This window comes from Microcoleus sp. S1D4 (assembly GCF_036700765.1).
Lineage (GTDB): Bacteria > Cyanobacteriota > Cyanobacteriia > Cyanobacteriales > Microcoleaceae > Microcoleus.
The window spans coordinates 18,361-74,999 of record NZ_JAUBPP010000029.1 but is presented as its reverse complement, the minus strand read 5'-3'; the positions used below and the strand labels follow the sequence as shown (position 1 = coordinate 74,999).

The window sequence follows — 56,639 nt, the reverse complement described above, 5'->3', positions numbered from 1 at the left end:
GATTTTTGGCTGGCATACACTATAACTAATGATTGCTTATTTTTTTATATTATACAATCTAGCTGCGTCTCAGCTTATTACCAGTAGCGGTACAGATAAGACTGTGCAAGCTGTACCTGTATCAGCAGGTCAGCCAGAAGCTCAGGCGGTGAATGGGACTAATCAGACAGTAGAAATTACCGATCGCGCCCAGCTACAGGAGTTAAGTCTGAAACTGTACGATCGCATCGATCGAGATTGGCAAACTAAGCCTACCTTCACGCAAAATCTAGTGTATCGCGTGACTGCGAGTCTTGATGGGGCGATCGCAAATTTCGAGCCGCTCAATCAACCAGCCAAAGATTTCACCCAAGAAACTCCCCTACCTTCTTTGCAGCAGACTTCCCAAACTCAGAGTAACAGGGGTGCAGTACCCGCAGCCCAATTTACCGTAGTGTTTGCTCCTAATGGAGTCTTGGAAGTCAACCCCTAACTGAGACAAAAAACTGTCCGGTAAGCTGCGCGGCGCGCGCCTTGCTGGGAAACTTTTTCTTGAAATTAGGACAAAAGTCAAATACCTAAAGCGGTAAGGCGCGATCGATCGCACCTTACCACTTTAGGCCTTTAAAAAAAACACTTTTTGCCAAAAATCCATTCAATCAAGAAACATGATATCCTAAATATTGTCATTCATTGCATTCTAAATAAAACACAACAAATGAAAGAACTTGACGATAAAAAAACCCAAGAACTGCTAGCCACCATCATGGAATGGGAACTAGCAGGGGTTGTGCGCTACACCCACTATGCACTGATGGTGACAGGCCCAAACCGCATCCCCATCGTGCAATTTTTTCAAGCACAAGCAACTGAATCCCTGCTCCACGCGCAACAAGCCGGAGAAATTCTTACTGGTTTAGAAGGACATCCAACCCAAAAAATTGCGAATATCGAAGAAACATACAAACATTCGGTAAAAGACTTGTTGGAAGAAAGTTTAAATCACGAAAAGAAAGCCCTCAAAAAGTATAAATCTTTACTGGAAGTAGTGACAGATTGCAGCATTTATCTGGAAGAATACGCCCGCACCATGATCGGTCAAGAAGAACTGCATCAAGTAGAACTGAAAAAGATGCTTAGAGATTTTAGTTAGGCAATTAATAACCCGCAGTCCTTAGTTAGGGATCTAATTAGTTTGTACTAAGGACTTGAGTCCTTATTAACTAAAAGTATCGCAAGAGAGGAATGAAGTCCTCACTAAAAAATTTATGGAGGACTTCAGTCCTCACTACGAACTTTATGGAACTGATTTTTAGCGAAGCTGTACCGACTTTTGTAATTACCCTGCGCGAAGGGGTGGAAGCAGCCTTAGTCGTGGGAATTGTTCTCGCTTGTTTGAAAAAAGCCGAGCAAAGTAACCTCAATTCCTGGGTTTATGCAGGTGTAGCAGCCGGCATTGCTGCTAGCGGTTTGGTTGGTGTTTTATTCAATGGGTTACTCGCGGCCCTATCAACATCTAATCAGCCTTACGCACCGGTAATCAAACAGCTATTAGAAGGTGTCTTGGGAGTTGTGGCGATCGCCATGCTAAGCTGGATGCTAATTTGGATGACTCAGCAAGCGCGGTTTCTCAAAACTGAAGTTGAAGGAGCAGTTACAGCAGCTTTAAGAGAAAATACTCAGGCGGGCTGGGGCGTATTTGGTTTAATTTTTATTGCGGTACTGCGCGAAGGTTTTGAAACAGTTTTGTTTGTTAGCGCTCAATTTCAACAGGGTTTGAGTCCGGCTTTAGGCGCTTTGGGCGGTTTGACTGGGGCGACAATCATTGGGGCGCTGTTGTTCAAGTGGGGAGTCAAAATTGATATCCGCCTGTTTTTCAAGTTTATGGGGATTTTGTTGCTGTTAATTGTCGCGGGTTTGGCGGCATCTGCACTCAAGCATTTTGACCAAGCTGCTGCTATTTTATCGCAGATGGATAGCAAGTATGCAGCAATTTGTGTGTTTTACGATCGTACTGCAGCACTGCACTCTTGTATTTTAGGCCCGATGGTGTGGAATGCCGCAGGAGTTTTGCCCGATCGGCAGTTTCCCGGAGTTATTCTCAAAGCACTCTTTGGATACAGAGATCGAATCTATCTTTTGCAAGCTATTGGTTATACAATATTTTTAGCCACCATCGGCAGTCTTTACTTCCAAAAATTAGACTCTAAGCCTACTCTTCCCACCAACAATACTCAACCCGCTCCGCCTCACTAGCTTTGCTAGCAGTTTTTCTCGGTTGTGTCGCAGCTTCAACAAAATTTTATTTATTCAGAAGATTAAAAAAACGCCCATTTTTTTCAGGTTTGGGGGTTGATTTTTTGACTTTTGTATGATACCATTTAATAATGGAAATAGTGAGTTTTTTTGGTACAAATAGTCATAGTTCCATTATTAGATTATACCGTCAATAGCCCTCAAAAGCAAGCCCTAGGCATCAAAAAAAAAAGAATTTTTTTTAACTCAACTTAACAAATTTAACAAAATTTAGAGTTTTTGGGCGATCGATCGTGGGAAACCTTAAACTCAAAAGCTCAAACTATTTTTTGATATCATAGAGGCAAAACAAGCTCGATCGCAAAACAGGTCGATCGACAAATGCGACAGCAAACCGACATCGATTTTACCTGCATCCAAAAGTGGGAAAGCAATGTTTTATTCTCAATACATCTCGCTTCAACTCACATTCAAGCCGCCCAGCAGCAATTAGAAGGTTGAGGAATTGCACCGCCAGATATCCGCCACTATCAATTTCTAGGCTCAACCGCTCAACTTTAGGGCAAATTCCTACCAAAAATATTGGCATTTCCCATTTCGACAGTTGTAAATACAGTTACATCGATCGGCCAGTCAAGCCAGAATCGCCTCTGAAATCTTAAATCTCACATCAAATCGCAGCTAACTCCCCGCAAAACCCGCCCGCATCCGACCAAAATTTAACCTGTCGGCCAGTAAAAAATCTGCCCTCAGAAAGATTTTTGGCGAACATTTTTTTGATAGTTGCTCCATAGGGCTTATAATTAGTACAAGAATATTTACAGAATTCGCAAAGCTCTTAATGAAGCTTAAAATTAAAACATTGTTCGTTAAAGTTAGCTGGAACCCCCAGAATGCTGTAGTCTCAGCCATCTGGTTAGCGGTGAGATAAATGATGATGCCTCGGATACTTGTTATTGATGATGACGCGGCGATCGCCGAACTGGTAGCCGTCAACCTAGAAATGGCTGGCTACGAAGTCACCCAGGCAGAAGACGGCATCAAAGGTCAGGCACTGGCAATACAACTGCTGCCGGATCTGATCGTCCTAGACCTGATGTTGCCTAGAGTAGACGGATTCACAGTATGTCAGCGTCTGCGGAGGGACGATCGCACATCAGACATACCCGTCTTGATGTTGACAGCCTTAAGCCAAACTCAAGACAAAGTAGAAGGCTTCAACTCCGGCGCCGACGACTACCTGACCAAACCCTTTGAACTAGAAGAAATGCTAGCGCGAGTGCGAGCCCTGCTGAGGCGCACAGACCGCATCCCCCAAGCAGCCAAACACTCGGAAATCCTGAATTACGGCCCGCTGACCCTCGTCCCCGAAAGGTTTGAAGCTGTTTGGTACGTTAATACCGTCAAACTGACTCACCTAGAGTTCGAGTTGCTGCACTGCTTGCTGCAGCGCCACGGTCAAACAGTCTCTCCCAGCGAAATCCTCAAAGAAGTCTGGGGCTACGACCCAGACGACGACATCGAAACAATTCGCGTACACATCAGACACCTGAGAACCAAGATGGAACCCGATCCCCGCCATCCTCGGTACATCAAAACCGTATACGGGGCCGGTTACTGCCTCGAATTGCCCAGCAACGAGCAAGTCGCCGAGGAAAGCAAATCCTCTGCTTGAACGGGCGCGCCAGATTCCACAAGCAGTTAAAAATTTCGATAGAAAAGCCTGAGAGCAAATGCTCTCAGGCTTTGTGGTTTGGAGTTTGAGATGAATATGCCAAGAAATAGCCATTAGCTGGTATTAATTCTCTTACTTGAGAAAAAACAATCCCGCACCGTCTTTTAGTCGCACTTCGATCGAAGCTTACCCAGAAGAAAGTACCGGATTTGTTCTGCCACCTTGTCTTTTCCGAGAGGATGAGATAGCTATTTAAACAACAATAGGCTTAGTAAGACTATTTGTCAATAAAATCTTCAAATTCGATCTAATCTTTATTTTTGCCAATCACGGGCAAACTTGCCATCGAGCCTAGAAACCAGTTACAGGCTTGATTTGAGGATATTTTACACCGTTATGTTACATATCTTAACTAAAATAAGTGAAAAACTTTATCAAAAAGCCCTTGACGAAACTTCTAAAATTGTTGATTATCTATATCAATAAGCCGCAAGCGCTTAAAACTCAACTGACATCTTTCACAAGAGGTAAATCGCCCCGTGACAAGCATGGCAAAAAAATCCTTCCCAGCCGAAGGAGAAACCTTTCCCTGGTGGGCCGGCAACGCCCGCTTAATCAACCTTTCCGGTCGTTTGCTAGGCGCCCACGTCGCCCAAGCCGGCCTCATCGTCCTCTGGGCGGGAGCTTATACCCTATTTGAGCTTTCCCGTTTCAACCCAGAATTTCCCATGTACGAACAAGGCTTAATCCTGTTGCCAAACCTAGCCCGACTCGGCTTTGGAGTTGGTGCCGGAGGCAAAATTGTCGATACTTATCCGTACTTTCAGATTGGTGTAATTCACCTAATTAGCTCAGCCTTTCTCGGCTTCGGCGGCATCTTTCATTCCCTCAAAGGGCCCGCCACCCTCGAAGAAAAAACTCCTTTCTTCGGCTACAGATGGGAAGACGCAGATAAAATGACCACCATCTTGGGCATCCACCTAGTTTTGCTTGGTGTCGGTGCCTTCTTGTTGGTGGCCAAAGCTATGTATTTCGGTGGTTTATATGATACCACGATCGGGCAAGTGCGGGTAATTTCGGAACCCACTTTCAATCCCGCCGTGATTTTCGGCTACCTGTTCGGTGCAGGTGGCACGCACTGGCTCGCCTCTGTTGACAATCTCGAAGATGTTGTCGGCGGACATATGTGGGTAGGAATCCTCTGCATTGCCGGCGGCCTCTGGCACATTCGCACTCAACCTTTTGATTGGGCAAAACGCCTGTTCATCTGGTCGGGAGAAGCTTACCTCTCCTATAGTCTCGGTGCCTTAGCATTAATGGGTTTCATCGCAGCCTACTTTGTTTCAGTCAACACCATTGCTTACCCAGAGGAATTCTACGGGCCAACTTTAAAAATTGGCTTCGAGCAGTTCCCCTATTTTCACAGCGAAGGAATGCTGACCTCCCGCGTCTGGTTGGCTAACACCCATTTCTGGCTCGCCTTCTTCGTTCTGCAAGGGCATTTCTGGCACGCTTTGCGATCGGCAGGATTTGATTTCCGCAAAGGCAAAGTCATGCAAGCAATGCGCGAAGACATCCAGCCCGAAGGAAATAAAGTTGCAGCCAGTCCAGCCAGTTAACCGCATCAGGAGGAAAGCGAAAATGCAAGCAATAGCAGATCAGAATTTAATTCCAGAGCCGGAAAACTCAGAAAACGAGTACGGCTGGTGGGCAGGTAACGCCCGCTTCACTAACCTTTCAGGACGAATTTTGGGAGCTCACGTCGCTCACGCCGGTTTGATCGTACTCTGGGCCGGGGCAATGACTCTGTTTGAACTTTCAAACTTTAACCCAGAGTTGCCGATGTACAACCAAGGTTTAATCCTGCTGCCGCATTTGGCAAGTTTGGGTTTGGGAGTAGGGCCTGGCGGTCAAATTGTTGATACCTATCCCTATTTTGCGATCGGAGTTGTGCATCTAATTAGTTCCGCAGTTCTCGGTGCCGGCGGCCTTTACCATTCCTTGCTCGGCCCGAAAGTATTGCCGCAAAACAAAACATTCTTTGGTTCCTTCGGCTACGACTGGGAAGACAAAGACAAAATGACAACCATCATCGGCATTCACCTATTGCTGTTAGGTGCAGGTGCTTGGTTGTTGGTAGCAAAAGCCCTATTTTGGGGCGGTCTTTACGATCCCCACGTTGCTGACGTGCGGATAATTAGCGAACCAACGCTGAATCCTGCCCGCATTTTTAGCTATCTTTTACCAGTGCGCGGCCCGGAAGGAATGGCAGCAGTTGACAACTTAGAAGATGTTGTCGGCGGTCACATCTATGTTGGCTTGCTCTGCATTCTTGGCGGTTTCTGGCATATCTTCACTAAGCCTTTTGCTTGGGCCCAGCGAGTGCTGTTTTGGTCGGGAGAAGCTTACCTTTCTTACAGTTTGGGCGCTCTGGCTTATATGGGCTTTTTGGCCGCCTACTTTGTGACTGTAAATGACACTGTTTATCCAGAGGTTTTCTACGGCCCTGTGGGTTTGAGCGGCTCGGATGCAGCGGTTGTTTCTTCGCGGACTTGGCTGGCGACAAGCCATTTTGTGTTAGCGATTTTGGCGCTTTCGGGTCACATCTGGCACGCGCTGCGCGTTCGCACGAAGGCGGCGGGGTTTGATTTTCGATCGGGCGAATTTGTAACTGCAACTGCCAGTAATGTTGAAAAGTCCGGTCAGATGCAAGCTCAACCTGCGGCAGCAACAGCAGTTAGTTTTTCCGATGTGACTGTAACTTTTTTGCGAAATTTGCCGATTTACCGCAAAGGATTGTCTCCCATAGTCAGGGGATTGGAAGTTAGCTTGGCTCACGGCTATTTCCTAGTAGGAGCTTTTGCAGTATTGCTACCTTTGCAAGAAAAAGGTTTAGCACCGCTGGCAGCATTGCTGGTAACTCTGGCATTGGTGTTGATTCTGTCAACGGGCCTTTCGATTTACGAGAATCGGAAGATTGAAGCAGGTAAAGTTCTTTACTGGCACAAAACGCCTGAAGATTGGAGTTTATTCCGGGGCGGTTTGGTAATGGGCGGTACCAGTGGAGCATTCCTTGCCTATTTGCTGTTAGACAATTTTGCTGGCATTGATGCAATTTTCCGGGGGGTTGTGAACTGAAATAAAAACGGTTTGTAGTGCGGAATTAATTCCGCACTGCGAAAAACTAAATAACCGGGTTTCTGTCCGCTACTTGCGGCACTAATACCTTCAAGAAATCCGGTTTTTTCTCAAGTCATAGCTAAATTTCTGTCAAATTATACCTGAGCCGTAGGACTTAAAAACTCCTGGACTCACTCCCACCAAAGAAACTGGGTTTTTACGGAATCTACGGATGACCACACGTCTTTTCGTAAAAACCCTGGTTTCTGAACCTTGATTCGTAAGTCTTATTCAAATTTTGCCGAGTTCAAAAAACTCTGCAAAAAAGGCTAAGGGCAACAATATTCGAGTTAAAAGTTGCCAAGATATTAATTTCATGAGGGAAAGAACTGTGACAATTGCTAGCGTTAACGGCTTGGGAAAGGATGAAGCAAATTTTAAGTTGTGGGTTGGTAATGCCCGCCTAAATGCACGATTTTTCTTGGGTATAACAGCGCTTGCCGGTCACATCTGGCACGCTTCTCGCGCCCGCATTAATAGAATCTGAATGCAATTTAAGCAAGATAAGCAAGAAACAAAGTTGAAGTTTCTTGCTTAAACTTCATCAGTTCTGGATTTGTAGATACCAAGAGAGAAAATTAGTCTATGACTGTTTTTATGTGCTGTTTTTGTATCGTAACTGTGATGGTTATGTTTTTGTGGAGTGTTTGGGTAGCGCTGCGCGAAGGAGTTTATCAACTCCGGCGCTTGCACCAAATTCCCTGTGCGGATTGCGAGTTTTTTACTAATGACTACCGTCTCAAGTGTACGGTGCGGCCGTGCGTTGCTTGTACTGAAGATGCGATCGGCTGTACAGACTTTGAACCAAAGACTTGTTTTGCCAATTCTTGCCAGCAACATTGCTCTAGAACTCACAAAGATTATGCAGAAAAACAGACAATTAATCCTTCTATTCCACCTTTAGCAACCGGAATTAGGATCTAGTAAACTCCCCCTGACAGAGGGGGAAATTATAACAATTATTGGGATAAATTAGTGATGAATATATACAGCAGCAACTCACTCAAAGTCGAACTAAACCAGAGAGGATGTCGCCTGACTCCCCAGCGAGAAACAATTTTGAATGTGTTTCAAAATTTGCGACAAGGCAATCATTTGAGTGCAGAAGAATTATACAATATTTTGCAAAGTCAAGGAGAACGAATAGGCTTGTCTACTGTCTATAGAACGCTGCACTTATTAGCAAGAATTAGCATTTTGCGCGAACTAGAATTAGCAGAAGGACACAAACATTACGAACTGAATTTACCGGAATTGCATCACCACCACCATCTGGTTTGCATTCAGTGTCACAAAACCTTTGAATTTAGCGACGACTCAATTGGAAAAATTGGTAAAAAGCAAGTTGAAAAAGCTGGTGTAGAACTGCTCGACTGTCAGTTAACTGTGCGTGCGGTTTGTTTGGAAGCGCTGCGGGAGGGATGGCCTTCTTTGCTACCGAGCAATTGGTTGTGTCCGAGATATCATTCGGAACTAGAGCAGGAAATGAGTTGAGTCAAATACGCTTGGGTAATTGGTAATATCACGTCCAATAGACGATCGCATCTTAAACGGTTTGTAGTGCGGACTTAAGTCCGCTTTCATAACGAACTAATGTTATTGCAGTCAATCTATCTGACACGATACAATTCGTTATTTCCGTCTAGTTATAATAACCAACTACTAACAACGTTTGCTCTTCGGGGACAGCACTAATGACTAATAACTAATGACTAATGACTAATGACTAATGACTAATGAATTCCCCTGTACTCAAGCAGCCTCAGAATCGGAACGTTCGTGTTCCATACGAAATACGTTAGCGTACAAACTAGCAACAATTTGTTTGCCTTCCTGCGTCAACTGCAAGTAACCAAGGGATTCGCTGATGTGAGGATAAATTCCGCTCCAATAAAACTTTGAGTAGCTTTGCAGCAAGTCCCCCGGATGCCGGCAGCCCAAAATTTTAGTAGCACCGATTTCTTCCAACTCGTAAAATAGGGCACCAATTTTCTGTAAATATTGCGGGTTGCTGAACTGACCTATCAAGTCAGCACCGCGAACTAAAGAATAATTTAGTGTATCTTCGTCAGTGTTGCCGTCAAGCACCGAGAAACGAGTTTGTTCTATGTTCTGCTTAATTATCTCGGCATTAATTAGCTTGTGGTTGCCGAAACGCTCGTCAATGAAAAGTTTTGCTCTGTCAACTCGGTAAGGAGCTAGGCTGGCGGCTGTTGCACCGGGAGGTAGTGCAATTCTCATGCCATCTTTTCCGGTAGCGTACAATCCTTCTGATACTTGGTCTTGTCGGCAGACTCCTTTGACATATCCGATGTCTTGGCACAGCAAAGAAATGATGTAGTGGAGCCAGTTTTCGCAGGAGACTCCGCCCTTGCGAATGTGTTTTCCCCGCAAGATTTCTTGACCTACTAAGGTAATGCAAATGGCGTGTTCTACATTGTGATAAAGAGCGTCACTGTTGGCGATGTTTTCTAATGCCATTGCTCCGACCCAGGCAATAATGTCGGCATAGTCTGATTTGTAGCCTCCGTAGGTGCGGCTGTAACCGTTTTCTAGTTGTTCAATGAAAGCCTCTATCAGCAGTTCTGTGGAATTAAACATACTCTATTATTTTACCTTAATATTGCCTTTTAAGATTGATTGGTGCACCGAGTTTGAGTTTCTTTAATTGTAGGGATGGGATTTTAATTAAAGGCTTAAATCTAATTCACGCTATGTGAATTGTTTGTAATTCTATGAAAGCAGTTATTTCAAGTCTTTCAATCAAATCAGTATAGGACTGACACCCGTCTCCGCCGCAATGCAGAGAGCAGTCTGCTGATATTTTTTAGCTTTTGTGATTTTTTTTAGACTCTCAGAATTAATTGCGTGTTGTATTTTCTGGAACACAGTTTGATTAATCTTACCCGATTTCCAAATATTGAAGTAAACTTCGGAAAATGTCTGTTCGGGAATGTAAGCTTTGGTTCTCATCTCCTGCTGTTAACTCAATGTGTATCTCTGATTATCCGGCAATTTTAGATAAGTTTATGTGATATGGATCGGGCCCAGACTGTGATGCGATCGCGCGCACTCGGTTGACGGGAGTCTGCCGAAGATGGTGAGGCGATCGAAATATCGACCGTCATAAAACCGTCATAAATTTGGCTGACGGCTGTGATCCCCATTAAATTTGAGCTTGAATTAATTAATAATATGCCACATATTAGGCACTCGCGGGCGAGATCCTCGTCCCAACTTCCTTGCTTGCTGGAAGTTCGATCGCCCGTGCTCGCAAATTCCTTGCCAAAAAAAGTCTAGTGGTGTAATATATGGAGTCTGGTATCCTCACTTACCCATAATTATTTTCATATATCCCGTCCCTCCTGAAGGGAAGGGACTTTCAGTGCGGATGCCGCAAATCACTATATTCAGCAAAAAGCTAGAAATGCCGTAACTCATGCCCACTATTCAGCAACTCATCCGTTCAGCACGGGAACAAACGCAGAAAAAAACCAAATCGCCAGCTCTCAAGAGTTGCCCCCAGCGCCGCGGAGTATGCACCAGAGTGTACACGACTACCCCGAAAAAACCCAACTCGGCGCTGCGGAAGGTGGCTCGGGTACGGCTGACTTCTGGTTTTGAAGTGACAGCCTACATCCCCGGGATTGGTCACAACTTACAAGAACACTCGGTAGTAATGATCCGGGGCGGTCGGGTAAAAGATTTGCCCGGAGTTAGATACCACATCATTCGCGGTACATTAGACACCGCTGGGGTGAAAGACCGCAAGCAAGGTCGTTCCAAGTATGGTGCCAAGCGTCCTAAAGAGAAAAAATAGCACTGACGCCCGATCGCCGGGGATGAGCCAGCAAAAATTAAGTTGGATCGCCGATCTAAAATTTGAACTCACAACCCCAAATTCAATCAATCAAAATCAAAAAACCCCAATAAAACTATGTCTCGCCGCACAGTTATTCAAAAACGTCCAGTTCCGCCAGATCCAACCTACAACAGCCGGTTGGTAAGCATGATGGTGAGACGGATCATGCAGCACGGCAAAAAATCCGTGGCCTCCAGCATCGTCTACGATGCCATGAAAACCATCCAAGAACGCACGGGAGCCGAACCGTTAGACTTGTTTGAAAAAGCAGTCAAAAACGCTACACCCTTGGTAGAAGTCAAAGCCCGCCGGGTAGGTGGCGCCACCTACCAAGTGCCGATGGAAGTGCGTTCCGATCGCGGAACCACCCTCGCCCTGCGCTGGCTGATCAGATTTGCTCGCGCCCGCACCGGCCGCTCGATGGCCGCCAAGCTGGCTAACGAACTGATGGATGCAGCCAACGAAACAGGCAGTGCTATTCGCAAGCGCGAAGAAACACACCGCATGGCCGAAGCTAACAAGGCTTTTGCTCACTATCGGTACTAAGCCAAATCGGGCATGGAAAACAGGCCGGTCGTGCGGTATGAAAGCATCGAGTGAGGGATTGGCAAGCGTAAGTTTTGGGTGTTGAGATTGCTTCTCTTGGCGCAGTGGCGATCGCCCAGGCAAACTCAAAACTCCGACAATCAAAAATTTACGCACTCTGTGAATCCTCAATCTCGCATACTTAATATTTTTGTAAACAAATGTTGCAAAAAATATTAAAATGTAACAATAAGCTCCATATACTTATACGGTAAGTGGCTGGGAGTGCAAGATCGGGTTCTGTGTAGTATAATAGTATTATAACAGCAACACAAAATCAAGGAGGTAGCTGTGGCACGTACCGTCCCGCTAGAAAAAACTCGCAACATCGGCATCGCCGCCCACATTGATGCGGGCAAAACAACAACAACTGAAAGAATTCTGTTCTATTCAGGCATGGTTCACAGAATGGGTGAAGTGCACGAGGGAACAGCAGTCACTGACTGGATGGAGCAAGAGCGGGAACGGGGAATCACGATTACTGCCGCTGCTATCACCACCAGTTGGAAAGATTACAAAATCAACATCATCGACACTCCCGGACACGTAGACTTCACGATCGAAGTTGAACGCTCGATGCGAGTGCTCGACGGAGTGATCGCAGTGTTCTGCTCGGTAGGCGGAGTGCAGCCGCAATCCGAAACAGTTTGGCGCCAAGCCGATAGGTATCATGTGCCCCGGATTGTGTTCGTCAACAAAATGGATCGCATGGGTGCAAACTTCTACAAAGTTTACGGCCAAATTTGCGATCGCATGAGAGCGAACGCCGTACCAGTCCAAATCCCGATCGGCAGCGAAGAAAACTTCCGGGGAATTGTAGATTTAGTGGAAATGAAAGCCTACATCTACAACAACAACACCGGCACCGATATCGAGGAAATAGAAATCCCCGATGAGGTAAAAGAACTCGCCGCAGAATACCGCACCAAGCTGATCGAGTCCGTAGCAGAAACCAGCGACGCCCTCACGGCAAAATACCTTGAAGGCGAAGAGTTAACAGAAGCGGAAATCCGCTCGGCCCTGCGTGCGGGCACAATCTCCGGGGCGATCGTCCCCATGCTCTGCGGTTCAGCCTTCAAAAATAAAGGCGTTCAGCTTTTGTTAGACGGAGTGATCGACTACCTGCCGTCGCCCTTGGAAGTTCCCCCGATTCAAGGACTGCTGCCCAACGGCGACACCGCAGAACGACACGCAGACGACAGCGAGCCCCTGTCAGCCCTGGCATTCAAAATCATGGCAGACCCCTACGGCCGCCTGACCTTCGTTCGCGTCTACTCGGGTATCCTCAAAAAGGGCACCTACGTCCTCAACTCCACCAAAGACAAAAAAGAGCGGGTTTCTCGCTTAATTGTCCTCAAAGCTGACGATCGGATAGAAGTTGACGAACTCCGCGCCGGAGACTTGGGAGCAGTCTTGGGTTTGAAAGACACCTTCACCGGCGACACCCTCTGCGAAGAAGGATCGCCAGTGATTCTGGAATCCCTGTTTATTCCCGAACCAGTCATCTCCGTGGCTGTCGAACCCAAAACCAAACAAGACATGGAGAAGCTCTCCAAAGCCCTCCAGTCGCTCTCGGAAGAAGACCCCACCTTCCGAGTCAACGTTGACCCAGAAACCAACCAGACAGTCATCGCCGGCATGGGCGAACTGCACCTGGAAATTCTGGTAGACAGAATGCTGCGGGAATTCAAAGTAGAAGCTAACGTGGGTCAGCCGCAAGTAGCCTACCGCGAAACCATTCGCAAAGCCGTCCGCGCCGAAGGTAAATTTATCCGCCAAAGCGGCGGTAAAGGTCAGTACGGTCACGTCGTGATCGAAGTAGAACCCACCGAAGTAGGAACCGGTTTTGAATTTGTCTCCAAAATTGTCGGCGGTACTGTACCGAAAGAGTACATCGGCCCGGCAGAACAAGGGATGAAAGAAGCCTGCGAATCAGGTATTGTAGCAGGATATCCCGTGATCGACCTTAAAGCTACTATGGTAGACGGGTCTTTCCACGACGTAGACTCCTCAGAAATGGCATTTAAGATCGCCGGTTCAATGGCGATCAAAGAAGCCGTGATGAAAGCGTCGCCAGTGCTGCTAGAGCCTATGATGAAGGTAGAGGTTGAAGTTCCCGAAGATTATATCGGGAACGTCATCGGCGACCTCAACTCGCGTCGGGGTCATATCGAAGGTCAAGAGACGGATCAGGGAATTGCCAAAGTTTCTGTCAAGGTTCCCCTAGCAGAAATGTTTGGTTACGCCACCGACATCCGCTCGAAAACCCAAGGTAGAGGCATCTTCACAATGGAATTCAGCCATTACGAAGAAGTGCCGCGAAATGTGGCGGAAGCCATTATCGCGAAAAACAAAGGGAACTAATGATTTTGGATTTTAGATTTTGGATTTTGGATTGAATCCAAAATCTAGAATCTAAAATCTCAAGTCTAAAATCGCTAAAAAAAACAAGGAACAGATCGAGAATGGCACGCGCAAAATTTGAACGGAATAAACCCCACGTAAACATCGGCACAATCGGTCACGTTGACCACGGCAAAACAACTTTGACCGCCGCGATTACGATGACTCTTTCAGCATTGGGTCAGGCTAAGGGTAAGAACTACGCCGACATCGACGCTGCGCCAGAAGAAAAAGCACGGGGTATTACGATTAATACCGCTCACGTAGAATACGAAACCACAGGTCGTCACTACGCCCACGTGGATTGCCCCGGACACGCTGACTATGTGAAAAACATGATCACCGGTGCTGCTCAAATGGACGGTGGCATCCTAGTAGTGTCAGCAGCAGACGGCCCCATGCCTCAAACTCGCGAACACATCTTGCTAGCTAAGCAAGTTGGCGTTCCCAGCTTGGTGGTCTTCTTGAACAAAGAAGACATGGTGGATGACGCTGAACTTTTGGAATTGGTAGAAATGGAAGTTCGCGAACTTTTGAGTTCCTACGATTTTCCTGGCGATGACATCCCCATCGTGACTGGTTCTGGCTTGAAAGCTCTCGAAGCGATGCTTGCTAACCCCAAGACTGTCAAGGGTGATAATGAGTGGGTTGACAAGATTTACAAGCTGATGGAAGAAGTAGATTCTTACATCCCTACTCCAGAACGCGAAATTGACAAGCCTTTCTTAATGGCAGTTGAAGACGTATTCTCGATTACTGGTCGGGGTACTGTGGCGACAGGTCGGATCGAGCGCGGCAGAGTTAAAGTCGGCGAAACAGTCGAAATTATTGGTCTTAAGGACACTCGCAGCACTACCGTGACTGGTGTGGAAATGTTCACCAAGTCCTTGGATGAAGGCATGGCCGGCGACAACGTGGGTCTACTTCTCCGGGGTATTTTGAAGGCTGATATTGAAAGAGGCATGGTAATTGCCAAGCCGAAGAGCATCTTGCCTCACACTCAGTTTGAATCTGAAGTCTACATCCTCAAGAAGGAAGAAGGTGGCCGTCACACGCCCTTTTTCTCTGGCTACCGCCCTCAATTCTACGTCCGTACAACAGACGTAACCGGTACAATCATGCAGTTCACTGCTGATGACGGTACAGAAGCTGAAATGGTGATGCCTGGTGACCGGATCAAAATGACTGTTGATCTGATTCACCCGATCGCGATCGAACAAGGAATGCGCTTCGCCATCCGCGAAGGCGGCCGCACCGTGGGTGCAGGCGTTGTTTCCAAAATCCTCAAGTAGGAATCCGCGCTCCGCTTTAAATAGCAGAAAAGCCTAATCAAATTTAGTGGCTTTTCTGCTATTTAGTGATGAGTCATCAGTCAATCGATTTTAGATTTTAGATTTTAGATGGACTTTCCGCATTCAATCTAGAAGCTTCAACAGCAGTCTAAAATTTTAGGAGTTCCCGGACTCAAGTCGGGGGATATCAGTTTTTGGAAACGGTCATTAGTCCGCAGTTAGTTGTTAGCAAAAAAAACTGACAAGTAAAAACTAATGACTGCCGACTAATGACTGCCGACTAATGACTACTGACTACTGACTACTGACTACTGACTAAAAATAAACTGAACCTAGAAAATTAAACAAAAAAATGGCAACAATTCCACAGCAAAAAATCCGCATTCGCCTCAAAGCTTTCGATCGCCGAATTCTAGACGCATCCTGCGAAAAGATTGTAGATACAGCAAATCGGACAGCCGCCACTGCGATCGGCCCGATTCCCCTACCGACAAAACGACGGATTTATTGCTTGCTGCGATCGCCCCACGTAGACAAAGATTCTCGCGAACACTTTGAAACCCGCACGCACCGCCGCATTATCGACATTCACCAGCCTTCTGCTAAAACAATTGACGCTTTGATGAAACTGGATTTGCCAGCCGGCGTAGATATCGAAGTCAAGCTGTAGATTGACAAATTTTAAATACAAAAAGAAGGAGCAATGGAAAAATACATTGTTCCTTCTTTTTGCTGAAAGTGCGATCTACAGTAGTCATTAGTCAGTAGTCATTAGTCAGTAGTCATTAGTCAGTAGTCATTAGTCATTAGTCATTAGTCATTAGTCATTAGTCATTAGTTTCTCAATAAATCTGTATAATTAATCTAAAATTTGAACTGTGTGGGAACGCTAAAAAAAATCATTTTAAAGTGGCTATCATAGCTTTTGATGTTGTTTATTCAACAAAAACATAATTTTTATCATTTTGAAAGCATGACGGCTTATTTGAGCTGGTAGGGGTGGCTGGGAGAATTGACGATCGCCCGCCGTCGATCCCGGTGCCCGCGTAAAAGCCCGATCGCCCCTGTTCCCCGCCCCGGAATGACTCAAATCAGTTAAAGTAAGAAAAATAAGCGCAAGTACCGTCACCTTTGAGCGACAATGGCATCCTCTTCCTCCTCCACAGTTCGCGAACTCCCCTTATTTCCGTTGCCGGAAGTGGTTCTATTTCCAGGTAGACCACTGCCGCTGCAAATCTTCGAGTTTCGCTATCGAATCATGATGAATACGATTCTTGAGGGCGATCGCCGTTTCGGTGTACTCATGTGGGACCCCAACCAAAACAAAGTCTCAGCCGTTGGCTGTTGCGCCGAAGTAATTCACTGTCAGCGCCTCCCGGACGATCGCATGAAAATCATGACTCTCGGACAGCAGCGGTTCCGAGTCCTCGACGCCGTTCGGGAAAAACCCTATTTAGTCGGTCTAGTAGAATGGATTGAAGACGAACCGCCACAAACAGACCTCAGACCTTTGGGCCAAGATGTCGAACAACTGCTGAGAGATGTAGTTCGCCTCTCCAGCAAATTGATGGATCAGCCGATCGACCTACCCGAAGACATTCCCAGTTTGCCTACAGAATTGTCCTACTGGGTAGCCAGCTACCTTTACGGTGCAGCGACAGAACAGCAAACTCTTTTAGAATTGCAAGATACTGCTGCGAGATTGGAACGCGAAACCGAAATTTTGACTTCTACTCGCAATCACTTGGCAGCGAGGACTGTACTTAAAGATACCCTCAAGTAGCCAATGGGGGCAGGAAAAAAGTACGATCGGTTTTGCCTGTACATCAGCCAAAATTGCACACAAATCATATTATTTTCAATTTAAAATCTTCCTATCGAAGATTTTAAAACTGTGAATGAACGATCGACTAAAGCTTTCGATCGCACTACCGAATTCCATTTTTTTTAAGAACTGGTATCTATTTGAGCGGCAAATTCAAACAAGTTCGGATAGGTTCTTTATCGCATTAAATGCTGGTGTTAGAAAATCACGACCAACCGAAACCATACGATGCAGTTAGAGGCGGTCAAATGCCGCCTCCTGTGGGCGGTGTGGTACTAGGCGGGCTAGCAGGAGTTAAACACCGACTGTCGGCTGCTGTCAGCGAACACCGTATTGCGGCGCTGAAGGAAACCTTTAATTACGGCGATGCAGGCTTCAAAATAGCGATCGAGATTTGTCAAAACGAAACAGGCCCCGTGCAGCAGGCGGCCTGCGATTTAGTTCGAGAGAGGCTAAGCGCGATCGCCCGCGAAAAATTACAAGCCTTCGTACCTGTAAGCTTAGATTCAGAAACAGGGACAGATAAAACTCAAAAAATATTAAACAACTCACCCAGTGCAGTCTCAGAAAAAACTAGCGATCGGCAGTTGTCAGAAGCACAATTCATATTTGAGACAATTCTGCAGCAAATGCAACCAAATTTGCTGCTGTTAGAAGCATTAGTATCCTCTGTAAAGCGCGAAGAATTTACCAACGAATTGATGAATTTTTGGGATTTGTTAATCTCAGAAATTCAAGAACCTCTCAAAGAATTGCGTCAGGCTGTTGGTAGCGCAATTTCCGCCCAACTCCGCATTCAGTGGCAGTACAATCAAGCTGAATCTCAAGCCAATCAGTGGCACCAGCGAGCCTTGATAGCACTTCAGAAAGGAGATGAAAACTTGGTTCGCCACGCCTGGGTTCGGAAGCAGCTAGAGTTGGATCAAGTAGCAGAATTAAAAATTGACTTAGACGACCAAACTGTGCGAGTAGAAACTCTCAACCGCAACTTGCTGGCTTTGGAAAGCAAGATTACTGAAGCTAATTCTAAGAAAGAGATTCTCAAGATGCAGGTTCATTTTGCTAAGGTACAGGAGCAAATTAACTGCACTTTCAGCCAAATGAATAATATATTTTTCCGTCCTTAATTGTTGGATTTTGGGCGTAAATATTGCCAGACTTCAGGCTTGTCTGATGCAAAAATGAATCGCCCCGCTAAAAATTGTTGAATCATCAAACTTAGCGCCTTCCATGTTAGCACCGCATAAAAAAGCCCCGCTCAAATTAGCGCCGCGCAAGTCAGCTTGTCTCAAATCTGCGCCCTGAAGATTAGCTTCATACAACAAGGCTCCTTTCAGGTTAGCCTTTTTGAGACTCGCTGACCGCAGTTTTGCCTCAGTTAGATTAGCTTTTGTAAAATCTGTATTGTCCAAGCAAGCATCAATGAGGTTTGCTTCGATTAGGTTAGCTTTGTAAAGTGAGGCCCCGGTCAAATCCACACCGATCATTTTTGTCTGGCTCAAATTGGCTTTGTTCAGGTTGACCTGGATCATTTCAGCTCCTGTCAACCTTGAAAAAGTTAAATCTGCTTTGCTAAGGTTTGCCCCATTTAGTTTGGTCATTACTAAGCAAGCATTTTTGAGAAATGCACCTAGTAAGTTTGCCGAACTAAGGTCTGCCAAAGTTAAATTAATTTCATTCAAAGTTGCACAGGCTAGATTAATATGAATCAGGAAAGCTTCACGCAAAGAAGCCTCTTTCAAGCTGGTTTCGTGAAAATCTCTTTCTCCGGCTGCATATCGCTTCAGAAGTTCATCAGCATTCATGTCGCTAGCCTCCTAAGTGGTAGCTAAAATTATACTACTGATAGTACAGTGTAGCAGCCGAAGATTTTTAAAGTTTCTGTGTGATTTTTGAGTTCTTCTACTGCCGATCGCACTAATGTAGAACCAGCATCCGCTTCAACATCCGTAAAAAAAATATATTCTCCGAGCGATCGCTTAGTCGGTCGAGATTCAATGCGACTTAAATTAATACCGCGACTGGCAAATACTTGCAAAGGTTTTACCAGCGATCCCGGCCTATTGGCAGGTACGCTAAAAGCTAGTGACGTGTGAGTGCAATTAGGCGTTGTCTCTAGATGCGACGGGGATGCTGATTTCGTGGCGGATTGAATTGATGAGTCGTGGGATGTTGCAGCGTTTCCCAATTTTCCTGTATTTGGGCCTAGTACCCAAAATCGAGTGTAATTGTCAGGATAATCATTAATCGGGCTCGCTAGCACTGGCAATTTGTAGAGTTCGGCCGCTCTTGGGGAAGAGATTACCGCGATACTTTTATCTTCTAGGTACTGCAACGCTTCCGTAGTTGAATTTGCCGGAATCAACTCAGCCGCCGGGATAAACTTTGCCAACCACAACTGACACTGAGCTAGGGCTTGCGGGTGAGAGTAAACTTTTTGAATCTCGTTAAAATTTTGAGCATTGGACAGCAGCGCGTGGGAAATCGGCAAAACCAAGGCGTGTTGAATGCGGAGTGCATCCAGCCGCCACAGGGTGTCTAGGGTGACAGTCACACTCCCCTCGATCGAATTTTCGACCGGCACAATTGAAAGGTCAACCAGCCCAGAGGCAGATGCCTCTAGTGCCTGAGAAATGGTGGAATAAGGACACAGGGTGCATTCGGCGTTAGTTTCGAGACTTAACCAATTGACATAAGCTAGAGCTGCTGTTTCTGCATTCGTACCTACAGGGCCGAGATGTGCGATTGAAATTTTCATAATTAGTAGTTTTATGTTACAAATGTTTTCTTGACTCTCATCAGCCAGCAGGTACGATGAAAAAATTAGCCAGAGTCCCGAAAGCTTAGATCCGTAATTTCTCGGATGACATTGCGGGAGTGCGCGAGCTAATACGAGACTTATGTCACCTTAAAAAGGTTATAATTTATTAAGATATGCTTACAAATCCTATATATTAATATTTTCTCATGTATATCCGATTTAATTCTTCGCAATCCGTTGAGATCGCCGTACCAGATGAACGGGTTCCCATTCAACATTATCTGCGCCAGCCGAGGCGACTGGTGAACGCCTTAGTCGATCGCACTCGCACAGAGCAACTCAGCGATGACTGTTTCCGCCTGAAAATGCGGCCGTTACAATTTATGATGCTGAACATTCAACCCACGGTAGACATGAGGGTGTGGGCGCAGTCAGACGGCACAATCAATTTAGAGTCCGTGGCTTGCGAAATTCTCGGAGTGGGCTATATAAATGATCGCTTTGCTCTCAATCTTAAAGGACAGCTTGCTGCACACCAAAGTAGCGGGCTAACCTGCTTGAAGGGAAAAGCCGATTTGGAAGTGCAAGTAGAATTACCGCCACCATTCTGGCTGACACCGAAACCGATTTTAGAAGCAACGGGCAACGGTTTGCTCAAAAGCGTGCTGTTGAGCGTCAAACAGCGGTTGATGCACCAGTTGCTCTTAGATTACCGCCGATGGGCAAGCAACGAAATAAACGTAATATCGAGCGATCACCCTCAAATCTTATCTCTAGAAGGGTAATTTTGTGCTAGAGAATCGGTGAATTAATTTACAGCGATATTTGGCAAAAAATCGGCTTAATTGCAGAAATATTAGTTAAACGCTCGAATATAGCAGTTCGAGTGAAAAATGGGGTATCGATCCCCCAATCCCCCAATTCCCCAATCTAAAATCTAAAACTTGTACCCTCGCGACTTGTACCCTCGCGTAGCCAAAGCAAGCCGAAATATCTAAAATCTCAACTCCTCACCTTTTTGACAAAGGCTGTAGTACACCCAGAGTTTTATGGGATTTTGTGGGCTAGATAACGGCGGATCACTCAAGAATATCGATGTAAGTCTGTGCTCCTTCTTGATCGTCTTCAACGACTCCTACACCGATAGACCAATCAGTCGATTGGTCTTGTGAAGCTTCGTCTTTTTGGCCGATAAATTCGCGCTCTGGCGGGCTGGTAACTGTATCCGCTTCCAAATTAGTCGCCCCTACCCGAATTCGGATTTTGGGGCCGGAATTGCCCAAGCGAATCGTCATCCCGTCGGCGACTGACACCTGAGCGATCGGTTTATCATCTACATAAGTACCGTTAGCACCAAAATTAATAATTTCCCAGCCATTGGCGTGATTCCACAGCTCAACGTGGTGGCGGGAAACCACAGCACTGTAAATAATTACATCATTGTCGTTCGATCGACCGATCCGAACCACCGAAGCGGATTCAAAACACCACTTCTGAACCGCGACAGACTGGATAGGATGTAGCAGAGTTAAGGTAATCACGGATGTTTTGACACTCCGCCACCAAATACAAACGAATATGCTTCAATATCGATTTTTTCGGATAAAACCGCCAAAAAATTGATTCTCAAAAAAGTGGTCAGTGGGTGGCGACTTTCTCGCCCTACAGAAGTTAACCACTTATTTATGCCGGAGTTTCTAGATAAAATAATAGTTTGCTGTATCAAACAACATAGGTCTTTTCGAGTTGCTAACATTTTCCTTATTAATTCAATACCAATAGAATACAATGCTTTGAGCAGCACTGGAATTCCTGATACCCAAAGCCTCAATATCCGACACCAAAAATACCGATCGACCTTGCGGGGGCGCGTCGCCCCTAAAAATACGATCGGTAATTAGTCGCCTCGGGCCCTCTGACCGCACTTCAGAGATCCGACTCTGGGGGCTCCGGTGTCGGCGATGGCGATCCAGATTCCTGCCTTTGTCGCTTCAACTCTGCTACTTTTTCTTGAGCTGCATCTCTGACTTCTAGAGCTTTATCTTGGAGTTTTTCCGCCAGATTTTGAGCGCCCCGCTTCACCTCTGCCACATTTAGGAGAGTTTGGTCGTAATCTTCGTGTAAAAACTCTGCTACCAGACCGACTTTTTTGTGTAATCCCTCAGCGTACTGTACGGGTTCCGACACAGAAGCCTCTGAAACGATCGCCCGTTTGCTGCCGAGCGACGAAATCGCCCCAACCGGCAACAAGTAAATCCCGTCTAAAACGCCGCGCCAGCCGCTCGATTTAAACAGGTAATCGGTAACAGAACCAGTTGTGACATCAAATAGGTAGTCAACCACCGTACCTGCCTTATTTCCTGCGTCCGTGAGCACCTCAAGCCCGATCGGACAAACAGCTTGTTCCGGCTGATGCAATTCCGGGAGTTCCGGGTTAATAGTGACAAAAACATTTTCGCCCACAGCATCAACTTGCGCCCAAGCGAACCAGGTTTTTTTGTTCCCCAAAAGTCCCGACTTGCAAGTAAAGCCGATCGCCCGCTGGGAGTGAGAATCGAGCCAAAGCTTGTCTACCCTGCCGACCTCTTCGGCAGTTCTGCGGTCGATCGTGCGGCGGTTTAGCAGTTCGCTGCGCTTAACAATCTGTTGTTGCGATCTACTCATAAATAAACTCCTGAGTGGCTACGAGAAAAAATGTCGGTCGAAGCGTCGATTTAAGATTTTAGGTTTTTGGCCCGTCAGAGGAATCACCGCATTAGGAACCAGCGTCTAAAATTTTGGGATCGATCCTCAGCAGTATCGGGGTTAAGAACTGCTCGATAATCTCTACCCATACCTGGACATTACTACCGTTTTTGTTCAGATATCAGACATAACTGTAACCATCTTTGCGATGGATGGCTTTACAGTAATCGAGCCTTACCGAAAACCGTTTTTTGTTGATAATGAACTCACCTCTTCCATCCGACATAGGGCAGACTCTAGCTGTAAATGTTCCTTGATACTTACCTTTCGGTACATCGGCTCGAACAATATCACCAGTACAAAAGCCCAAAATTGGACGCAATGGACGATGCTTGATTGGATAGCCATATTTATCTGTTTGGCAGCGCTGCCTTGGACCCAAACCAGTTGCAGTGACATTGAGAATGCGCTCTGTTAAGACTTGCAGCGTTTTTGTGATACCAACACAGGCAGCGTCTAACCAGTGAGTTTTTTGTAATCCCAACCGAGTCCTGTTGTATTTGGTTTGTCCTCCTGTACCTGTATAGACTGGCAAGCCTGTTTCTTTGAGTCGATTAAACAATGCCCATCGGGTAGCATTAACGGCTGCTGCATCCAAACAAGGTCGCTTGGCTTGAGCTAATATCCGCTTAAGTAGATCGGGCTTTTTTGAGAGGAACTGCTCGATTGATTTTGTCCCTTTCTTGATGTTGCATTTCTCACAAGCTAAGCACAGATTAGAGATGCGGTTGCTACCTCCTTTGGCTAAGGGGTGAATATGCTCGATCTGTAAAGGCACATTTTCAATCCCGCAATAAGCACAGTTTCTTTGCCACTTTTCTAATAAATACTCGCGGATCTCGCAGCCAAACAAAGTGCCTTGTTGGTATTCGCACCCGCTAATCTCTGGATTGTCTAGTGCTTGCGTGTCAAACTTAACTAGCTCCTGTCCGATCTCACGGATCGGAGCAAATTTACGAAGGCGCTTGACCCAAGTTTCTGTGGTTAAAACCCGATGCTTCAAGCTTGGTGCTAACCATCCTTGAGGGCGCGAACGGTTCAGAAAACGCGGCTGGCGGTAGCGTGTATTGCGGTTTCTCCGACCTCTCCGTAAAGACCTGCGAGAGTCAATAGCTAGTTTAATTTGCTGCCCGCGATGCTTCAATTCCATCCCCCAAATAACCTCATCCCTGTCAGTTACAAGAGCAAATCCCGTAACTTTTGAACCCGGATCGATTTTGAGAGTAAGAGGATGAACAATTGGACGCTCGATAGCTCGTTTCAGAATTAGAGTAAAGGGATATCTGCGAAAAGCAGCCGCCTTGCCCTGCTCTAATAATTTTCTTGCTTGTGCTGGATGAATCGGATTCATCGGTGTCTTTTGAGCGTCAATGAGAAAAACGTAGTTTGACATCTTCTGTCATCCAATTAAGTAAGGTTTGCCTCGGTAATGTTGAGAGGGCTTGTTAGGAACTAGGCACGGGCTTATCAACCTTTCGCCACTACTTTTTAACCTAGTTCGACAGGGCAGAAAACTGGCGTTTATTTTCTGGTGTCATGACCCTCCCAACGTAGGCTTAAGAAAGCCTTAACCTGCACGTTCGTTACTCTGTGGTAGAAGTTTCTACTTGTGTCCAGATTTTGGTAGGTTTTTACGAACGGGTTTGCAGTCATTTTTGAGCTGTAGCCAAAGATACTGATTTAATAATCTTCTTCCAAATAATTTGGAGTTTTTTCTGCCTCCGTTAAGTCATCCTCTTCTTTAGAAGTGCCAACTTCTTTTTGGTCGCGAAGAGGAATCGTGCTCAGGGGCGCGCCCAAGGAGGGAGCGTGAATTGCCTTAACATCCCTTGGCTTGACGCTAGGAACTCCTAACTCGACAGAGGGCTGATTTGGATCGACATTGATTTGAATTTTCGGGCCCGATCGAGCCAAGTGAACGATCAGACCGTCTACAACAGGAACCTTGGCGATCGGCTTACCATCGAGGTAAGTGCCGTTGGTACCTAAATTGATCAGTTCCCAACTGATGCCGCTGCGCCGCAATTCGATGTGGCGACGAGAAACCACAGCGCTAAAAAGAACGACGTGGTTTTCGTTCGATCGCCCGATCCGGACGACCTGCTCGTCTTCAAAGATCCAACTGCGGACGGGTATAGACTGGAGTGGATGTAGCAAGGTCAGCTTAATCACATTGGCAGCATTGAGTTTTGGTAGAGCGCCTCAAGATGCGATTTTAGATTTTAGACTTTCGATCGCCCAATCCAAACTCGATCTAAGAGATTTGAAATAGAAACGTAACCAGGTCTCCTTTCCCCAGAGAGATGCGGTCTCCCGCTCGCAACCGGTGTCGGTTTCCCTTTGGCAGAGGAGTATTGTTAACGTAAGTGCCGTTAGAACTGCCTACATCTTCTAGGTAGCAAGCATCTCCCTCCACCCGGAGATTTGCGTGTACCCGAGAAACAATCTCAGAATTAGCAAATCCAGAAACATCAATATCCGGCGGCACTAAGTCATTTGGCTTGCCTATGTGAACCACAGAAAGACTGTGAGGCAATTCTATCGGCGTATTTGTCTGAACGTGTATCAGGCGCGCCGATTGCTGTTGCAGTTGAGTTTTAGCCACACCCGCTGGCTGTGGGGCGGGAACCGGGGGAGAAGTATTTACTGCAGTTGCCGCCGATTCAGTTGTAACAGGAACCGAGAGTAAAGGCGGCGGATCTGGAATTGTAGGAATACTGGCGGGTATTTTTTCTAAGTTCGGCCCCAGATTTGGGGTGACAAAAGGTTCCGCTGCCGTCAGGGGTTCGGTGTCGAGTGCCTTATTTGCCGTAACTAAAGGTTCCCTTGCCATCATGGGTGCGGTGGGCGCTAAATCCGGCACCGGCGGCGATACCACTGTAGGCTCCACCGTCGAGGCTGACGGTACTGTCACCTCAACTTCTTCTGGAACTGTGGAACCCGGACGCAAGTTAAAGCCGCACTGACCGCAAAATGCTGCATCTGTCTGAACCGCTGCACCGCAGTTCGAGCAACTTGCGGTAACGGGTAAAGGCGTGTAGCAAGCCTCGCACTGGCTGGCCCCGTCGGGGTTCTGGTGATTGCAATTGGGACAGACAATCATCGATTTCTCCTTGCTATCGGCCAGATTTTCAAATCAGCCTCATAAAAAATACTAGGTATATGGTCAAATTTTAACTTTAACCGCCACAATTCTTATACTGCTTAGCCAATACTAGCAACTGACTCCGCACCGCGACGTTGGCGGTGAGGGGCAAAATCAAGTTAGCGATGTGCTGACTGTACTGCGACGGCGCAAGCTTTCCGGGCTATTTTAGGGCAACACCGGCGGCGGGATCGAGCAGCCACCAAAGTTCGCCCTCTGGTTGAACGAGTCTGGCCGGATAGGTCATGGGGTCGGCTGCGGGGGCAAAAATTTGAGCTAGGGCCGGTTGTTTGCTGGCTCCTGCGACTATGAAGATGACGCAGCGGGCGCGGTTGATTAAGGGGACTGTAAAGGTGATGCGGGGTTCACCGTCTTTGTTGCCGACAGTTACTAAGCTGTCCCGGACTTGCAAGGCTGGTGTGCCGGGAAATAGAGAGGCTGTGTGGGCGTCGTCTCCTATGCCCAACAGGATGATGTCGAAAGCGGGAAACTCGCCGTGGGATACTTTGAAAAACTGCTGCAATTGAGTTTGGTGTGCTGAGGCATCGGCTGCGGGGTCGCCGGAGCCTGTGGGCATCGGGTGGATGTTGCTGGCGGGGATGTTTGTGCGATCGAGCCACGCGAGGCGCGCCATTTTTTGATTGCTGTCCTGGTGTTCTGCGGGAACGTAGCGTTCGTCACCCCAGAAAACGTGAATTTTGTCCCAAGGCAGGTGTTGGCTGGCGATCGATCTGTAGAGCGGTTCTGGTGTGCTTCCGCCCGCTAAGGCGATCGTACAAAGTCCGCGTTCTGCGATGGCTGCTGCGATTTTCGACAGGACAACCGCGAGGGAGCGCTCTATGAGTTCTTCTCGATTTTTTAATACTTCTACTATTTTTTGCATTTATTTCCTTTTAACTTTCTTCTGCGTGTGGCGATCGGCAATTGCCAATTTTGCTTTGAAATTTTGCGATCGGGTCGATCGGCCGCCACGCTTGGAAGCCTCAACACCGCGTCAAGTCGGATTTTATCATTCTTAGCGGGCTTTGTATTCTTGTGGCATATATAGCCTTTCTGTTCTGTGCTCTGGTATGAGGTACTATGGGGCATAGGACATAGGGCATTGGTCAAGCAGGGCATTGGGCGAGCGCGAAGCGGAGGGATTGGGCATACCTCACCACGCTGGAGAACCGCTATATGTCTGTAGCAACTTGCGATCGCAAGCTCGATCGCACCCCCAAAAAGCAAAAATCATCAAGATTCCTGTGGTAGACTAGGAAAAATAGTTTTAAGTCCGCACAGGATGAAAGCAAAACTATGTCAAGCTTTAAGCGATTCCCTACATCTGTCCGCTATCTGATAGCCCGGTTGCGCCACTGGACGCAACCAGCGGTTTGGGCTCCGTTAGCCGTACTCTGTGCGGGCGGATTATTTATCTGGGAAGTCTCCGTACATCCAGAAAGGTTAAGCATAGATGGCGAAGAAGTAGCAGCCTCAAACAATCAAGCTTCGCTACCCGGATTGTCTGCTGAAGATAGCGCCATTGCTGCTGAAATCGACAGCTTGCCGGTGCTAATCAATCAGTTCAATCAGTCTAATTCTGAATTGAGTTTATTAAATTCATCAGTAGTCAAAGGCCCAGGTTTATTCAACGAAATTAACGCTGGTGGATCAGAAAAGTCCCAGCCATCTTCAGCCATGCAGCAGCAAGCCACGAGCCGATTGTTGACTTTGCCAAATTTAGCAAATCCTGATGCCGGGTTCCAAAACAATAATCCGCTAAATTCCAGCTTGCCAAGTTCAAACGCCGCATCAGCTTTGAGTTTATCTGGTAGTGGGGCGATCGTTTCAGGGATAAAAACGATCGGCTTTCCTGAGTCTGCTGGTACAGCGACAAGCACTTTATCGCAGCAGTCGAGCGGTGCTAATTCTGGCAAACAAAACGACGCGCCCCTGGCTTTGAGTCCGTTGCAAGCAGCTATGCAAAAATACCTCGCCACTAACACTTCGGCAACGGCGACTTCTACTGAAAACACGGCTTCCTCGGCTCAATTGCTCGATCGACCGGCTTCGAGCGAGTCTCCGGCAAATCCGGCAAATTTGCTCCCAGCGGCCGCTACAGCTCAAGGGAGAGCAAATCCTGTGAATGTTCCGGTAGCACTTCCCTCAGTTGCGATTCAAACAAATATAATCGGCGAATCTCCACAATTCTTAAACCCAACAGCTACAACCCCTGAATCATCTGCCCGGTTAAATTCCAGAGTACCCAGCCTCGGGGAAATTAATACTGCGCCTGCAACTGTAGCGATGCCAAAAAATCCCTATCAAACTAATTTATATGGCTCCGGTGTAGCACCGGAAGTTCAACCCGCGGCACTTCCAGCAGTCGTACCAGGGCCCATACCGCTACTTCCCAATGTCCGTCAATCCTCTTTTCCAAGTGCGATCGGGGAAAGCAAAATAATTAACCCCCAAGTCTCTCCCAATTCAGCGAATTCTGAATTTCAACCAGCTCAATCAAATCAGCTTAACTTACCTGGTCAGCCTAATTTTGGAGCTGTTCCTCAAAACAACAATAATCAGGGGCAGCAAATTCAACCGCAACCTTTTTCTACACCCCGATCGCTGACACCGGGACGCTACATTGGCGGCGGCGAAATCAATACTTTTGCTAATCCTTAAAGTTATTGGTTATTGGTTATTGGTTATTGGTTATTGGTTATTGGTTATTGGTTATTGGTTGTTAGTTATTGGTTGTTGGTTATTGGTTGCTGGTTATTGGTTGCCAATCACAAATAAAATTGGAAAAAAAACAATGCTTTGCGGCCCAATTCCCAATTCCCAATTCCCAATGACTACTAACTGATGACTAAGAAATGAAAATTTAATAACTTAAGCGATTGCTCGTTACCTTCGCTCTGCCTGGTAATGCAGATAGGCGAGGAAGAGCCTCCTTTTATCGCGGAACTTACAGGATAGAGGACTGTAGGAGGTGCTTAAGCTGTCGCGCTTTTAAATTGCATATTCAGGGCGGGACAACCCACAAGATTTTTATTGTTTTTTACATAAAATTTAAATGCAAAACAGCTTAATGACTACTAACTAATGACCACTAACTAATGACTAATGACTACTGACTACTGACTACTGACTAATGACTAATTTGAGATAAATTACCTAGAGGCGGCTCGCACCAACAACAATCCGCCGATTCCAAAGCCAAAGGCTATGGGCAGCCAAGCCGAAAGAATCGGAGTCAAAGCAGCTTTTACGCCCATAGAACTGGTGATGAAAGAAAATACATAGTAAGTAAAAATTACAACTACACTAATCCCAAAACTCGTTCCTCTGCCGGAACGGCGCGGTTGAGTTCCCAAAGCTGCTCCTACTAAACCAAATACCAAGCACACGAAAGGAAAAGCATATTTTTCTTGAATTCGCACCTTGAGTTTGCGAATTTGCGGTACATCGCCGCTGTTTTTAAGGATTTCTAAACGCTCTAAAGCTTGAGCAATATTCATTTCCTTGAAATCTCGCACTCTGGCTGCTAAATCTAAGGGCGTGCGGGGGAGTTGTAACTGCTGGTGTTGAAATCTAACTATATTCCGGTAAGAGCCGTCAGGAGCGACAAGATAAGCGGTTCCGTTGTAAAAATCCCAGGTGTTTTCTGAGGGATTCCAAGTAGCTGATTCTGAAGAAACGATTTGATTGAGCCCTGGGGTGGAGCGATCGATAATTGTTAAACCTTTCATTTGCTTGCCGTCAAACTGTTCTGCATAAAAAAAGCGGGACAGGGTTTCTTCGCCGCCTTTTTCGGGTTTCCGAAATTCTGTGTAGATAATATTTCGATCTTGAAATGTTGGTTTTTCTCGCTTCAGGGCTCTGTCTAAAGTTACAGTTGCTCTGTAGCTGGCGGCTGGTACGACTAACTCTTGCAAAGCAAAGGTGAAGCCGGCAACAATTAAACTCATAATGACTGCGGGCATTACCAGTCGGTAAACGCTAACTCCGCAACTGCGGAGGGCGATGAGTTCGCTGTCGCTGGAGAGTCGGCTGTAGGCCATTAAGGTTGCTAGCAGCATTGACATTGGGAAAGCTAATACTACGAAGTAGGGAATTTGCAGCAGAAAAATTTCTAGGGCGGCGCTGTAGGGGAGGCCGGATTCTGTTACTCTGCGGACTAATTCAAATAAGGCTCCAACTGTGACGGCGACGGATGTAAAAAGTCCGACTCCAAATAGAAACGGGCCGATTAATTCTTTGGTAATGTACCAGTCCATTACTGAGATTCTTGGCAGCCAGTTGAGGGGATTGAAGGATTTGGAGATTGCTATTTTCATAGTTTGGCGTTTTTGCTGTGGCTCTTCAAGCTACAATTTAAATTATCAATTTTAAATTTCTGTATTGTGTTTTTATGGTTGTGGAAGGGCGGGTTTATAGATATCTGGGCTGGGATTATTGATATCTAGGCGAATCCGCCCCTACTGAGTCTGTCTGTCGCGCCTTTGGCGGTTGCTATACAAGACTACCGCACGAAGCTGTCGCCTAGGTAATATTGCCGGACTAAGGGGTTGCTGTAGAGTTCTTCTTCAGCGCCGGAGGCTAATATTTGACCGTCTCGCATGATGTAGGCTCGATCGGTAATTTCGAGGGTTTCTCGGACGTTGTGATCGGTGATCAGGATGCCGATTTTACGATCGCGCAGTTTGGCAATTATCGTTTGAATTTCATCTACGGCGATCGGATCTACGCCTGCAAACGGTTCGTCTAAAAATAGGAACATCGGCCCGTCTCGCCCAGCGGCTAGTGCTCTCGCCAGTTCAGTCCGCCGCCTTTCTCCCCCCGAAACTTGAATTCCCAAACTGGATGCTATGTTTTGTAAGCGAAATTCTTCCAACAGGAAATCGACTCGATCTTTCCATTCCCCACGAGGCACTTGAGTTTGTTCTAGGACTAACAAAATGTTGTCGCGCACGCTCATGTTGCGAAAAATGCTGGCTTCTTGAGCGAGATAGCCAATTCCCAAATGCGCTCGTTTGTGCATGGGCATTTTAGTGATGTCTAAATCGTTGAGCCAAACAGTTCCTTGATTGGGTTTTTCTAATCCGGTTGCTATGTAAAATGTTGTGGTTTTGCCGGCACCGTTGGGGCCGAGCAGTCCTACGATTTCTCCTTGGGCTACGGAAAGGTTGACGCGACTAACTACATTGCGTTTTCCGTAGGATTTGTGAATATTTTCGAGTACAATTTTCATACTTGCCGAGGCAAATTATTAGAAGTCATTAGTCATTAGTCATCAGTCATCAGTCATCAGTCATCAGTCATTAGTCATCAGTCATCAGTCATCAGGCATGAGGCTATAAGGGCTTCGCTCGGAGGGTTAAAAGAAGGAAGAATAAGTACACAGCCAGCCTGTGAGCGATACCTAATTTTACGTTTAATTAGGTGGATTTACTTGCCTGTTAAATTTCAGATTGCTGGTTGGTGCGATCGCCCCTCAAGTGGATATTTGACAATCTTCAGGTTTTTACTTTTTTCAAGACTAAATTTTGCATTTATTCTCAGCTTTCAGGTGTCGCGCATTTAAACTCCGATCCAGGAACAGGCAGGATGCCCGTTCCACAAGAATTTCGGTAAAAATTATTGTCCGAAGTAGCTATGCAACAATTGGTGTTTTTGGTGATAAATTTTGCTGCTATGGGGAGGGCTGTTACTTGGGTGCTGTTGAACTGGCCGGCGGTTTGGGGCCGATCGTATTTTGGGCTGCTGCATCTTGTTCGGGAGCAACGAGATAGACTGATTCTACCTGTCCTGGATTGTCTGGGAGGGCAATAAACCTGCCTTCATCGATCAAGTATGTCACGGTTTCGCCGCGCAGGCTGTTGCCCTGCTGCAATACGTAAACGTCGCCGCTGAGAATGATCCGGCGTTCGCGGCTGAAGTATTGAGCTTGAGCTGCTGTTGCTTGGATTTGGCGGGCTGGATAGTTGATTTGGACGTTGCCGCGGGCTGTCACGATGCCGGTTTTGGAGTCGGCTTCTTGAATGTCCGATCGCACGGAAAGGGTTCGGGGCTGCGCGGTTTGGGAATAGGTGGGAGAGACAATCGCGCCGGCCAGAGTCAGGGGCAACAGCAGCGACAATCCTTTGAATATGCGCGAATTAAGTAGTTTAGCGGAGGGCATCATAGCTTGCAAGCCTCAAAATATGTGAAATTGCTGAAGGGCCTTTTCCAACCCCTGATTTGTCTCTATGGAGATTAAATCCACCACACCCGATTTAGTTAGGTATTTTATCTTAACGGCCAGAAATATTCTCGTCAGGTCGATCGACCTGCCCGAAAGCATCAACCAATTATCCTAGCAAGACAATAGCCATTTTCACGAGGTGTTTGGCTGATTTAGAGTTCTATCGAGAGGGCTTCTGTCCTCTGGCTGCGGTTTTATCGTTCGGACTTCAGTCCTTGGTATGACTTTTAGTCAATAAACTTGTTGCATAAATCTTGGATTGATAGTCAACCGCAGATGCAAAGCAGATGTACGCAGAGCATTTAAAGAAGTGTCAACCCTGCGTCTGATGTTTCACAATGTACGGCAATTGCAAGCCTGCAACTTCTGTACCTGCGAACAACGGTAAAAAATTAGCTACTGCTTCCGGGCCGGCTTGCTGCAAAGTGCTCAATAGTTTAGCGCTTTGTCGGAGCAAATCTTCAACAGCAATTTCAGCATAAATCGGCTGATAATAACTGAGCCGATTTATACCTTCTCCGAGCAAGATTACTGCACCGCGCCAGTTTTGATTGCTTAAGTGATAAAGCCCTACAGCAATTTGCAAAATTCCCTGATAAAACTTTTTTTCCGGCTCGCCCGCTTCCATCCACAAAGCCTCTAAAGTATCGTGACAAGCGTAAAAGTCTTGGCTGTTAAACTGTTCGATACTTTGCCAAAACTCAATCGGCATTTCCTCTGTCATTGATTGGAGATTGGGATTTTTTGATTCAGGATTCGTGTTTGAGTAGGCGGCGATCGGTTTTGTGAATAGCTAAGTCTTAAAAATAGGAAAAATTACGACCTGTTGTCAAAACTGCTATCAATTTACGACCGCCTACTTAACCGATTACATAGTTTCTCTGACAGCTTGAATCTGATCCATGCCAATTTCCTGATTAGTTCCAGCAAAGTCGTTATCTGGCGTCAGAAATAACATACAATGACACTCTTTGCGCTCGCGCATGGGAATGCAAGGACAGTTCCAGTAGGCGGCTTTTACTTCGGCTTCTTTATCTTCGTAATGGCGACAAGGGCATAGGGGAGCACCTAGTTCATCTTTGTGCTTTGCTAGTCCTTCTATGACGACAGCAGTGACAGAAGGCTCGGAACAAAAGTAAGTTCCGGTGCGCTTGGCGTAGGTTTCGGAGAAATTCTTCATTGCCTCCAAGGTTTTTTCGTTGGAGAGTTTAGATTTTTCTGTTGTGTTCATAGTTCAGGATCGGAGTTGAGGATGCTACGAGCTTTTAACAATTGTATCGCAGAATGTGATTTTAAACACTTGTATATTTCTGTTTACTTACCAAGAGGAAACCTTGACAAAAATTGAGTTTTAGGTTGTGGATTTTGTAAGGATTTTTTACGCATCCCGGACGGTTGGGGAAACAGGGCCATGACCCGGTTTTTGGAGCCTCCCAAAGATTTGACCGATCGCCAGCCCTGAAAAAAACATCCCCCAAAGGGGATACAAACAAGATAGAATATCACAGCGCTGTCCCTGTTTCTGGCATCTCATGGCAACTTCCCCCGACCCCACCCCCCGCAAAAAATCTGCTTCTGCTGCGCTGATTTGGCCCGCTGACACCGAGTTAGTCGGATTAGTGTTTGAATTGACTCCCCGCGCTGCTAGCTCTCTGTACGCGCAATATGCCATAGGTTTGCACGCTTGGTTTTTGCATCAAGTACAGGAAACTGACCCGGATTTATCGCTGCTGTTGCACGACGATCAGTCAGAAAAAGCCTTTACGATTTCGGGATTGGAAGGTGATTTAGCCGCTAGTGGCAAAGAATTTCAGCTTGCGGGCGATCGTATTTATCGCTGGTACGTCACAGGACTTTCAAAGCGAGTAGTGCAGTGGCTGAGTCAGTGGCTGCAAAATTTGCCCGAAGAGATAGATTTGCGAAATGCTCCGCTACTCATTCGCTCTTGGAAAATTGCTTTTGCTCCCACAACTTACCAGCAATTACTAATAGCAGCACCACCATTATCGCGCAACGTAAAACTTAGTTTTGTAACTCCAACAAGCTTTCACAGCAAAGGTCATCACTTCCCTCTCCCGGTTCCTGAAAATGTTTTTCATAGTTATTTACGCCGCTGGAATAACTTTTCTGGGGTAATTTTTGACCAAGCCGAATTTATGAATTGGATTGATGAAAATGTAATTATTAGTCGCCACAAGTTGGAGTCGCAGAAGGTGGCGGCGGGCAAAAAAGGCATGGTGACGGGGTTTACTGGGGCTGTGGAATTTGCGATCGGGCGATCGGGCCAAAATCGCCCTGATTTTGTACAATTATTTTATGCTTTGGGGCGGTTAGCACCTTACTGCGGCACGGGGCACAAAACAACTTTTGGTTTGGGACAAACGCGGACGCAATGGCTGACAGAATCGGTGACAGAAGTGTCGATACAAAGTATTTTGGCGGCGCGAATAGATGAATTGACAGAGAAGTTTATGGAGATCAGAAAGCGTAAAGGCGGGACTCGGGCTGCTGAGATTGCGGAAACTTGGGCGACGATTTTGGCGCGCCGGGAATTGGGAGAATCTTTGTTTGATATTGCTGCTGATTTGGAAATGCCCTATGAAACTGTGAAAACTTACGTGAAGTTGGCAAGAAGGGCTTTGAAAGTGGAGGATTAAAGTAATTGGGCATTGGGCATTGGGAATTGGGAATTGGGAATTGGGAATTGGGAATTGTTAGCTGTTGACTGTTGACTGTTGACTGTTAACTACTGCCAACTGCCAACTGCCAACTGCCAACTGCCAACTGCCAACTGCCAACTGCCAACTGCCAACTGCCAACTGCCAACTGACTACTGACTTTTAGTAAATAAATATATGTAATCCCGCTGATATTTGAGTTTAAATTGGGGATTGTTGGCGAGTTGAGTTACTAAGTTTTGTACAAAAGCTCGATCGCTCATCCAGCCGGGATACCTCAGATTCAGCAAGACATAATCAAATTCTGCGAGGCTTGTAGGAGGTGTCTTAGCCTCAGTTAACTTTACCACGGGGCGGTGCGTTAAGTGGGGAGCTACGTGAGAAGTTGTTAAAACGCTGCCTTTTGTGTTGATGAAAGTAATTGCTTCTTTGGTAGCTGGTAAAGTGTCGAGGGAATCTAAATAAATAGTCCAAAAATAGCCGTATTTCGCTAAAGCTAAAAAAGCGATTAATGACCAAATTACAATGATTTTCGGCAATGGATAATTAGGAAGTGGTAATCTATCAAATATTATCTTTCCTTGATACTGATTTCTATCTGCTAAACTGGAAATTACGGCAACTAACAAAAAGGGCAATATCGGAATAGAATATTGATGAACCAAATCTCGCTGGGCGGGGATATCCGAAAGAATATTCATCGCCAACATCGGCACAGCGCTAATTAAAGGTGTCAAAGAGCGCGGGGAAATCCACCAAATTACAGGCAATACTAATAAGGTTAAATATTCAAAAGTATCAAGGGAGAACAAACGCCCTAAAATGAGATTTGGTTTCAATATTAAGTTAACTGCAATTTCTAAAACTGAATGTCCCAAATATTGATATCGCCCGACTCCTGCGTGTTCTCTTCCCAGATTGAAATACGGTATCACAGCCTGAGTAGTTATCAGGAACCAACCGACACCTAAAAATAGAGCTATGAGTCCACAATTGCGTTTTTTGTCGAAACACAACAGCCACAGTCCCATCGCAGCTACAGTTAAAGATAACACGGCTTTGCAGCTCAAAACTAAGACGATAGCAGCACAAAACCACAGGGTTTTATTGAGTCTGGCGGCTAGGATTGCTGCTAGCAGTGCGGGTAGGGCAATTACTTCTGGGTGGAAGTCGAAGAGGTTGACATTGAAGACTAATGGATAGAGGAGGTAAATACAGGCGATCGCCCGAGATATGCTATTATTTAATCCGGCTTGAATGGCCAAACTCCAGACTGGCAAAGCACCCAATGCTAGAACAACTGCTTGGACTAGCAACAGCCAATGAACGTCGGGATATATTTTGTAAAGCAAAGCCACGGGATACATCACCAAAGCGGCGTGATTTCCCATGTGGTGAATTTCGAGAAATGAGGAAAACGGCGTTTGTCCCTGACTGATTAGATACGCTACTTGGTCGTAAATTCCTAGTTCAAAGGCGTTGGATTCAAACAGGGCGTGGCGTACACTGCTGCATAGTAAAAATATTAGCACAAAAAGGGCGATCGACCAAATTACAGGCTCGTATTTTAGATGCTTAAAATTGTTCATATTGTATTCATTCCCAAATTATCTTAAAATTATCTGCGTTTCTCTCTGTTTCTCTGCCTTAAATTTGCGGTTGGTTTTGAGCGATGAATAATTATTGCAATAAGTTTACTAATTGGTGATTTTTTGAAACAAAAATACATCATTTTCATGATAGGTTATCTTAAAGTTAGGAGAATTTTTAAGTTGAGCCGCGACACTCGCAGCAGTATCGGCAGTATCCGGCCAAGGATGGCGCAAATTTAACAGTACATACTCAAATTCATTCAAACTTTGTCCGTTGGCAACTTGATGCAGCAATTTAATTGTTTTTCGGTGAGCGAGATGAGTTGCTAGGGAATTATCTGTTAACACATTGCCTTTTGTTTCCACTCTGTTAATTGCCTGTCGCGTAGCTTGCCAAGTATCGAGAGACTCTAAATAAATTGTTCCAAAATAGCCGTACTTAGCCAAGGCTAAAAAAGTTAACAGCGACCACAAAATTAATAATTTTGACAGCAAAGAGTTAGTAAATAGCAATTTGCCACTTTTCCCGCTTTGGCGAACCCAAATCCGGTGCTTCCAGATACGTTTAACAGATGTAATCGAAATACGCTGCGATACTTTTGTCCAGATTTGCGGCATCCAGTTGTGATGATTCCACAGATAATTAATTACATTTTTCCAGAAATTACTTCCTCTTTTTTGTCTGTCTGCTAGCGTATCAATTATAGCAATTAATAAAAATGGAAATATCGGCACAACATATTGGTGAATCAAATCTCTCTGCGCGTCAATATCGGAAAGAATATTCATCAATAGCATCGGCGAAGCACCAATTAAGGGCGAAAGATGCCGAGGAGAAATCCACCAGAGTGCGGGCAAAAATAACAAAATCAAATATCCCAAAGTCTCTACTGAAATCAGTCGATTGGCTACTAAGCTAGGTTTCAGCGCTAAATTAACAACTATTTCAAAAACCGAGTTTCCTAAATAGTGATATCGCCCCACACCTGCGTGCTGTTTTCCTTGATTAAAATACGGTACTATTGCTTGAGTTGCTATCAAAAACCAAGCCGCGCCGAGAAATATAGCGATGAGTCCGCACCTGCTCTTTTTTTCAAAGAAAAACAGCCAAACACCCATCATCACGACGGTTAAAGATAATAGGGCTTTGCAGCTTAAAATTAATACTGTGGCGGCACAAAACCACAGGATTTTATCGAGTCTGGCTGCTAAGATTGCTGCTAAGATTGCCGGCACAGCAATTACTTCGGGGTGGAAGTCAAACAAATTGACGTTAAATACTGCGGGATAAAGCAGGTAAACTGCTGCAATGGCGATCGCCTTTGATTCGTTTAATCCCGCTTGACGTGCTAAACTCCAGCAAGGCAAAGCACCTACAGCTAAGGAAACGGCTTGCACGAATAACAGCCAGTGAACATCGGGATATATTTTATAAAGTAAAGCTAGCGGATAGAAAATAAACGCTACGTGATCGCCTAAAATATTGATGGCCATTAATGAGGAAAATGGCGTTTGATTTTGAGAGATCAAATAAATTGCTTGGTCAAAAATTGCTAAGTCGAATGCTGTTGAATGAAATAATGCGTGCCGCGCGCTGCTGGCGATAAATAAGATTATCGTTGTCACGACAATCATTAAAAATACTGGATGGAATTTTGTGGATTTTAAAGTTAGCATTCTGTTGGGTTAACCTGGGATGCGTTTAAATAGTATAACGTCGTTTTTTTGATAAGTTAATTTAAAATTGGGAGCATTTTTTAGTTGATTGGCTAAGGTATTTCCAATTTTTTCAGTGTCGGGCCAAGGATGGCGCAGGTTGAATAATATGTATTCAAATTCAGCTAAGTTTGTTTGGGGTGAAATTTGTGAAAGCAATTTTACGATTGGGCGGTGCGCGAAGTGAGGGGCAAGTCTGTTATCTGTTAAAATGCTGCTTTGGGGTTTAACTTGTGCGATTGCTTCCCTTGTGGCTTGCCAGGTATCTAGTCTATTTAGATACAGGAAAAAATCTTTATATTGTCCGAAAATTAAGAATATTATTAATGACCAAATTATCATTTGCTTCGGCAATTGAATGCCCAGCCACAGTTGCGGTATTGGTATTTTTATAAATGGTAAATTCGCTGTTTTGGGAGGTGAAAATATTTGGGGGTTTATTTTTAATTGGGTGTTTTTGCGGCTGGATTGTTTGGCGATAACTGCTATTATTAAAAATGGAATTATCGGTAATGAATATTGATAGGCTAAGCTGCGTTGAAATGACAAGTCAGAGAGGATATTGATAATTAGGGTAGGGATGGCAGGAATTAGGGCTGTTAAATATTTGAGGTTGTTTGGGCGGGGAAATGGCAGTAGCAGCCAAATCACTGGTAATATCAGGATGAATAAGTATTTTATTGTATCGATGGAAAGGATTCTTCCTAAGATTAATTGTGGCTTTAATAAAAGGTTGATGATTATTTCTATTACGGATTTTCCTAAATAGCTGTAGCGCCCGACTCCGGCGACTTCGCTACCGCTAAAGTAGGGGATAATTTTCTGGGAAGCAATCAAAAACCATGCTACGCCTAGTAAAAGTGCGATCGCCCCAAACCGTTGTTTTTTTTCGCAAAAAAACAGCCATAACCCCATAGCAGCAATAGTTAGGGATAAAACAGCCTTGCAACTCAAAACTAACAGAATTGCGGTACAAAACCACAGGATTTTATTTAAACGCGCTGCCAAAATTGCTGCTAAAATTGCGGGTAAAGCGATTACTTCCGGGTGAAAATCAAATAAATTGATGTTGAATACTACCGGATAGAGTAAATAAATAATTGCGATCGCCCTAGATTGTTCTTGATTTAAACCGCCTAAACGCGCTAAACTCCAGCTAGGCCACGCCCCCAGGGATAAAGCAACTGCTTGTACCAACAGCAGCCAATGCACGTCTGGGTAAATTTTGTAGAGCAAAGCTAGCGGATAATAGATTACCGCTGCGTGATCTCCCAAAATGTGCATCTCCATCAAAGAAGAAAAAGGTGTTTGGTTTTGGGAGATCAAGTAAATTGCTTGGTCAAAAATTCCTAAATCGAAAGCTGTTGATTGGAATAAAGCGTGCCGCAAACTGCTACAAAAAAAGAAAATTGCCGCAGCGGTGCCGATCGCCCAAACCAGACTCGACGCTGGCTGCGATCGACCTTCTTCTATATTTTCGGCGATCGAGACACTGATGTCCTCACTGTCATCAACAAAATTTTCCCTATTCTCCATGAAATCTGGCACTAGCTGATCGGTCAAAATATGATGCCATCGAATGTGCTTGCCGCGCAATAGTTAACCGCTAATTTTAGTTCCCGCAATCGTAATATTAGAATAATCCACAAAACCTTAAAAAATTGTGAAAGCAATAACTCTTCTCGGCTCCACAGGCTCCATCGGCACTCAGACTCTGGATATTGTAGCTCAATACCCCGAACAATTTCGGATTGTCGGGTTAACAGCAGGACGAAATGTAACATTGCTGGCGCAGCAAATTCGCCAGTTTAAACCGGAAATTGTCGCGATTTGTGACGAAGATAAATTACAGGAATTGCAGGAGGCGATCGCAGATATCGACCCTCAACCTATTTTACTTGCTGGGGAGTCAGGCGTTGTCGAAGTTGCCAAATACGGCGACGCTGAAGCCGTAGTCACCGGCATAGTTGGCTGTGCGGGTTTGCTGCCAACAATTGCGGCTATAGAAGCAGGCAAAGATATCGCCTTAGCAAATAAAGAAACCTTAATCGCCGGCGGCCCCGTTGTCAACCCCTTAATCGAAAAATACGGTGTTAAAGTATTGCCGGCCGATTCGGAACATTCGGCAATTTTTCAGTGCTTGCAAGGCTTACCGGCGGGAGGGTTGCGCCGGATTATTCTTACAGCTTCCGGCGGTTCTTTTCGAGATTTGCCGATCGACAAATTAGCCGGAGTAACAGTCGCCGATGCCTTGAAACATCCGAATTGGTCGATGGGGCAGAAAATCACCATTGATTCTGCTACTTTGATGAACAAAGGATTAGAAGTAATTGAAGCTCATTACTTGTTCGGCATGGATTATGAAGACATTGATATTGTCATCCATCCCCAGAGCATAATTCACTCGTTAATTGAACTGCAAGATACGTCGGTTTTGGCGCAATTAGGCTGGCCGGATATGCGCTTGCCGCTGCTTTACGCTTTGTCTTGGCCGGAGCGAATTCCTACCGATTGGCCGCGGCTGGATTTGGTAAAATCTGGTGATTTAACTTTCCGAGAACCAGACCACAAAAAGTATCCTTGTATGCAGTTAGCCTATGCAGCAGGACGTGCGGGCGGCTCCATGCCTGCGGTGCTGAATGCGGCGAACGAACAGGCGGTAGCGCTATTTTTGGACGAAAAGATTACATTTTTGGATATACCGAAGTTGATTGAGCAGGTGTGCGACAAACACCAAGCTGATAACTGTGAAAGTCCTGGTTTAGAGGATATTTTGGCAGCGGATCAGTGGGCGCGGCTGGAAGTTTTGGCTGGAAGCGTCGAATTGGGCGATCGGATTCTTTCAATTCGCTAATTGTATCAGCAGACTTGCAATTACCCACAAGCCCGCCGGGGAATAAATTCCCCGTCTCATAGCTAAAGTCGGTTAAAACCGACTGTCAAACCTTCATTAATAGATATCCAGTCCTCTTTTAGAGGACTTCAGCTATGAGACAGGGGTTGAAAACCCCTGGCGGACTTGTGGGTAAACGCAATTGCGGACTATTCCAAAAAGTGCCAAAGATCGGGCAAAACCAAATCAAACTTTTGCCCGATCGATTCTTGAATCCCTTGATAAAATAGAGCTATGACTCCCATTCATGGAAGCAACCGATGCAAACAGAAACCAAACCAACAGTATTTGAGCTAAATCAACTAATTATCCCACCCGGCAATAAAATAAAGTTACAAAATATTAGCTGGGAAATGTACGAAGCTATCCTAGACGAGTTAGGGGAAGGTTATGCACTTCGACTTACTTATTACAAAGAAACACTAGAAATTAGGATGCCACTACCAAAACATGAAAAAGCTAAATCATTGATTGGTGACTTGGTTAAGTTACTTCTGGAAGAGGTTAATATTGATTGTGATGTTTTAGGTTCTACTACCTTCAAAAACAAAGAGATGCAGAGCGGCGTAGAACCTGACGATTGTTTCTACATTCAGCATGAAGCTGCTATCAGAGGTAAGGAGAGAATAGATTTAACAGTAGATCCGCCTCCCGATTTGGCGATCGAGATTGACAACTCCTCACAAACCAGTTTGAGCAGCTATCAAGCTTTGAAAGTGCCGGAACTTTGGAGATATGACGGGCGAATCCTGAAAATCTATCTGCTCCAAGACGGAAAATATATTGAGTCTGATAGCAGCCCAAATTTCCTCGACTTTCCCATTATTGATGTAATTCCTCAATATGTCGATCGCAGCAAAACTGAAGGCAGAAGCCCGACACTCAGAGCATTTAGAGCTTGGGTAAAAGATCAACTACCAACCAAAGACTCGTAGCGGCGGGTTTTGCTAATTTTTGACTTTCGCCACAAAATCAGCGGCACTCATTTTTTCGTACATTTCAAAAGGTTGGTGAATCCAAGGATTGTCAGCCAAATAATCTACATAATAATCCGGCTTCGCCACAGAACAAGCCTTGTACCAAAGTACAGCAGTCCGAATTTCCTGAATATCCTCGCCGTAGCGGTTTTGCAGCCAAAGGATACCTTGATCCAAACTAATTCCCGAATCCACCAAATCGTCAACTAGCAGGAGGCGGCTGCCCAAATTATCGCCCACCATTGTCAAATTAGGCGCAAACTCGATCGCCCGCCGGACTTTTCCCTCCGCCCCACCGTAGGACGAGGCCGCTAAAATCGCCAGAGGTTTGTCGAAAATCCGCGACAGAATATCGCCCACCCGCAGCCCCCCCCTCGCGAGACACACAATGCGATCGAATTTCCACTGAGATTCATCAATTTTTACAGCCAAATCCTCAATTGTCCGATGATACTCAGACCAAGAAATGTAAAGGTCGCTCATGCCTAATATGATTGAAATATCAAAGATATTATTAAATATTTTGGGGGAAATGACATGAATGCAGACGAACTTCTCAGACGGTATGCAGCCGGAGAACGGGTTTTTCACAAAATAGACCTGAGGGGGGCGAATATGTCAAGGACAAATTTGCGCGATATTGACTTGAGTCAAGCTGATTTAAAAGGTATAAATGCGATCGGCATCATCCTTTACAGAGCCAATCTGTATCAAGCAAATATCAGCCAAGCCAACCTCTCCCAAGCCAACCTCATGTCGGCTAATTTCGGCGAATGCGAGGCGGTGGGAGCCAACTTAAGCGGAGCCATCTTGCGGAGTGCGGTACTCGGCGGGGCAGATTTAACCGGGGCGAGTCTCAGAGGTGCAGACATGAGAGAGGCCAACCTTCAGCGGGCAATCTTGATGCAAGTTTATGCAGTGAACGTTAACTTGCAAGGTGCCAACTTGACAGAAGTAAAACTTTGCCACATCAACCTCAGCAAAGCAAATTTAACCGACACCAACTTTACACAAGCTGATCTCAGCCATGCTAAGCTGACTCAAGCAAATTTGAGTTGGGCAAATTTGACCGAAGCCAATCTCGAAAAAGCGGATTTGAAGGGAGCCAATTTGAACGGAGCTAACTTGAGCTGTGCGAATCTTCATCTAGCTGATTTGAGCGGAGTTTCCCTTAAGGGAGCAAATCTCCGGGGAGCAAACCTGCATCAAGCTTGTTTGCGCGGGACAAATTTAAACGAGGCGAATCTGAGAGAAGCGATGATGCCTGATGGCAAAATTTCTGAGTAAATAAACGGGCAAAATAGAACTTTAAACCTCGGGGTGCTGGTGGCGCACCCTACCTTTAGTTTAAATCCTAATTTTATTGAGGGGATTTAATTCTGTTTTTAGGTGAATGCGTTTTTCAACTGTTACCGTACCGCGTACCATCCTGAGTGGAGAGGCAAAAATTTTAGATTACCGTTCAATCTCCAGATTCATCTGTTGACTAAATCTTAAATCTAAAATCTACTAAAATCGATTGACTGTGCATTTCCACAGAATATGCAAAAAATTTTGTACTTGAGTTTAGTCTACGACTTTCAGCCAGCCCCGCCGAACGGCGTGGAGCAAGCGGTTGATGGCTGTTTGATCTTCTTCGGTAAGACGGTCGTTTAACAGCGCTGTTTGGAGCTGAAGTCGGTGAGTGGGAGTCAACAAACCCGAGTGATATACCTGAAAGACTAGCTCTGCAATACTAGATTGAGTTAAAAGCGTTTGGGTCATCATTGTGTTTTTTTTTGAACTCGCTTTTAGTAGTATTGACTAATTTTCCAAAGTTTTATGTGATTCAAATAGGCGAGTTAATGTGATCCATTCGGCCTTGATTTGTGATTTGTGTCAGCCAAAGTTAGGTATCGTATTTTCCTAGATATAGATAGAAACTCGAAACACCAACTCTGTCAAGATTTCTGGCTTTTGGTAATTCCGAAATCTGTAGCTTTTGTTAAGAGATTACTACAAATAAATTAATATTTATCTCATAATAGACTACGAAGGTCTGCGAACTAAATCGATCGACTTAATAAATCGACTTAATAAAACGTAAAAGTTTTACCGGACAAAATGGGTTTAAAGACTCCCCATCCTAGGGGAAAGGAAAAATTAATTTCTCTCGCTGCTAATCCTGTTGGCGTAAGTCTTTCGGTCAAATGACAAGCTGTTTAGTGTTTGCTGTTGAACGGGTGCAGTGGTGGAGGATTTTTCCGTGGCTTTGGTTAAGGAATGTTAACTGTTGACTGCTTCGGATCAAAAATCCCGGCTTTTTTAAGAAACCGGGTTCGACTGCAACGATCGCACCACAATTTTTTTTTAATAAGGTTAAAAGCTGTAGAGGATAGAAAGTATAGCAGTGCGAGCTCTCATATGAGGTATTGCTCCCTCAATTCCCCAATCTCCAAATTCCCCAATTCCCCAATCTAAAATCTAAAATCGACTGACTCCTCATTTTTTTGAGAAAGGCGATATTTCTGAGGGGATTAATCCGAAATTCCGATCCATCCGCGGCGGATGGCGTAAAGCAGGCGGTTGACTGCATCTCGGTCATCTTGGTTCAGAGCGCTTTGGCAGAACGAAAGCAGTTTGTGGCTTTGAGTGCGAGTCAGATTGCCTGAATAGGTTACTTGATAGAATAGTTCAGCGATCGCCCGATCGGATTGTAAAGTCAGAGCTTGCATGAAATTTCGTTTATCTTGACTGTTCTAATATGCAGTGTTTGAGATGACAGTAGGGTGATTGCCGTCAGCTAAGCTGTGCGATCGTTCTGAACTATACTTGCGATCGAAGTCTGGGAGTATAGGTGAGTTAAATCACCGAAGAACGAGATAGTCGATCGCCTTTGGGGTCATTTCCGGGCTGCTCTCAAAGTGTGACGAAACGTCAAAAACTCATGAGAGCAAGGCTTTGAGCGCCGCTGGCTGTCGCCAAAGTGCGTGTTGAAGGCGACATCTTGGGGCGTGGAGTCTGATATCTGTGAAAGTTTGGGCGATCGACAGTTGCAGGGTCGGGGAAAATTGGCGATCGGCAAACCGCACCCTGAGATATAATAATGATCAATAATTCGAGCCCATCTTATAGACTAAGAGGTAAAACAATGATCGTTATTGGCTACTTTGCGATTGCCTTAATCGTTTTTATTGTTTGGTTCAAAAGTTTTTGGAACGATAGTGCGACATCAAAAACTGACTTAATCTCTTGGATAGCCTTAGTAATCGGCCCTCTGATTTGGCCTGTTGTGCTGCCCCTATCCCTTTTGCAAATTACCAGCAAAAAGTCTGTCGTTGCAGTTAAATCCGAGTAATTGTTCTAATAAGTTGTAGAAGTAACTGACTCAAACGCTGTCGGGTGTTTCGTCATAACTTATCCCCCCTACATCGCTCGTGGCAGCGATCGCATCTTCATCATGTTTTTCCATAACCATGTGCATCTACAAGGTCAATATTTTTTGACCGCTCTCAAATTCTGCATTCTACTATTTTAATCTTGCTTTTTTGTCACCAGATTACTCTGACAAGCCTCATGCTGTCATGGCTGAGGTTCCTGACAGTATCAGGGAGCATCTCTGTCCGAATCCAAAAAGTATTTTTTACGACTTGCGAGCTGTAGCGCGATCGCACGGGCTTGGTTTATAGATGTGTAGGGAGGTAGCGTCTTCCCTCGCACGGGAGCGAGCGCGACAGCACTTAAACAAAAAAATGCTGTTTACTATAAAGCCGGAAATACTCAAGCTTGATATGCAATGTAACACGGTCTGTTGCTGGTCTGAGTATAACTTAAGACATATTTATTTGAGCGATCGCTCACTAACTGCATAGTTTTTCTGGCTTTCGGCCGCCGCACGCCATTGGTGGAATCTTGAAAAATTCGCGCAGGACAAAAACCGCTACAGTCTTTGCGCTGCAAGCTTTAGCAGCTATTTTTTTTTTAAATGTAGCAGCTTTTCAGAGACAATTGTAGAGTTCTAGAACGCCCAAATCGTCGAAGTCTTACCGCAGTTAGATAGACAATGCAAGGGGGAGAGTGCAATATGAAATAGCAATAAAAACTGTTTGCCCAATAGGCAAAATTTGTTGTAGGCGATCGGACATCAGGATTTGAGTAGGCCAGCGTTCTGATTTTAGATCGGGTGCTGTATTGGCGGGAACTTCTCAAAAAAACGTGCCGTCACTGTAGCCAACTTTGCTATTTACACAAACCATAGGACTTAAAATGAAAGAAATGTCTGAAAAGCCAGTTTATCGAATTCTTAATCTAGTGTCGCTGCTAGCCCTGAGCTACTATGCAGCTACTTCGATAGGTTATATTTTAGAGAGCGACCCTCACATTTACAGCTACGACAACCAGAGCTATTCTAACGGCTCAACTCAGCAACTAGAAGCACACAAATCGTCTCAATAGTACAGCTTGTCTATGAATGCTCAATCAAATTCCCTCGAAATTTCTAATTGCGGGCGTACTCCTCGAAGTTAACAATTAGCCAGAATTTTATTACTTAATAATTAATTTGATTAATTTAAATTGTTAAATATAATTATCAGAAAAACTTATCTATCAATTGTCAACTGTCAACTGAATGCAGGAGGCTGAGGGTGTAGTTTCACTTTTAACAGTCCCATACTCCCCCTTTGCAGATAAATCTGTTTGGCATTGTGTCGCCAACCGAAGACAACTAATCCCATTTGCGATCGGCGATTGGTGGTGACTTCCTGTGCCAGCGGGTTGGGAACCTAGGCTCGATCGGTTGCATTTTTTTAGTGAAACTAATGTTAAGCTCGGCAGCAGATTATTCTCACCTTTGACCAAACGTCTTAACTCTAAGCTGTTGTGCATTTAAATTGTATATTTTGATGACAATCAAAAATCGTCAAATTCTCTCCCCCTCTCCCCTTCTCCCCCTCTCCCCCTCAATCGCCATACACAATCTATATGAGCAACAGCTTAGTGTGCGGCCCTTAATCGCAACTCGATTGCCGAAATCACCGATTTTATTAGATAAAAACTGGGGTGATGAGCCACAAAAGTCCCTCAAGGACTGTGTTGGGGCGCAATTTTGACCAAAAGCGACCCCAAGCTTGGGCTGCCTGGGAATACTCGCTAAAAATTTTTTTGATTTTTTGGGAACTATTGGGGGAACTCAAAAGTCAGGTCAACGAGAGTATACTAAAACATTGCAACTCCTGTTCTGCCCGAACGGGCACGAACAGGAGTAGCAGGGCGATCGACAGTTGCCAAGGACTGCGGTGCAAATTCTCAATCTTGAGAGCATACTCCCATTAAAAATGGTCAGCGTGTATTTGCAGACTAATGTTTTAAAAATGACTAGCCGCACCCGAGCTAGGTATGGTAAACTCACAAACGTTTAAGTGGAATATTTTCGTGTTAGAGGAGGGAGTTGTGGAGTGGAGAGTCCAAAGCAGGAAAAAACCGATATTTGCTGCTATACGAATAAAGGATTGTACTCGCGCTCCGGGGCTCCCTGCTGACAAATTAAATTACATGACAGCTTATAGCAGCCGGGTCAATTAGGGTCTCAACCGATGTCCGGTTTCATTTATTGAATCCCTTTGGAGGGAAAAGTGTATTGTAGAAAAATGATTCATCTTTTAGGAGGAGTGTAAATGACACAGGTAACTAATCCAACAACGCCAGTAACTTCTAACCCGACAAGTGGTGGTGGTTCTAACATTATCGGCGCTCAAACCGATAACAGGTTGAACGGCACCCCACAAGCCGATATCATTCTGACTTTTGGCGGCAATGATGTCGTTGCTGGTGGCGGTGGTGACGACATCATTATTTCCGGTGGCGGCAATGACAGTATCGGCGGCGGCAGTGGCAACGACGCTATCTTTACAGGCACCGGTAACGATGCGGTCGATGGCGGCACTGGCGACGACCGGATCTTTGGCGGTAAAGGAAATGACGCCGTTACCGGTGGCGACGGCAATGACTTGGTTTCTGGCGACCAAGGCAACGACACCGTACTCGGCGGAAGTGGCAACGATACAGTCTTTGGCGGCCAGGGCAGCGATATCGTTAGCGGTGGCGACGGCAGCGACAGCCTCTACGGCGGTAAAGGCAACGATACAGTAGATGGCGGTGCTGGGAATGACTTTATCTCTGGCGACAGAGGTAGCGATGTCTTGACTGGCGGTGCCGGCAGCGACACCTTCTACTTCGCTGGTTTTGGCGGCGACTTCGGCGTAGACACGATCACTGACTTTATTCCAGCCGAAGATAAGATCGTATTGAAGTCAGGCGGTGTGTTGGGTGCTTTGGGCACAGGCTTGGATTCCAGCGAGTTTATCGTGGTTTCTAACTTCAACGCCAACAGCCCTGGAACTGCGAACAAGTTAGTTTACGACCCGCAAAACGGTATGTTGTACTTCAACGGTACCGGCGGAGTGCTAACTATTGCTCAGTTGCAAACTGGCCTGACAATTACCTCGAACAACTTAGAACTGTTCTAAAACAACTGGCAGTTGTGGGGCAGCACTGGATAACATCTGGGGCTGTTCTTACAACTGCCGATCGTGTTTTAAAGGATTTCAACCTCACTCTGCTACCAGCGGGGTGAGGTTTCAATTCTGGAATTGAAGTAGGGACTGTTAAAAAAAAATCGATCGCCAGTTATTGATGAAATTAATCGATCGCCCGATCGCCTAAAATATATACAAACTTTCAAATCATAATTTATAAGTTTTCCTGAAGCGGGGAAAAACCGCAACTGCCCAGAAGCAATGAGCACTGAAGCATACATCCGTCAAGCCCAAGTTTATTTGAAGCAGGGGAAGTTAACTGAGGCGATCGATATTTGCCATCAGGCGATCGAACTACAGCCATTTTCGCCGCTAGCTTACACAACTTTAGGCGAAATTCTCGAAGCGAGCGGAGACCCGACGGCGGCAAGAGATGCTTTTGTGCAAGCTTTGGAAATTTCGCCCCAGTTTGTTCTGGCTCATGCTTATTTGGGTCAACTTTACAACGAGTATTGCTGGTTGGATGAGGCGGCTTTTCATTACCGCAAAACTCTGGAGTTGAAGCCAGATTGGGCGGAAGTTCATTATAACTTGGGAAATATTTTTCACAAGCAGGGTAATTTGTTGGGCGCGATCGACTGTTACCGAAAGGCGATCGCCCTTCAACCCAATTATCTACTTGCTTACTACAATCTGGCTGTGGTTTTAGATGAAAATAATCAGCTTGCTGCGGCCATTGATACCTACCGTCAGACGATTGCCAAACAGCCGGATTATGTGGAAGCTTACAGCAATTTGGGCGTGATTTTGCTGAAGGACGATCGCCATGCTGAGGCGATCGAGATTTATCAACAAGCGATGCAGATTAAGCCGGATTGGGCGACGCTGCACAATAATTTGGGTCAAGCGTTGCAGGGCAAAAATCCCGATCGGGCGATCGCATCTTACCTCAAAGCTATTGAGTTGGAACCCGACATGGTTTTAGCCCACTACAATCTGGGGAAAGCTTGGCAATTGCAGGGGGAACATTCGGCGGCGGTTGCTTGTTTCGATCGGGTAATCGAACTAAATCCCCAACATATTTCGGGCTGTACGGATGCCGGATTTTCTTTGATGGTTTTGGGTCAAATTGCCGAAGCCATGCCTTATTTTCGGCAGGCGATAGCTCTGAAGCCTGATTTTGTTGAGGCTTACTGCCGTTTGGGAGAAATCCGGCAAACTGCTGCTGTAGAGGATGATGAGTTGTCAAGGGCGATCGCTGCGTGCGATCGATTTCTCGCAGCATTGATGGGAAGGAAGAAGGAAGAAGTCCGAGGGAAGAAGGAAGAAGTCCGAGGGAAGAAGGAAGAAGTCCGAGGGAAGAAGGAAGAAGGAAGATTAATTACCGATTCCCGATTACCGATTCCCGATTCCCAATTACCAATTGCTGAAATTTGCGATAATTTAGCAGCAATTTACCTGCATTTGGGCAACGCTTTAACAGAGTACGGCGGCGCTGAATCTGCCGCCACTTATTATCAAAAAGCTTTGCAAATTAATCCGAAAAATCCAGAACTTTACTGGCGGCTGGGCAATTGCTTGGTACAGCAAAAACGGCTGAATGCGGCCATTGCAGTTTACCACATGGCTTTGACGGTTCAACCAGCTCTACCGCAGGTTTATGTAGAGTTGGCAAAAGTCCTGGAAAAACAGGGGCGCTGGCAACGGGCGATCGACTATTATCAAAAAGTTTTAGAATTGCAAAGCTGCGGGTATACGCAACTATCGCAAACAGGGAACTCTCTGGCAATAGCAACAAATGCGATCGCACTTCCTCACGGTATTTATCTATCGACTTGGGATTGGTTGGTTAATGCCAAATTGGATGCTGGGAATTATGTAGAAATAGTTTGGGAAGCCCAGACAGCAAACGCCGAAGATCTGGCTAATTCCCAATTACCAATTGTTCATTCCCAATTAGCAAATTCCGATTGTGGCGGTTTGACTTGCGGGCTGTGTCTGCAGCGAATTTCTAAGTGGTTCGATCCGGTGCATCTCGGTTGGGGAGTTTGCCGTTTGTCTAACTCGAAACCGATACCTGTAGATGCGCCAAAAACTTTTGTGGCACAGATTCCCCACGGGCGAGTTTGGATTGTGCCCCAGCAAAATTATTGGCTGATTTCCAAGGCGATCGCTGTCATTACTCCCGATAATTATTTGTTGGCTGATGTGTCGAGAGATTATCCTGATTTGTTGCCGGGATGCGACAAGCATGATGTTAGAAAACACAGCGTTTTTGACTTAGAATCTTTTCCGCATTTAAAACAAATCGATGGCAGCGTAGCGGTGCTTTCTGGTTTGTCAGGAAATGTCTATTTTCACTGGATGGTGGACGTTTTGCCGCGAATTGAATTGCTGCGGCAAAGCGGTAGGGATTTGGCAGAGATTGATTGGTTTTTGGTGAACAGTTGCCAGCACCAATTTCAGCGGGAAAGTCTCGAAATTCTGGGCATTCCCGAGGAAAAGGTTTTGGAGAGCGATCGCCTGCCTCACATTCAAGCAACAGAGTTAATTGTACCTTCTTTTGCGGGATATTTGGGCTGGCCGCCTGGGTGGGCGATGGATTTTTTGAGGCGGGAGTTTCTCACGAAAATTATCCCAGGTTCGAGTTATCCAAAACGCATTTATATCAGCCGTCACAAAGCAAGGTATCGCCGAGTTTTGAACGAGGAAAATGTGGTTGAGATTTTGGAACAATATGGCTTTGTTTCTATCTTCCCTGAATCGATGTCTTTGGTAGAACAAATTGCTCATTTTGAGGCTGCTGATGTGATAGTTGCCGCCCACGGTAGCGGCTTAACTAATACGATTTTTTGTCGGCAGGGAACTAAAGTAATTGAGTTGGTGTCGCCTCACTATATCAGCCATTATTACTGGGGAATTAGTCAACATTTGAAGTTAAATCATTATTACTTGGCTGGCGAGGCTTTTGAATGCTATCCTATTAGACAGTTAATGTATCAAAATTCGCTGACTGAAGATATTTTGGTGAACTTGAGTTCGCTCAAAAAGATGGTTGAAGTGGTTGGTTTGGGTTAGCTGGCATTTGGAGTAAGTTTAATTATGCCCTCGATTGAGAAGATGGAAAAAGCAGCGGTTGATTTGAATCGGCAAGCAGAAATTCATTTAGCTGAAGGAAGATTGAATGAGGCGATTGCTGCTTGCGAGTCGGCGCTGAAAATTGAACCGAATTTGGCTGTTGCTTGTCAAACGCTGGGAAAGGTGATGCAGGTGCGAGGTGAAATTGAACAAGCTAAGCAGTGGTATGAATCGGCGCTGGATCGCAATCCAAATTTGCCGGAAGTTTACGCTAATTTAGGCATTTTGCATTCTCAACAAAAACAGTGGCAAAAGGCGATCGCCAGTTGTGAAAAAGCGATCGCCCTAGCACCCAATTTTGCTGCTGCTTACCGACAGTTAGCGAAAGTTTGGACGCAGTTGGAGAAGCGAGAAAAGGCGACTGAGTGTTGGTATCAAGCTTTTAAAATCGAGCCGAATTGGGCAACTGCTGACGAGTACGTTACCCTGGGAAATAGTTTAGTTGAATTGGGCAATTTTCCACAAGCGATCGAAAGTTATTCGCGGGCAATTGAGTTAAACCCGCAACTGGCAACAGCTTATCACAATTTGGGGGAAATGCTGGTAGGTCAGAAGCGGTGGGATGAGGCGATCGCCAATTACCGACAAGCCATTGCCATCAATCCAGATTCTTTTGAATCTTACCACAGTTTGGGTAAAACTTGGGCAGAGCGAGGAGAATGCGATCGGGCGATCGCCTGTTACCGCAAAAGCCTCGAAATCAATCCGAATTACGCCCGTGCTTACCTTGGTTTGGGCAATGTTTGGGCGCAGAAACGCGAGTTTGATGAAGCAATTAAATGTTACCGTCAGACTCTGGAAATTAATGATAATTTCTATTGGGCGCACAATTCTTTAGGCGAAGCTTTGGCTCAAAAACAACAGTGGGAAGAAGCTATTAGTTGTTACCGCCAAGCGATTGCTATCAATCCAGATATTCCTTGGTTTTACTGCAATTTGGGAATTGCTTTAACCTGCGAAAAATCCTGGGATGAAGCTGTTAGCGCTTACCTCCACGCCATTCAACTCGAACCCAATTTGACGGGAATTAATCAGAGATTGGGATATGTTTTGCGGCAGCGCAGCGAATCTGATTTAGATAGCACAATCACAGTTTACTGTCAAGATATTGAACAACTTGCTAGCGGGAAAATTTACCACAGATTGCTGGGAATTGAGTTAGATGGAGCGGAATTTTTTATAAATTTAGGCAACAGTTTAGCGAAACAGAAGCAGTTGGAAGGTGCGATCGTATTTTATAGCATGGCCATCAAAATCGATCCCAATGCTGCGGAAGTTGTCGCCAAACTTCAGGAAGTGCGGGCGAAACAACAGGAATTATACGCAGAAATCGCTGCTTACCGCCACCAAATCGCAATCGATCCGAGCAACTCTAAGGCTTACAATGATTTAGGCAATATTCTACCACAATTAGGGGAATTGGCCGAAGCAATTATTTGCCACCAAAAAGCCAGTGAATTGAGAGGTTGGCCGGAATGTGCGGCGAAAAATTATCAATTTACCCAAGATTGGTTTACCCACAATATTCCTATTTGGAAACGGCATTTGCAGCAGTTTACCGGAATTGCAGATTTTCAAGTTGTGGAAATCGGCAGTTTTCAGGGAATGTCGGCTTGCTGGCTGCTGGATAATATTTTAACTGATCCGACGGCAAAAATTACTTGTATTGATTTGTATTTTCAGCAACATTTTAAGGGTAATATTGCTCAAACAGGAGTTGCCGAGAAAGTAATTGAATTAGAAGGTTACTCTCAAGATCTGTTAATTAATTTAACTTCGGAATTTTACGATATTGCTTATGTTGACGGCTGTCACAAACCCACCAGCGCTTTGCAAGATGCGATTTTATCTTGGAGGTTAGTGAAAGTTGGCGGATTGATGATTTTTGACGATTACGAGTTTACTTTTCCCGATAGCCCGGAGCAAGATACTAAAATTGGAATCGATGTTTTTTTGGAGATGTTTGCAACTCAGTTAGAAGTAGTACACAAAGGCTATCAACTGATGGTCAAAAAAACTGACAATCAAAAATTGGGCGAAGAGCAAACTCTGTTGTCTCTGGGTTGGGAAAATTTGGGGGATATGGCGGCAAATGCGGGTTATTTGGATGAGGCGATCGCCCGCTATCAAACAGCTATCAAAATTAAGTCTGAGAATTACTTGACTCACCACAAGTTGGGTAAAGCTTTGCAAGCAAAAGATTTGTTTGAGGAAGCTGGGGCCGCTTACCGAATGGCGATCGCGCTTAACCCTAATTTTACTTGGGCTTACCACTTTCTGGGGGAAACTTTACAGGCGATCGAGCAATACAGCGAAGCCGCTGCTGCTTACCACAAAGCGATTGAATTAAATCCCGATTTTTGTTGGAGTTACAATAATTTAGGCGATGCGCTGATGGAGCTTTCTGAGTGGGAAGACGCGGCGGCGGCTTACCACAAGTTAGTTGAACTGAATCCCGATTTTTGTTGGTCTTACGAGAGATTAGGTAAGGCTTTGGTGGCGCTGGAAAATTGGGAAGAGGCGACGGCGGCTTACCGCAAAGCTATTGAATTAAATCCCGATGATTGTTGGCTGTACAATAGTTTGGGCGAAGTTCTAGAAAAACAAGAAAATTGGCCGGAAGCAGCGGTGGCTTTTGGCCGTGCTGCTGAGCTAGAACCCAATGAGAGTTGGCTGTACAAAAAGTTGGGCGATGCGCTGCGGAATCAAGGGGAATTGGAAAGGGCGATCGCCATTTACGAAAAAGGCATAAATCTCGATCCAAAATCTTGTTGGTGTTACGAAGGATTGGGTTTGAGTTTAATTGCTAAACAGCAGTGGGAACCTGCAATCACTAATTTAGTTCAAGCCCTGCAAATTCAACCCGATTTGTTTGAAGCTTACGATAATATAGGGTATGCTTTGGAACAACAAGGAGAAGTCGATGAGAGCGATCGGGCAAAATGCAGGCATCAAATCTTACCATTAACTGTTCTGCAAAAATACTGTAATTTTACAGAGGATTTGATAGTCGCCGCAGAGTCAAATCCGAACATCACCTGCATTGACATCTATCCAGCCGCTCAAATCAATTTATCAGCTTCCAAAACAACCCACAATAATCACATATTCTCGCCCAATAAATTTTATATCAAAAAAGCTTTCGTTGCCATACTGCCAAACGGACGAGCTTGGGCCGATGTCATTAATAGTGTGGCAATTACTTCAGATAATAAACTTGTTGTCGATGTTTCAACTGGTTCTCCTGAATTAATAGTAACTTCCGACAAATTACCTCCTGCGGAGCATATAGATGGAACTGTTGCTTTTTTGTCGGCTCGCTGGGGAGGAGCCGCTTATTTTCATTGGATGTTTGATGTCATTACCCGGTTTGAGCTTTTGCAGCGGAGCGGGTTAATAGAGAGTGTAGATAAATTTGTTGTGAATGCTGGCGATTATACTTATAAAACAGAAACTCTAAATACTTTAGGAATCCCTCAAGATAAAATTATAGAAAGTCACTGTTCCTTTCATGTAACAGCCGATAAGTTAATAGTTCCGTCAATTTGTGAAGATGGATCTGGAACCTCAAAATGGAAGTGTGAATATCTCAAACAGTCATTTTTAAACCCAAAAGTACCGCTAAAAACCGAATATTCAGAACGAATTTATATCAGTCGCGAACAAGCATCCTATCGACGAATTGTCAACGAAGAAGAAGTAGTTAATTACTTACAAAAATTGGGGTTTCGCAGTGTCAAGCTGGAAACGATGTCGGTAGCCGAACAAGCATCGTGTCTGGCTGCTGCTAAAGTAGTTGTCGCACCTCACGGAGCAGGATTGACTAATCTAGTTTTCTGCTCTCCGGGAACTAAGGTAATTGAGATCTTTTCTCCAATTTATGTGCCAACTTGTTATTGGACTATTAGCAATTTGTGCGAGTTGGAACATTACTATTTAATTGGGGATTTGTTTGATGATGGAATAACTAAAAATCCCATACATCAAAATATGCAGTTGGATTTGAACTCGCTGGAAAAGTTAATGAATTTTGCAGGAGTTTTGCATGAATAATGAGTACCATAATTTGGGTAATTCCCTGCAAGAAAGCGGTCGGTTTGATGAGGCTGTTGCTGCTTACAAACAAGCTGTTGAGTTAAACCCGGATTTTTCGTGGTCTTATCACAGTTTGGGCGATGTTTTGCTGAAACTCGAACAATGGGAGGATGCTGTCTGCGCGTACAAAAAAGCTGTTGAGTTAAATCCTGATTTTTCTTGGTCTTATCACAATCTGGGCGATGCTTTGCTGAAACTTCGGCGATGGGAAGAGGCTGCTGCGGCTTACCTCTGCGAGATTGCTCTCAACTCGGATTTTGCTTGGTCTTTTTGCAATTTGGGCGATGCTTTAACTAAACTCAAACAGTGGGATGAAGCTATTGCTGCGTATTTGAAAGCTGTGGAAATTGACGGAAATTTGCCGGGAATTTACGATAAGTTGGGATTTGTTCTCGGACAAACAGAGTCTGATTTACAGTCGGTGTTAGAAAAATGTCAATTGCAAGTTACACCGGAAAATTGGAAGTTTTATTTGCAGTTAGGAAAAAATTTAGGAAAGTACGATCGCCCAAAAAACGCAATTATTTTTTACCAACTTCTCTTGACATCCGCTCCGAGTTGTGCAGAACTGTCAGCGGAATTAGAGGAGTTGTTGCAGCAGCAAGAAAAGTACGTTAGCACTTTAGCCTCCGCCCGCGCCCAAGTCGCCCAAAAACCCGATGATTGCTGGTCTTATTACAATTTGGGTGCTGTTTTGAGCCAGCAAAAATATGGGGAGGAAGCGGCTGCGACATTTTTGCAAGCAATCCAAATAAATCCCGATAATCCTTGGTGGTTTTATTACAATTTATGGGAAGTTTTGGTTGAGCAAAACAAGCTGGATGAAGTTGAGAAGTTGTGCCGCGAAGTTCTGGAAGCTCAACCGGAGCCTTTTTGGCCTTATTTGAATTTGGGGGAAGTTTTGACTAGGCAAGGCAAAATTGCTGAGGCGATTCGTTGCTATCAAACTGTTAGTTACAAACAAAGTTTGGCATCTATTATCAGTAAGAGGACAGGCAAGATGCCTGTTCCACAAGATACAGATACAGGCAAGATGCCTGTTCCACAAGATACAGATACAGGCAAGATGCCTGTTCCACAAGATACAGATACAGGCAAGAT

Annotated in this window: 50 protein-coding genes; 28 read left to right on the top strand and 22 right to left on the bottom strand. The window is 45.3% G+C overall.

The features are described 5' to 3' along the window. The first annotated feature begins 28 nt into the window (after nt 1-28). The 9 genes from QT998_RS23820 to QT998_RS23775 all read left to right on the top strand — a co-directional run bounded on the left by QT998_RS23820 (nt 29) and on the right by QT998_RS23775 (nt 8,584). On the top strand, nt 29-472 hold the full coding sequence (locus tag QT998_RS23820) for a hypothetical protein (protein ID WP_333118097.1): 444 nt from the start codon (nt 29-31) through the stop codon (nt 470-472). A gap of 225 nt (nt 473-697) precedes the next feature. Continuing rightward, nucleotides 698-1,132, top strand: a complete 435-nt coding sequence (locus QT998_RS23815) for a ferritin-like domain-containing protein (RefSeq protein ID WP_194011394.1) — start codon at nt 698-700, stop codon at nt 1,130-1,132. 152 nt (nt 1,133-1,284) lie between these two features. Continuing rightward, complete coding sequence (locus tag QT998_RS23810; protein WP_333089830.1) at nt 1,285-2,235, top strand: FTR1 family iron permease; 951 nt, start codon at nt 1,285-1,287, stop codon at nt 2,233-2,235. A gap of 937 nt (nt 2,236-3,172) precedes the next feature. Continuing rightward, a complete protein-coding gene (locus QT998_RS23805; protein ID WP_194011399.1) occupies nt 3,173-3,910 on the top strand; it encodes a response regulator transcription factor in 738 nt (245 codons plus the stop codon). 548 nt (nt 3,911-4,458) lie between these two features. Then, nucleotides 4,459-5,529: a chlorophyll a/b binding light-harvesting protein gene (locus QT998_RS23800; RefSeq protein ID WP_333118095.1), complete on the top strand. Its 1,071-nt coding sequence runs from the start codon at nt 4,459-4,461 to the stop codon at nt 5,527-5,529. Nucleotides 5,530-5,551: 22 nt separating this feature from the next. Continuing rightward, nucleotides 5,552-7,048, top strand: a complete 1,497-nt coding sequence (locus QT998_RS23795; RefSeq protein WP_442921996.1) for a chlorophyll a/b binding light-harvesting protein — start codon at nt 5,552-5,554, stop codon at nt 7,046-7,048. Between the two features lie 358 nt (nt 7,049-7,406). Then, a complete protein-coding gene (locus QT998_RS23785; RefSeq protein WP_333218169.1) occupies nt 7,407-7,577 on the top strand; it encodes a hypothetical protein in 171 nt (56 codons plus the stop codon). A gap of 98 nt (nt 7,578-7,675) precedes the next feature. Beyond that, nucleotides 7,676-8,014: a hypothetical protein gene (locus tag QT998_RS23780; protein ID WP_333118091.1), complete on the top strand. Its 339-nt coding sequence runs from the start codon at nt 7,676-7,678 to the stop codon at nt 8,012-8,014. A 54-nt stretch (nt 8,015-8,068) separates the two neighbouring features. Then, entirely contained in the window at nt 8,069-8,584 is a 516-nt protein-coding gene (locus QT998_RS23775; RefSeq protein ID WP_194068605.1) for a transcriptional repressor, read from the top strand. Between the two features lie 258 nt (nt 8,585-8,842). Here QT998_RS23775 and QT998_RS23770 read toward each other — a convergent pair whose 3' ends face one another. Together QT998_RS23770 and QT998_RS23765 are read right to left on the bottom strand one after the other, a co-directional pair. Further along, nucleotides 8,843-9,691: an Npun_R2479 family HD domain-containing metalloprotein gene (locus tag QT998_RS23770; RefSeq protein WP_194068606.1), complete on the bottom strand. Its 849-nt coding sequence runs from the start codon at nt 9,689-9,691 to the stop codon at nt 8,843-8,845. Between the two features lie 162 nt (nt 9,692-9,853). Then, nucleotides 9,854-10,063, bottom strand: a complete 210-nt coding sequence (locus QT998_RS23765) for a hypothetical protein (RefSeq protein WP_333118090.1) — start codon at nt 10,061-10,063, stop codon at nt 9,854-9,856. Between the two features lie 466 nt (nt 10,064-10,529). Here QT998_RS23765 and rpsL point away from each other — a divergent pair, with 466 nt between their 5' ends. The 7 genes from rpsL (at nt 10,530) to QT998_RS23730 (ending at nt 18,184) form a co-directional block, all read left to right on the top strand. After that, a complete protein-coding gene (rpsL, locus tag QT998_RS23760; protein ID WP_006632197.1) occupies nt 10,530-10,910 on the top strand; it encodes a 30S ribosomal protein S12 in 381 nt (126 codons plus the stop codon). A gap of 117 nt (nt 10,911-11,027) precedes the next feature. Then, nucleotides 11,028-11,498, top strand: a complete 471-nt coding sequence (gene rpsG / locus QT998_RS23755; protein ID WP_106150481.1) for a 30S ribosomal protein S7 — start codon at nt 11,028-11,030, stop codon at nt 11,496-11,498. 330 nt (nt 11,499-11,828) lie between these two features. After that, nucleotides 11,829-13,901, top strand: coding sequence for an elongation factor G (gene fusA / locus QT998_RS23750; RefSeq protein ID WP_333089723.1), 2,073 nt, complete (start codon nt 11,829-11,831; stop codon nt 13,899-13,901). 101 nt (nt 13,902-14,002) lie between these two features. Further along, entirely contained in the window at nt 14,003-15,232 is a 1,230-nt protein-coding gene (gene tuf, locus QT998_RS23745; protein ID WP_333089725.1) for an elongation factor Tu, read from the top strand. A 352-nt stretch (nt 15,233-15,584) separates the two neighbouring features. After that, the gene (rpsJ, locus tag QT998_RS23740; RefSeq protein WP_194011386.1) at nt 15,585-15,902 is read left to right on the top strand and encodes a 30S ribosomal protein S10; all 318 of its coding nucleotides are present in this window, start codon (nt 15,585-15,587) and stop codon (nt 15,900-15,902) included. Nucleotides 15,903-16,373: 471 nt separating this feature from the next. Beyond that, the gene (locus tag QT998_RS23735) at nt 16,374-17,015 is read left to right on the top strand and encodes an LON peptidase substrate-binding domain-containing protein (protein WP_333089728.1); all 642 of its coding nucleotides are present in this window, start codon (nt 16,374-16,376) and stop codon (nt 17,013-17,015) included. Between the two features lie 230 nt (nt 17,016-17,245). After that, the gene (locus QT998_RS23730) at nt 17,246-18,184 is read left to right on the top strand and encodes a PspA/IM30 family protein (protein WP_333118087.1); all 939 of its coding nucleotides are present in this window, start codon (nt 17,246-17,248) and stop codon (nt 18,182-18,184) included. Between the two features lie 33 nt (nt 18,185-18,217). On the opposite strand, the gene QT998_RS23725 is transcribed toward QT998_RS23730, so the two are convergent. Continuing rightward, nucleotides 18,218-18,862 (bottom strand): pentapeptide repeat-containing protein, encoded by a 645-nt coding sequence (locus QT998_RS23725; RefSeq protein WP_333118085.1) that lies wholly within the window; start codon nt 18,860-18,862, stop codon nt 18,218-18,220. A gap of 29 nt (nt 18,863-18,891) precedes the next feature. Then, nucleotides 18,892-19,815 carry a prephenate dehydratase gene (gene pheA, locus QT998_RS23720; RefSeq protein ID WP_194068618.1) on the bottom strand — a complete coding sequence of 308 codons (924 nt, stop codon included), beginning with the start codon at nt 19,813-19,815 and terminating at the stop codon, nt 18,892-18,894. Between the two features lie 209 nt (nt 19,816-20,024). Here pheA and QT998_RS23715 point away from each other — a divergent pair, with 209 nt between their 5' ends. Beyond that, nucleotides 20,025-20,603 carry a DUF1997 domain-containing protein gene (locus tag QT998_RS23715; protein WP_333118080.1) on the top strand — a complete coding sequence of 193 codons (579 nt, stop codon included), beginning with the start codon at nt 20,025-20,027 and terminating at the stop codon, nt 20,601-20,603. Nucleotides 20,604-20,897: 294 nt separating this feature from the next. Here the strand turns inward: QT998_RS23715 and QT998_RS23710 are convergent, their stop codons facing one another. The 7 genes from QT998_RS23710 to pgl form a co-directional block, all read right to left on the bottom strand. Continuing rightward, on the bottom strand, nt 20,898-21,359 hold the full coding sequence (locus QT998_RS23710) for an FHA domain-containing protein (RefSeq protein WP_194068620.1): 462 nt from the start codon (nt 21,357-21,359) through the stop codon (nt 20,898-20,900). Next, entirely contained in the window at nt 21,356-21,622 is a 267-nt protein-coding gene (locus QT998_RS23705; RefSeq protein WP_333089734.1) for a hypothetical protein, read from the bottom strand. The genes QT998_RS23710 and QT998_RS23705 overlap by 4 nt, the downstream gene beginning before the upstream one ends. A 122-nt stretch (nt 21,623-21,744) precedes the next feature. Further along, the gene (locus tag QT998_RS23700; protein ID WP_333118076.1) at nt 21,745-22,482 is read right to left on the bottom strand and encodes a PRC-barrel domain-containing protein; all 738 of its coding nucleotides are present in this window, start codon (nt 22,480-22,482) and stop codon (nt 21,745-21,747) included. 202 nt (nt 22,483-22,684) lie between these two features. After that, on the bottom strand, nt 22,685-23,956 hold the full coding sequence (iscB, locus tag QT998_RS23695) for an RNA-guided endonuclease IscB (protein WP_194068626.1): 1,272 nt from the start codon (nt 23,954-23,956) through the stop codon (nt 22,685-22,687). A gap of 287 nt (nt 23,957-24,243) precedes the next feature. Beyond that, nucleotides 24,244-24,735 (bottom strand): FHA domain-containing protein, encoded by a 492-nt coding sequence (locus tag QT998_RS23690; RefSeq protein WP_194068628.1) that lies wholly within the window; start codon nt 24,733-24,735, stop codon nt 24,244-24,246. Between the two features lie 82 nt (nt 24,736-24,817). Continuing rightward, nucleotides 24,818-25,666 (bottom strand): FHA domain-containing protein, encoded by an 849-nt coding sequence (locus QT998_RS23685; protein ID WP_194012556.1) that lies wholly within the window; start codon nt 25,664-25,666, stop codon nt 24,818-24,820. 205 nt (nt 25,667-25,871) lie between these two features. Beyond that, complete coding sequence (gene pgl, locus QT998_RS23680) at nt 25,872-26,591, bottom strand: 6-phosphogluconolactonase (RefSeq protein ID WP_333089740.1); 720 nt, start codon at nt 26,589-26,591, stop codon at nt 25,872-25,874. A 235-nt stretch (nt 26,592-26,826) separates the two neighbouring features. Between pgl and QT998_RS23675 the strand changes: the two genes are divergently transcribed. Next, nucleotides 26,827-26,964 (top strand): hypothetical protein, encoded by a 138-nt coding sequence (locus QT998_RS23675; RefSeq protein ID WP_194068633.1) that lies wholly within the window; start codon nt 26,827-26,829, stop codon nt 26,962-26,964. A gap of 40 nt (nt 26,965-27,004) precedes the next feature. Next, nucleotides 27,005-28,369: a hypothetical protein gene (locus QT998_RS23670; protein WP_333089745.1), complete on the top strand. Its 1,365-nt coding sequence runs from the start codon at nt 27,005-27,007 to the stop codon at nt 28,367-28,369. A gap of 491 nt (nt 28,370-28,860) precedes the next feature. Here QT998_RS23670 and QT998_RS23665 read toward each other — a convergent pair whose 3' ends face one another. From QT998_RS23665 to QT998_RS23645, 5 genes are all read right to left on the bottom strand, one after another. After that, a complete protein-coding gene (locus tag QT998_RS23665; RefSeq protein ID WP_194068637.1) occupies nt 28,861-30,027 on the bottom strand; it encodes an LptF/LptG family permease in 1,167 nt (388 codons plus the stop codon). Nucleotides 30,028-30,212: 185 nt separating this feature from the next. Then, nucleotides 30,213-30,941 carry an LPS export ABC transporter ATP-binding protein gene (gene lptB, locus QT998_RS23660; RefSeq protein ID WP_194068639.1) on the bottom strand — a complete coding sequence of 243 codons (729 nt, stop codon included), beginning with the start codon at nt 30,939-30,941 and terminating at the stop codon, nt 30,213-30,215. 456 nt (nt 30,942-31,397) lie between these two features. After that, nucleotides 31,398-31,874, bottom strand: coding sequence for an LptA/OstA family protein (locus QT998_RS23655; RefSeq protein WP_333089750.1), 477 nt, complete (start codon nt 31,872-31,874; stop codon nt 31,398-31,400). Between the two features lie 373 nt (nt 31,875-32,247). Beyond that, complete coding sequence (locus tag QT998_RS23650; RefSeq protein ID WP_333118073.1) at nt 32,248-32,658, bottom strand: DUF309 domain-containing protein; 411 nt, start codon at nt 32,656-32,658, stop codon at nt 32,248-32,250. A gap of 144 nt (nt 32,659-32,802) precedes the next feature. Further along, the gene (locus QT998_RS23645) at nt 32,803-33,165 is read right to left on the bottom strand and encodes a ferredoxin-thioredoxin reductase catalytic domain-containing protein (RefSeq protein WP_194012549.1); all 363 of its coding nucleotides are present in this window, start codon (nt 33,163-33,165) and stop codon (nt 32,803-32,805) included. Between the two features lie 301 nt (nt 33,166-33,466). Between QT998_RS23645 and cas6 the strand changes: the two genes are divergently transcribed. Then, nucleotides 33,467-34,591 carry a CRISPR-associated endoribonuclease Cas6 gene (cas6, locus tag QT998_RS23640; protein WP_333118071.1) on the top strand — a complete coding sequence of 375 codons (1,125 nt, stop codon included), beginning with the start codon at nt 33,467-33,469 and terminating at the stop codon, nt 34,589-34,591. 173 nt (nt 34,592-34,764) lie between these two features. Here cas6 and QT998_RS23635 read toward each other — a convergent pair whose 3' ends face one another. From QT998_RS23635 to QT998_RS23625, 3 genes are all read right to left on the bottom strand, one after another. Next, nucleotides 34,765-36,201: a DUF2079 domain-containing protein gene (locus QT998_RS23635; RefSeq protein WP_333118069.1), complete on the bottom strand. Its 1,437-nt coding sequence runs from the start codon at nt 36,199-36,201 to the stop codon at nt 34,765-34,767. A 108-nt stretch (nt 36,202-36,309) separates the two neighbouring features. Then, nucleotides 36,310-37,881, bottom strand: coding sequence for a DUF2079 domain-containing protein (locus QT998_RS23630; protein ID WP_333118067.1), 1,572 nt, complete (start codon nt 37,879-37,881; stop codon nt 36,310-36,312). Between the two features lie 9 nt (nt 37,882-37,890). Then, the gene (locus QT998_RS23625; protein ID WP_333118098.1) at nt 37,891-39,456 is read right to left on the bottom strand and encodes a DUF2079 domain-containing protein; all 1,566 of its coding nucleotides are present in this window, start codon (nt 39,454-39,456) and stop codon (nt 37,891-37,893) included. 127 nt (nt 39,457-39,583) lie between these two features. Here QT998_RS23625 and dxr point away from each other — a divergent pair, with 127 nt between their 5' ends. Then, on the top strand, nt 39,584-40,774 hold the full coding sequence (dxr, locus tag QT998_RS23620) for a 1-deoxy-D-xylulose-5-phosphate reductoisomerase (protein WP_333089763.1): 1,191 nt from the start codon (nt 39,584-39,586) through the stop codon (nt 40,772-40,774). A 299-nt stretch (nt 40,775-41,073) separates the two neighbouring features. After that, nucleotides 41,074-41,748 (top strand): Uma2 family endonuclease, encoded by a 675-nt coding sequence (locus QT998_RS23615; protein WP_333118065.1) that lies wholly within the window; start codon nt 41,074-41,076, stop codon nt 41,746-41,748. Nucleotides 41,749-41,760: 12 nt separating this feature from the next. Here the strand turns inward: QT998_RS23615 and QT998_RS23610 are convergent, their stop codons facing one another. Then, nucleotides 41,761-42,273: a phosphoribosyltransferase gene (locus QT998_RS23610; protein WP_333118063.1), complete on the bottom strand. Its 513-nt coding sequence runs from the start codon at nt 42,271-42,273 to the stop codon at nt 41,761-41,763. A gap of 54 nt (nt 42,274-42,327) precedes the next feature. Here QT998_RS23610 and QT998_RS23605 point away from each other — a divergent pair, with 54 nt between their 5' ends. After that, nucleotides 42,328-43,077 (top strand): pentapeptide repeat-containing protein, encoded by a 750-nt coding sequence (locus QT998_RS23605; protein ID WP_333089768.1) that lies wholly within the window; start codon nt 42,328-42,330, stop codon nt 43,075-43,077. A 279-nt stretch (nt 43,078-43,356) separates the two neighbouring features. Here QT998_RS23605 and QT998_RS23600 read toward each other — a convergent pair whose 3' ends face one another. Together QT998_RS23600 and QT998_RS23595 are read right to left on the bottom strand one after the other, a co-directional pair. Next, nucleotides 43,357-43,557: a hypothetical protein gene (locus QT998_RS23600; RefSeq protein ID WP_333089769.1), complete on the bottom strand. Its 201-nt coding sequence runs from the start codon at nt 43,555-43,557 to the stop codon at nt 43,357-43,359. A 749-nt stretch (nt 43,558-44,306) separates the two neighbouring features. Continuing rightward, nucleotides 44,307-44,504, bottom strand: coding sequence for a hypothetical protein (locus tag QT998_RS23595; RefSeq protein ID WP_333089770.1), 198 nt, complete (start codon nt 44,502-44,504; stop codon nt 44,307-44,309). 1,531 nt (nt 44,505-46,035) lie between these two features. Here QT998_RS23595 and QT998_RS23590 point away from each other — a divergent pair. The 5 genes from QT998_RS23590 to QT998_RS23570 all read left to right on the top strand — a co-directional run. Then, complete coding sequence (locus QT998_RS23590; RefSeq protein WP_194071117.1) at nt 46,036-46,224, top strand: hypothetical protein; 189 nt, start codon at nt 46,036-46,038, stop codon at nt 46,222-46,224. Nucleotides 46,225-47,444: 1,220 nt separating this feature from the next. After that, on the top strand, nt 47,445-48,296 hold the full coding sequence (locus QT998_RS23585) for a calcium-binding protein (RefSeq protein WP_333118058.1): 852 nt from the start codon (nt 47,445-47,447) through the stop codon (nt 48,294-48,296). A 270-nt stretch (nt 48,297-48,566) separates the two neighbouring features. Beyond that, nucleotides 48,567-51,383 (top strand): tetratricopeptide repeat protein, encoded by a 2,817-nt coding sequence (locus QT998_RS23580; protein ID WP_333118056.1) that lies wholly within the window; start codon nt 48,567-48,569, stop codon nt 51,381-51,383. A 24-nt stretch (nt 51,384-51,407) separates the two neighbouring features. Then, on the top strand, nt 51,408-55,496 hold the full coding sequence (locus QT998_RS23575) for a tetratricopeptide repeat protein (RefSeq protein ID WP_333118054.1): 4,089 nt from the start codon (nt 51,408-51,410) through the stop codon (nt 55,494-55,496). Continuing rightward, the coding region (locus QT998_RS23570; protein ID WP_333089776.1) for a tetratricopeptide repeat protein at nt 55,489-56,639 on the top strand (1,151 nt) is incomplete at its 3' end. The genes QT998_RS23575 and QT998_RS23570, both read left to right, overlap by 8 nt.

Excerpts from the sequence above, each read along its gene's own strand:
- QT998_RS23820 (WP_333118097.1), top strand. The coding sequence starts at position 29 with ATGATTGCTTATTTTTTTATATTATACAATCTAGCTGCGTCTCAGCTT.
- QT998_RS23815 (WP_194011394.1), top strand. The coding sequence starts at position 698 with ATGAAAGAACTTGACGATAAAAAAACCCAAGAACTGCTAGCCACCATC.
- QT998_RS23805 (WP_194011399.1), top strand. The coding sequence starts at position 3,173 with ATGCCTCGGATACTTGTTATTGATGATGACGCGGCGATCGCCGAACTG.
- QT998_RS23800 (WP_333118095.1), top strand. The coding sequence starts at position 4,459 with ATGGCAAAAAAATCCTTCCCAGCCGAAGGAGAAACCTTTCCCTGGTGG.
- QT998_RS23795 (WP_442921996.1), top strand. The coding sequence starts at position 5,552 with ATGCAAGCAATAGCAGATCAGAATTTAATTCCAGAGCCGGAAAACTCA.
- QT998_RS23785 (WP_333218169.1), top strand. The coding sequence starts at position 7,407 with ATGAGGGAAAGAACTGTGACAATTGCTAGCGTTAACGGCTTGGGAAAG.
- QT998_RS23780 (WP_333118091.1), top strand. The coding sequence starts at position 7,676 with ATGACTGTTTTTATGTGCTGTTTTTGTATCGTAACTGTGATGGTTATG.
- QT998_RS23775 (WP_194068605.1), top strand. The coding sequence starts at position 8,069 with ATGAATATATACAGCAGCAACTCACTCAAAGTCGAACTAAACCAGAGA.
- QT998_RS23770 (WP_194068606.1), bottom strand. The coding sequence starts at position 9,691 with ATGTTTAATTCCACAGAACTGCTGATAGAGGCTTTCATTGAACAACTA.
- QT998_RS23765 (WP_333118090.1), bottom strand. The coding sequence starts at position 10,063 with ATGAGAACCAAAGCTTACATTCCCGAACAGACATTTTCCGAAGTTTAC.
- rpsL (WP_006632197.1), top strand. The coding sequence starts at position 10,530 with ATGCCCACTATTCAGCAACTCATCCGTTCAGCACGGGAACAAACGCAG.
- rpsG (WP_106150481.1), top strand. The coding sequence starts at position 11,028 with ATGTCTCGCCGCACAGTTATTCAAAAACGTCCAGTTCCGCCAGATCCA.
- tuf (WP_333089725.1), top strand. The coding sequence starts at position 14,003 with ATGGCACGCGCAAAATTTGAACGGAATAAACCCCACGTAAACATCGGC.
- rpsJ (WP_194011386.1), top strand. The coding sequence starts at position 15,585 with ATGGCAACAATTCCACAGCAAAAAATCCGCATTCGCCTCAAAGCTTTC.
- QT998_RS23735 (WP_333089728.1), top strand. The coding sequence starts at position 16,374 with ATGGCATCCTCTTCCTCCTCCACAGTTCGCGAACTCCCCTTATTTCCG.
- QT998_RS23730 (WP_333118087.1), top strand. The coding sequence starts at position 17,246 with ATGCTGGTGTTAGAAAATCACGACCAACCGAAACCATACGATGCAGTT.
- QT998_RS23725 (WP_333118085.1), bottom strand. The coding sequence starts at position 18,862 with ATGAATGCTGATGAACTTCTGAAGCGATATGCAGCCGGAGAAAGAGAT.
- pheA (WP_194068618.1), bottom strand. The coding sequence starts at position 19,815 with ATGAAAATTTCAATCGCACATCTCGGCCCTGTAGGTACGAATGCAGAA.
- QT998_RS23715 (WP_333118080.1), top strand. The coding sequence starts at position 20,025 with ATGTATATCCGATTTAATTCTTCGCAATCCGTTGAGATCGCCGTACCA.
- QT998_RS23700 (WP_333118076.1), bottom strand. The coding sequence starts at position 22,482 with ATGAGTAGATCGCAACAACAGATTGTTAAGCGCAGCGAACTGCTAAAC.
- iscB (WP_194068626.1), bottom strand. The coding sequence starts at position 23,956 with ATGTCAAACTACGTTTTTCTCATTGACGCTCAAAAGACACCGATGAAT.
- QT998_RS23685 (WP_194012556.1), bottom strand. The coding sequence starts at position 25,666 with ATGATTGTCTGTCCCAATTGCAATCACCAGAACCCCGACGGGGCCAGC.
- pgl (WP_333089740.1), bottom strand. The coding sequence starts at position 26,591 with ATGCAAAAAATAGTAGAAGTATTAAAAAATCGAGAAGAACTCATAGAG.
- QT998_RS23670 (WP_333089745.1), top strand. The coding sequence starts at position 27,005 with ATGTCAAGCTTTAAGCGATTCCCTACATCTGTCCGCTATCTGATAGCC.
- QT998_RS23665 (WP_194068637.1), bottom strand. The coding sequence starts at position 30,027 with ATGAAAATAGCAATCTCCAAATCCTTCAATCCCCTCAACTGGCTGCCA.
- lptB (WP_194068639.1), bottom strand. The coding sequence starts at position 30,941 with ATGAAAATTGTACTCGAAAATATTCACAAATCCTACGGAAAACGCAAT.
- QT998_RS23655 (WP_333089750.1), bottom strand. The coding sequence starts at position 31,874 with ATGATGCCCTCCGCTAAACTACTTAATTCGCGCATATTCAAAGGATTG.
- QT998_RS23650 (WP_333118073.1), bottom strand. The coding sequence starts at position 32,658 with ATGACAGAGGAAATGCCGATTGAGTTTTGGCAAAGTATCGAACAGTTT.
- QT998_RS23645 (WP_194012549.1), bottom strand. The coding sequence starts at position 33,165 with ATGAACACAACAGAAAAATCTAAACTCTCCAACGAAAAAACCTTGGAG.
- cas6 (WP_333118071.1), top strand. The coding sequence starts at position 33,467 with ATGGCAACTTCCCCCGACCCCACCCCCCGCAAAAAATCTGCTTCTGCT.
- QT998_RS23635 (WP_333118069.1), bottom strand. The coding sequence starts at position 36,201 with ATGAACAATTTTAAGCATCTAAAATACGAGCCTGTAATTTGGTCGATC.
- QT998_RS23630 (WP_333118067.1), bottom strand. The coding sequence starts at position 37,881 with ATGCTAACTTTAAAATCCACAAAATTCCATCCAGTATTTTTAATGATT.
- QT998_RS23625 (WP_333118098.1), bottom strand. The coding sequence starts at position 39,456 with ATGGAGAATAGGGAAAATTTTGTTGATGACAGTGAGGACATCAGTGTC.
- QT998_RS23615 (WP_333118065.1), top strand. The coding sequence starts at position 41,074 with ATGCAAACAGAAACCAAACCAACAGTATTTGAGCTAAATCAACTAATT.
- QT998_RS23610 (WP_333118063.1), bottom strand. The coding sequence starts at position 42,273 with ATGAGCGACCTTTACATTTCTTGGTCTGAGTATCATCGGACAATTGAG.
- QT998_RS23605 (WP_333089768.1), top strand. The coding sequence starts at position 42,328 with ATGAATGCAGACGAACTTCTCAGACGGTATGCAGCCGGAGAACGGGTT.
- QT998_RS23600 (WP_333089769.1), bottom strand. The coding sequence starts at position 43,557 with ATGATGACCCAAACGCTTTTAACTCAATCTAGTATTGCAGAGCTAGTC.
- QT998_RS23595 (WP_333089770.1), bottom strand. The coding sequence starts at position 44,504 with ATGCAAGCTCTGACTTTACAATCCGATCGGGCGATCGCTGAACTATTC.
- QT998_RS23590 (WP_194071117.1), top strand. The coding sequence starts at position 46,036 with ATGAAAGAAATGTCTGAAAAGCCAGTTTATCGAATTCTTAATCTAGTG.
- QT998_RS23585 (WP_333118058.1), top strand. The coding sequence starts at position 47,445 with ATGACACAGGTAACTAATCCAACAACGCCAGTAACTTCTAACCCGACA.
- QT998_RS23580 (WP_333118056.1), top strand. The coding sequence starts at position 48,567 with ATGAGCACTGAAGCATACATCCGTCAAGCCCAAGTTTATTTGAAGCAG.
- QT998_RS23575 (WP_333118054.1), top strand. The coding sequence starts at position 51,408 with ATGCCCTCGATTGAGAAGATGGAAAAAGCAGCGGTTGATTTGAATCGG.